General features: G+C 66.9%; 48 protein-coding genes and 1 pseudogene (1 of these 49 running past the window's edge). 10 read left to right on the top strand and 39 right to left on the bottom strand.

Going from position 1 to position 57,671, the window contains the following annotated elements:
- The 3 genes from C8D78_RS19320 to C8D78_RS19310 all read right to left on the bottom strand — a co-directional run.
- On the bottom strand, positions 1-184 hold the 5' end (the start) of the coding sequence (locus tag C8D78_RS19320; RefSeq protein ID WP_120955481.1) for an OFA family MFS transporter. 1,211 nt of this gene lie to the left of the window's left edge; 184 of the gene's 1,395 nt are visible here — the first part of the coding sequence; it begins with the start codon at positions 182-184; its stop codon lies off the left edge, out of view.
- A gap of 175 nt (positions 185-359) precedes the next feature.
- Positions 360-2,846 carry a Tex family protein gene (locus tag C8D78_RS19315; protein WP_425266723.1) on the bottom strand — a complete coding sequence of 829 codons (2,487 nt, stop codon included), beginning with the start codon at positions 2,844-2,846 and terminating at the stop codon, positions 360-362.
- Positions 2,847-2,870: 24 nt separating this feature from the next.
- Positions 2,871-3,476 (bottom strand): SOUL family heme-binding protein, encoded by a 606-nt coding sequence (locus C8D78_RS19310; protein WP_120955479.1) that lies wholly within the window; start codon positions 3,474-3,476, stop codon positions 2,871-2,873.
- A gap of 176 nt (positions 3,477-3,652) precedes the next feature.
- On the opposite strand from C8D78_RS19310, the gene C8D78_RS19305 reads away from it, so the two are divergent.
- Complete coding sequence (locus tag C8D78_RS19305; RefSeq protein ID WP_120955478.1) at positions 3,653-7,261, top strand: TM0106 family RecB-like putative nuclease; 3,609 nt, start codon at positions 3,653-3,655, stop codon at positions 7,259-7,261.
- Between the two features lie 72 nt (positions 7,262-7,333).
- Here C8D78_RS19305 and C8D78_RS19300 read toward each other — a convergent pair whose 3' ends face one another.
- From C8D78_RS19300 to C8D78_RS19250, 12 genes are all read right to left on the bottom strand, one after another.
- On the bottom strand, positions 7,334-8,224 hold the full coding sequence (locus tag C8D78_RS19300; RefSeq protein WP_120955477.1) for a triose-phosphate isomerase family protein: 891 nt from the start codon (positions 8,222-8,224) through the stop codon (positions 7,334-7,336).
- A 63-nt stretch (positions 8,225-8,287) separates the two neighbouring features.
- Positions 8,288-9,637, bottom strand: a complete 1,350-nt coding sequence (locus tag C8D78_RS19295; protein ID WP_120955476.1) for an MFS transporter — start codon at positions 9,635-9,637, stop codon at positions 8,288-8,290.
- A 131-nt stretch (positions 9,638-9,768) separates the two neighbouring features.
- Positions 9,769-9,897, bottom strand: coding sequence for a hypothetical protein (locus C8D78_RS20090; RefSeq protein WP_279629540.1), 129 nt, complete (start codon positions 9,895-9,897; stop codon positions 9,769-9,771).
- Between the two features lie 12 nt (positions 9,898-9,909).
- Entirely contained in the window at positions 9,910-10,677 is a 768-nt protein-coding gene (locus tag C8D78_RS19290) for an SDR family NAD(P)-dependent oxidoreductase (protein ID WP_120955475.1), read from the bottom strand.
- A 34-nt stretch (positions 10,678-10,711) separates the two neighbouring features.
- Complete coding sequence (locus tag C8D78_RS19285) at positions 10,712-11,695, bottom strand: 3-hydroxyacyl-CoA dehydrogenase family protein (RefSeq protein WP_208642015.1); 984 nt, start codon at positions 11,693-11,695, stop codon at positions 10,712-10,714.
- Positions 11,696-11,697: 2 nt separating this feature from the next.
- Positions 11,698-12,180: a ribose-5-phosphate isomerase gene (locus tag C8D78_RS19280; protein WP_120955473.1), complete on the bottom strand. Its 483-nt coding sequence runs from the start codon at positions 12,178-12,180 to the stop codon at positions 11,698-11,700.
- Complete coding sequence (locus C8D78_RS19275; RefSeq protein WP_120955472.1) at positions 12,177-13,979, bottom strand: dihydroxyacetone kinase family protein; 1,803 nt, start codon at positions 13,977-13,979, stop codon at positions 12,177-12,179. Before C8D78_RS19275 ends, C8D78_RS19280 begins: the two co-directional genes overlap by 4 nt.
- 99 nt (positions 13,980-14,078) lie before the next feature.
- Entirely contained in the window at positions 14,079-15,083 is a 1,005-nt protein-coding gene (locus C8D78_RS19270; protein ID WP_120955471.1) for a sugar phosphate isomerase/epimerase family protein, read from the bottom strand.
- 147 nt (positions 15,084-15,230) lie between these two features.
- The gene (locus tag C8D78_RS19265) at positions 15,231-15,941 is read right to left on the bottom strand and encodes a GntR family transcriptional regulator (protein ID WP_120955470.1); all 711 of its coding nucleotides are present in this window, start codon (positions 15,939-15,941) and stop codon (positions 15,231-15,233) included.
- Between the two features lie 238 nt (positions 15,942-16,179).
- Positions 16,180-17,250: an alkene reductase gene (locus tag C8D78_RS19260; protein WP_120955469.1), complete on the bottom strand. Its 1,071-nt coding sequence runs from the start codon at positions 17,248-17,250 to the stop codon at positions 16,180-16,182.
- 81 nt (positions 17,251-17,331) lie between these two features.
- Complete coding sequence (locus C8D78_RS19255; protein WP_120955468.1) at positions 17,332-18,387, bottom strand: 2,3-butanediol dehydrogenase; 1,056 nt, start codon at positions 18,385-18,387, stop codon at positions 17,332-17,334.
- Between the two features lie 131 nt (positions 18,388-18,518).
- A complete protein-coding gene (locus C8D78_RS19250) occupies positions 18,519-20,309 on the bottom strand; it encodes an NAD(P)/FAD-dependent oxidoreductase (protein WP_120955467.1) in 1,791 nt (596 codons plus the stop codon).
- A gap of 204 nt (positions 20,310-20,513) precedes the next feature.
- Here C8D78_RS19250 and C8D78_RS19245 point away from each other — a divergent pair, with 204 nt between their 5' ends.
- Positions 20,514-21,851 (top strand): helix-turn-helix domain-containing protein, encoded by a 1,338-nt coding sequence (locus tag C8D78_RS19245; protein WP_120955466.1) that lies wholly within the window; start codon positions 20,514-20,516, stop codon positions 21,849-21,851.
- Between the two features lie 67 nt (positions 21,852-21,918).
- Here the strand turns inward: C8D78_RS19245 and C8D78_RS19240 are convergent, their stop codons facing one another.
- The 3 genes from C8D78_RS19240 to C8D78_RS19230 form a co-directional block, all read right to left on the bottom strand.
- Complete coding sequence (locus C8D78_RS19240) at positions 21,919-22,533, bottom strand: PKD domain-containing protein (protein WP_244208509.1); 615 nt, start codon at positions 22,531-22,533, stop codon at positions 21,919-21,921.
- Positions 22,534-22,836: 303 nt separating this feature from the next.
- Positions 22,837-23,424, bottom strand: coding sequence for a DUF6318 family protein (locus C8D78_RS20035; RefSeq protein WP_244208513.1), 588 nt, complete (start codon positions 23,422-23,424; stop codon positions 22,837-22,839).
- Positions 23,425-23,658: 234 nt separating this feature from the next.
- Positions 23,659-24,546: a response regulator gene (locus tag C8D78_RS19230; protein ID WP_167467968.1), complete on the bottom strand. Its 888-nt coding sequence runs from the start codon at positions 24,544-24,546 to the stop codon at positions 23,659-23,661.
- 436 nt (positions 24,547-24,982) lie between these two features.
- Between C8D78_RS19230 and C8D78_RS19225 the strand changes: the two genes are divergently transcribed.
- The 3 genes and pseudogenes from C8D78_RS19225 (at position 24,983) to C8D78_RS19215 (ending at position 26,501) form a co-directional block, all read left to right on the top strand.
- Positions 24,983-25,417, top strand: a complete 435-nt coding sequence (locus tag C8D78_RS19225) for a pyridoxamine 5'-phosphate oxidase family protein (protein ID WP_120955463.1) — start codon at positions 24,983-24,985, stop codon at positions 25,415-25,417.
- Positions 25,418-25,518: 101 nt separating this feature from the next.
- A pseudogene (locus C8D78_RS19220) lies at positions 25,519-25,952 on the top strand (very short patch repair endonuclease).
- Positions 25,953-26,141: 189 nt separating this feature from the next.
- Positions 26,142-26,501 carry a hypothetical protein gene (locus tag C8D78_RS19215; RefSeq protein ID WP_244208508.1) on the top strand — a complete coding sequence of 120 codons (360 nt, stop codon included), beginning with the start codon at positions 26,142-26,144 and terminating at the stop codon, positions 26,499-26,501.
- A 30-nt stretch (positions 26,502-26,531) separates the two neighbouring features.
- Here C8D78_RS19215 and C8D78_RS19210 read toward each other — a convergent pair whose 3' ends face one another.
- From C8D78_RS19210 to C8D78_RS19155, 12 genes are all read right to left on the bottom strand, one after another.
- Positions 26,532-27,761, bottom strand: coding sequence for a 5-methylcytosine restriction system specificity protein McrC (locus tag C8D78_RS19210; RefSeq protein WP_120955494.1), 1,230 nt, complete (start codon positions 27,759-27,761; stop codon positions 26,532-26,534).
- Between the two features lie 145 nt (positions 27,762-27,906).
- Positions 27,907-30,135, bottom strand: coding sequence for an McrB family protein (locus tag C8D78_RS19205; RefSeq protein ID WP_120955462.1), 2,229 nt, complete (start codon positions 30,133-30,135; stop codon positions 27,907-27,909).
- 94 nt (positions 30,136-30,229) lie between these two features.
- A complete protein-coding gene (locus C8D78_RS19200) occupies positions 30,230-30,565 on the bottom strand; it encodes a hypothetical protein (RefSeq protein ID WP_341867130.1) in 336 nt (111 codons plus the stop codon).
- 32 nt (positions 30,566-30,597) lie between these two features.
- Positions 30,598-31,029 carry an acyl-CoA thioesterase gene (locus C8D78_RS19195; RefSeq protein WP_120955491.1) on the bottom strand — a complete coding sequence of 144 codons (432 nt, stop codon included), beginning with the start codon at positions 31,027-31,029 and terminating at the stop codon, positions 30,598-30,600.
- A gap of 143 nt (positions 31,030-31,172) precedes the next feature.
- Positions 31,173-33,248: an ABC transporter ATP-binding protein gene (locus tag C8D78_RS19190; RefSeq protein WP_120955461.1), complete on the bottom strand. Its 2,076-nt coding sequence runs from the start codon at positions 33,246-33,248 to the stop codon at positions 31,173-31,175.
- A complete protein-coding gene (locus C8D78_RS19185; RefSeq protein WP_120955460.1) occupies positions 33,245-34,978 on the bottom strand; it encodes an ABC transporter ATP-binding protein in 1,734 nt (577 codons plus the stop codon). Before C8D78_RS19185 ends, C8D78_RS19190 begins: the two co-directional genes overlap by 4 nt.
- A gap of 444 nt (positions 34,979-35,422) precedes the next feature.
- Entirely contained in the window at positions 35,423-37,531 is a 2,109-nt protein-coding gene (locus tag C8D78_RS19180; protein WP_120955459.1) for an MDR family MFS transporter, read from the bottom strand.
- A gap of 103 nt (positions 37,532-37,634) precedes the next feature.
- The gene (locus tag C8D78_RS19175; protein WP_120955489.1) at positions 37,635-38,120 is read right to left on the bottom strand and encodes a MarR family winged helix-turn-helix transcriptional regulator; all 486 of its coding nucleotides are present in this window, start codon (positions 38,118-38,120) and stop codon (positions 37,635-37,637) included.
- Positions 38,121-38,378: 258 nt separating this feature from the next.
- A complete protein-coding gene (locus C8D78_RS19170; RefSeq protein WP_120955458.1) occupies positions 38,379-40,043 on the bottom strand; it encodes a thiamine pyrophosphate-binding protein in 1,665 nt (554 codons plus the stop codon).
- Complete coding sequence (gene speB / locus C8D78_RS19165; RefSeq protein ID WP_120955457.1) at positions 40,040-41,119, bottom strand: agmatinase; 1,080 nt, start codon at positions 41,117-41,119, stop codon at positions 40,040-40,042. Before speB ends, C8D78_RS19170 begins: the two co-directional genes overlap by 4 nt.
- Positions 41,120-41,290: 171 nt before the next feature.
- Complete coding sequence (locus C8D78_RS19160) at positions 41,291-41,632, bottom strand: P-II family nitrogen regulator (protein ID WP_120955456.1); 342 nt, start codon at positions 41,630-41,632, stop codon at positions 41,291-41,293.
- Positions 41,629-43,056, bottom strand: coding sequence for an ammonium transporter (locus tag C8D78_RS19155; RefSeq protein ID WP_120955455.1), 1,428 nt, complete (start codon positions 43,054-43,056; stop codon positions 41,629-41,631). The genes C8D78_RS19160 and C8D78_RS19155 overlap by 4 nt, the downstream gene beginning before the upstream one ends.
- 475 nt (positions 43,057-43,531) lie before the next feature.
- On the opposite strand from C8D78_RS19155, the gene C8D78_RS19150 reads away from it, so the two are divergent.
- Positions 43,532-44,359: a DUF559 domain-containing protein gene (locus C8D78_RS19150; protein ID WP_120955454.1), complete on the top strand. Its 828-nt coding sequence runs from the start codon at positions 43,532-43,534 to the stop codon at positions 44,357-44,359.
- A gap of 346 nt (positions 44,360-44,705) precedes the next feature.
- Here the strand turns inward: C8D78_RS19150 and C8D78_RS19145 are convergent, their stop codons facing one another.
- Entirely contained in the window at positions 44,706-45,281 is a 576-nt protein-coding gene (locus C8D78_RS19145; RefSeq protein WP_028275626.1) for a helix-turn-helix domain-containing protein, read from the bottom strand.
- A gap of 292 nt (positions 45,282-45,573) precedes the next feature.
- Here C8D78_RS19145 and C8D78_RS19140 point away from each other — a divergent pair, with 292 nt between their 5' ends.
- Positions 45,574-47,097 carry a sodium:solute symporter family protein gene (locus tag C8D78_RS19140; RefSeq protein ID WP_120955453.1) on the top strand — a complete coding sequence of 508 codons (1,524 nt, stop codon included), beginning with the start codon at positions 45,574-45,576 and terminating at the stop codon, positions 47,095-47,097.
- A 182-nt stretch (positions 47,098-47,279) separates the two neighbouring features.
- On the opposite strand, the gene C8D78_RS19135 is transcribed toward C8D78_RS19140, so the two are convergent.
- Complete coding sequence (locus C8D78_RS19135; RefSeq protein ID WP_120955452.1) at positions 47,280-47,516, bottom strand: hypothetical protein; 237 nt, start codon at positions 47,514-47,516, stop codon at positions 47,280-47,282.
- A 260-nt stretch (positions 47,517-47,776) separates the two neighbouring features.
- Between C8D78_RS19135 and C8D78_RS19130 the strand changes: the two genes are divergently transcribed.
- A complete protein-coding gene (locus tag C8D78_RS19130) occupies positions 47,777-49,006 on the top strand; it encodes a VIT1/CCC1 transporter family protein (RefSeq protein WP_120955451.1) in 1,230 nt (409 codons plus the stop codon).
- Positions 49,006-49,956, top strand: a complete 951-nt coding sequence (locus tag C8D78_RS19125) for a matrixin family metalloprotease (RefSeq protein WP_244208507.1) — start codon at positions 49,006-49,008, stop codon at positions 49,954-49,956. Before C8D78_RS19130 ends, C8D78_RS19125 begins: the two co-directional genes overlap by 1 nt.
- A gap of 18 nt (positions 49,957-49,974) precedes the next feature.
- Here the strand turns inward: C8D78_RS19125 and C8D78_RS19120 are convergent, their stop codons facing one another.
- From C8D78_RS19120 to C8D78_RS19100, 5 genes are all read right to left on the bottom strand, one after another.
- Positions 49,975-51,108 (bottom strand): LOG family protein, encoded by a 1,134-nt coding sequence (locus tag C8D78_RS19120; RefSeq protein WP_120955450.1) that lies wholly within the window; start codon positions 51,106-51,108, stop codon positions 49,975-49,977.
- Positions 51,109-51,234: 126 nt separating this feature from the next.
- The gene (locus C8D78_RS19115; protein ID WP_120955449.1) at positions 51,235-52,011 is read right to left on the bottom strand and encodes an SDR family NAD(P)-dependent oxidoreductase; all 777 of its coding nucleotides are present in this window, start codon (positions 52,009-52,011) and stop codon (positions 51,235-51,237) included.
- A gap of 28 nt (positions 52,012-52,039) precedes the next feature.
- Complete coding sequence (locus tag C8D78_RS19110) at positions 52,040-53,413, bottom strand: MFS transporter (RefSeq protein WP_120955448.1); 1,374 nt, start codon at positions 53,411-53,413, stop codon at positions 52,040-52,042.
- Positions 53,414-53,608: 195 nt separating this feature from the next.
- Positions 53,609-54,316, bottom strand: coding sequence for a FadR/GntR family transcriptional regulator (locus C8D78_RS19105; protein ID WP_120955447.1), 708 nt, complete (start codon positions 54,314-54,316; stop codon positions 53,609-53,611).
- 68 nt (positions 54,317-54,384) lie between these two features.
- On the bottom strand, positions 54,385-54,840 hold the full coding sequence (locus C8D78_RS19100; protein WP_120955446.1) for an SRPBCC family protein: 456 nt from the start codon (positions 54,838-54,840) through the stop codon (positions 54,385-54,387).
- Positions 54,841-54,880: 40 nt separating this feature from the next.
- Between C8D78_RS19100 and C8D78_RS19095 the strand changes: the two genes are divergently transcribed.
- Entirely contained in the window at positions 54,881-55,654 is a 774-nt protein-coding gene (locus C8D78_RS19095; protein WP_120955445.1) for a gamma-glutamyl-gamma-aminobutyrate hydrolase family protein, read from the top strand.
- Positions 55,655-55,688: 34 nt separating this feature from the next.
- Here C8D78_RS19095 and C8D78_RS19090 read toward each other — a convergent pair whose 3' ends face one another.
- The gene (locus C8D78_RS19090) at positions 55,689-56,723 is read right to left on the bottom strand and encodes a Gfo/Idh/MocA family protein (protein WP_120955444.1); all 1,035 of its coding nucleotides are present in this window, start codon (positions 56,721-56,723) and stop codon (positions 55,689-55,691) included.
- A gap of 78 nt (positions 56,724-56,801) precedes the next feature.
- The coding region (locus C8D78_RS19085) for an ATP-binding cassette domain-containing protein (protein ID WP_244208506.1) at positions 56,802-57,671 on the bottom strand (870 nt) is incomplete at its 5' end.

The following is a 57,671-nucleotide window of genomic DNA, read 5'->3' as shown; positions in this document are numbered from 1 at the left end:
CGATGGAGAAGATCACGCCGATCTCGGTCAGGCTGGCACCGAAGTGCTTCACCAGGGCCGTCTTGTAGACGCTCGTCGCGTACGCCTGGCCGATGCACAGGTGCACGGCGAGCGCCGCAGGCGGCACGAGCCACCGGTTGAATCCCGGCGGGGCGATAGTTCGTTCGCGGTCCAGCCAACCCATAAATGCTCCCCTGCTCGTCAACGACATCGGTGTCCGGCTCATTGAGGCGACGGGCCCCTGAGAAGGACCGTTGCCTCCGGCAATCATGATGCAGATGATAAGCAAACGTTGTATTTATGCGCCGAGCGGTAGCAGTGTCGCGATAAGCGGCAGACAGAGTCCCGGCCGGGGCGCCCTATTTGCCCAGGCCGGCCTTCCGGAGCGCCTCGGCCATGGCGGTGTTGACCGGCGACGGCGCGGGCCTGGCCTGGGCGGCCGGCCGTGGCGGCTGGGGCTGCCGGCCCGCCGCGTTCGGGGCCTGCGGCTGGTCTTTCCGCTGGGCTTGCGGCCGCCGGCGCGAGGCGCCAGCCCCGGGCCCACCGGGGCCACCCGACCGCTCCCGGGACGGCGCACCGTCCCCGGAAGGTGCCGGCTCGTCGTCGAGCCTTAGCGTCAACGAGATGCGCTTCCGCTCCGGATCCGCCTCGAGGACCTTGACCCGGACCACCTGCCCGGACTTCACCACCTCGCGGGGATCGGAGACAAACCGGTTGGCGAGCGCGGACACGTGCACCAGCCCGTCCTGGTGAACCCCGATGTCCACGAACGCGCCGAAGGCCGCCACATTGGTCACGGTACCCTCCAGCACCATCCCCGGCCGGAGGTCGGAGATCTTCTCGATCCCTTCCGCGAACGCGGCCGCCGCGAAGGCCGGACGGGGGTCGCGGCCGGGCTTTTCGAGCTCGGCGATGATGTCCTGTACCGTGGGCAGGCCGAATGACCCGTCCACGAAGTCCTGCGGGTTCAGCGCCGCGTAGCTTCCCGCGGCCGGAGCCTTCCCTGCCGCGGCCTTGATTTTCCGCGCCACGGGGTACGCCTCGGGGTGCACGCTCGAGGCGTCCAGCGGCTCCGCTCCCCCGGTGATCCGCAGGAAGCCGGCGCACTGCTCAAACGCCTTGGCACCCAGCCGCGGGACCTTCTTCAGCTCGCTGCGCTTGTTGAAGGGGCCGTGCTCGTTCCGGTAGGCCACGATGTTCTCGCTCAGCAGGGGCCCGACGCCGGCCACCCGGCTCAGCAGCGCCGGTGAGGCCGTGTTGACGTCGACGCCCACGGCATTCACGCAGTCCTCCACCACCGCGTCCAGGCTGCGGTCCAGCTTCGCGGCCGTGACGTCGTGCTGGTACTGCCCGACGCCGATCGACTTCGGCTCGATCTTCACGAGTTCGGCGAGCGGGTCCTGCAGCCTCCGGGCGATCGAGACGGCGCCGCGCAGGGAGACGTCCATGCCCGGCAGTTCGGCCGCGGCGAGCGCCGACGCCGAATAGACCGAGGCTCCGGCCTCGGACACCACGATCTTCTGCGGCTTGATCTCCGTCCCGGACGAGAGCTGCTTGATCAGTTCCCCGGCCAGTTTGTCCGTCTCCCGCGATGCCGTCCCGTTGCCGATCGCGACGAGTTCGATGCCGTGCTTCGTGGCCAGGCCCACGAGGGTCCGCAGTGCCTCGTCCCATTTCCGGGCCGGGGCGTGCGGGTAGACGGTGTCCGTCGCAACCACCTTGCCGGTGCCGTCGACCACCGCGACCTTCACCCCGGTGCGCAGTCCCGGGTCGAGGCCCAGGGTGGCGCGGTTCCCGGCGGGCGCGGCCAGCAGCACATCGCGCAGGTTGGCGGCGAAGACGCGCACGGCCTCGTCTTCTGCAGCGGCGAACATCCGGCTGCGCAGGTCTGCCGTCAGCCGTGCCAGCACCCGCGAGCGCCACGCCGCCTGGGCGGTCTGCAGCAGCCAGGCATCGGCGGGCCGGCCGCGGTCGGCGACCCCGAGGAACCTGGCCACCGCCGCCTCGTAACGGCCGCGCGCGGCGGTGAGGGCGGCGTCGTCGGTCGGTTCAGCCTCGGCGAGATCCAGCTCCAGCACCCCGTCCTTTTCGCCGCGCAGCAGCGCCAGGACGCGGTGCGACGGCATCCCGGACGGCTGCTGGGAGAACTCGAAGTAGTCCTTGAACTTCTGGCCCTCGGCGTCCTTGCCCTTCTTGACGCGCGAGACCATCCGGCCCTGCGTCCAGAGCCGCTCCCGCAGCGTCGCGGCCAGGTCGGCGTCCTGCGCGACGCGCTCCACCAGGATGGCGCGGGCACCGGCGAGGGCCGCCGCGGGGTCCCCGATCGAATGCTCGGCGTTCAGGTACTTGGCTGCCTCGCGGTCCGGGTCCAGCTCCGGGCGCTTCAACAGCACGTCCGCGAGCGGCTCCAGGCCGGCCTCGCGGGCGATCTGCGCCTTGGTCCGCCGCTTGGTTTTGAACGGGAGGTAAATGTCCTCGAGCCGCGACTTCGTGTCGGCCCCGACGACGGCGGCCTGCAGTTCCGGGGTCAGCGCACCCTGCGCGGCGATGGCTTCGAGGATGGTCCGGCGCCGGTCCTCGAGTTCGCGGAGGTACCGCAGCCGCTCCTCCAGGTCGCGCAGCTGGGTGTCATCCAGCGTCCCGGTGGCTTCCTTGCGGTACCGGGCGATGAACGGCACGGTGGATCCGGCGTCGAGCAGGTCCACGGCGGCTTTGACCTGCCAGGCCTGCACGCCGAGCTCGTCCGCGATCTGGGCGGCGATGCCCGATTCCTGGGTGTGCGGAGTGCCGGACTTGGGTGCCGGGCTGGAAGCGGGTGAGGCGGGGCGCTGCGGGAGTTGAGTCACCCTGTCCATTTTGCCCTACCCGGGTCAGCGGCCGGAGGCGCCCGGCCCGGGGAGGGGCTCGGCGACGTCCTGGAGGACCTCGTTGTGGCGCAGGAGCCACGGCTTGAACGGCGGATCAAAACGGGCGAATCGCGGCGGCCCCACGGGCGTCAGCCCGGCTACCACCAGCGCCGCCTGGAGGCCAACGTTGTGCTTTTCAAAGGCAGCTTCGGACCCGCTGCCCGAGAACCGGAGGGCGGCCGCCAGCGAGCCGGGGACATCCCGGACCTTGACGTCCGCGTCGGACGGGACGGGGGCCGTCTCCGCCGTCAGCCCGGCGGGGAGCACGAAGGCCACCACAAAATCAGCGGGTTCATCTTTTCCCGGCAGCGGACCGCTCTGGAGCACCGGGGCGGTCATCGCCAGCTTCTGCGAAGCACCGACTTCCTGGATTACCGGGGCCGTCATCGCCAGCTTCTGACGGGCGGTGTTGCTGCCGCTGATGTAGTTGAACAGGTGCCGGAAGGCCGCATTCCCGGCCCGGTCAAATGTCGCGTTGACCTTGATCTCGGCCACAACATACGCGGGATAGCGGCGCAGCTCGAAGTGCGCGTAGCGCTGGACCAGCTCAAAGGGTTGCTGTTCGGTCATAATCCTCAGACCCTACGCCGAACCTCTGACAGGAACCAGTGCCTTGTGGTGGTTGCGGGGCCGGGTTCGCGCCGGGTTTGGGCTTATTGTCAGAGGGCTTTGATAACTTGAACAGCGGAGGCCGGACTCGGCTTATTCAAGCCCGATCACCAGAGGGCAGCGACGACGGGGGCACAGTGTTTTTCCTTGAACCTGAGGTACCCGGCTCATCACCGGACCTGATCTACTCCGCGAGCGATCTTGTGGTGGCCGCGAGCTGCGAGTACCAGCTGCTCCGGAAGCTCGACGAGAAACTGGGCCGTTCCCCCAAAGCTGTCTTCGACGACGACGAGATGCTCCGGCACGCCGCCGTGCTGGGTGACCGCCACGAGCACAAAGTCCTCGCCGGTTTCGTCGAGGAGTTCGGCCCCTGGGATCCGGCCGCCGGCCGCGGAGTGTACGACGTCGTTCCCGCGGACGCCATGGACCGCGCCACCTTGGCCGCCAAGCATGCCGAGTCCATTGAGGCGCTGCGGGCGGGCGCCGACGTCGTCTTCCAGGCGGCCTTCTTCGACGGCCAGTTCCACGGCCGCTCGGATTTCCTGGTGCGGCAACCGGACGGAAGCTACGCCGTGTTCGACACCAAACTAGCCCGCCATGCAAAGGTGACGGCGCTGCTCCAGCTGGCGGCGTACGGGGACCAATTGCTGAAGGCGGGGATCACACCGGACCCGGCTGTGACCCTGGTCCTTGGCGCTACTGTCCCTCTCCCGGACGGCGGATTCGACTACGTCCGCAGCCACCACAAGCTTTCGGAGATCCTGCCGGTTTTCCGCGAGCGCCGGGAGCGTTTCCTGGCCTTGGTCACCGCCCACAGGGCGCAGCCCGATGCCGTGCGATGGGATGCACCCGGGCTCGCCGCCTGCGGCCGCTGCGACTACTGCCAGGAACAGCTTAAAGCCACCGACGACCTGCTCCTCGTGGCCCGGATGAACTCGGCTACGCGCAAGAAGCTCCGGACCGAGGGCATCCGCACGGTCCGGGAACTCGCGGAAGCCGTCCTGGTCAACCCCAATGCCTCGCTGCTGCGCCTGCAGGATCAGGCCCGCATGCAAAGCGGCACCGGCGCCTCGGACGGCGGGGTGAGCTACCTCAAGGACGGCGAAGAGCACAGCATCCGCTTTGCGGTCCTGCCGGAGAACACGCTGGCCGAGCTGCCCCCACCCAGCAAGGGAGACATCTTCTTTGACTTCGAGGGCGACCCTTTGTGGCAGGAAAGCGCCACGGGAGTCTGGGGGCTGGAGTATCTGTTCGGCGTGATCGAGGCGCCCACCGGGCCCGGCCTCCCCGGGGTTTTCAGGCCGTTCTGGGCCCACGACCGGGAGGCGGAGAAGCAGGCGTTCCTCGACTTCCTGGACTATGTGGAGAAGCGCCGGCGGGACTACCCGGACATGCACGTCTACCACTATGCCGCTTATGAGAAGACGGCGCTGCGGAAGCTCTCGGTGCTGCACGTGGCCGGCGAAGACGTTGTGGACGAGTGGCTGCGCGAGGGACTGCTGGTGGACCTGTACCAAACGGTCCGGAACAGCATCCGGATCTCCGAGAACTCCTACAGCATCAAGAAACTCGAGCCGCTGTACATGGGGACGAACCTGCGCTCCGGGGACGTGAAGGACGCCGGAGCTTCCGTGGTTGCCTATGCCCATTACTGCGATGCGCGCGACGACCACCGGCCCGGGCAAGCGGCGGAGATTCTCGCGGGGATCTCCGACTACAACGAATACGACTGCCTCTCCACGCTGGAGCTGCGGAACTGGCTCCTCGGCCTGGCCCGGGAACGTGGGATCAGGCCGGTTGGCGAACACGCGGCAGCCGCGTCCGCGGCCGGTGACGGCAGTGCGGATTCCGGAGGGGCATCGGCCGAACCGGATCCGCTCGAAGTGGCACTGACTGAACTGTCGGGTCCCGGCGCCTGCCTGCCGGAAGAGGACCGGAAGGCAGTTTCCATGCTGGCGGCAGCCGTCAGCTATCACCGCAGGGAGCGCAAGGCGTTTTGGTGGGCGCACTTCGACCGTTGCGAAAATGGCCCCCACACGCATCACCAGCAGGACCGGAACGTCTTCCTCGTCGAGGACGCCGAGGTGCTCGAGGACTGGTGGAAAGACGGCGCCAAGCTTCCGGAGCGGAAGGTGAAATTGATCGGCACGGTCAGCCCGGGCTCGGACCTGCGCGAGGGCAGCACGTGGTTCCGCATGTATGAGCCGCCGCTGCCGGCCGGCCTCGAAGGCACGGGGATCAACGGGACCGGGCGCAACGGCTGGTTCGGCACCGAGGTCCTGGAGCTGGGGCACGAGGACGGCAGGGACACCGTGGTCATCCGGGACAAGCTTCGCAGGAACCTCGAACCGTACGGCCAGGTCCCCGTCGCGCTGACCGAAGACCAGCCCATCCAGACCAAGAGCCTTGAGGACGCCTTGGCCTCCCTGGCCGCGGTCGTTACGGGTGCACTGCGGACCTCGCCGCCCACTTTGCCCCGCCATCCGGCCTTGGATCTGGTCCGCCGGGTTCCGCCTCGGCTGGCCTCCGGAGCGCAGCTGCCAGCGCCCGGCGAAGGCCCGGACCGATTTATTGATGCAATCACGGCGGCGGTGCTGGCCCTGGACCATTCCTACCTGGCAGTGCAGGGCCCGCCCGGAACGGGCAAGACCCACGTGGGATCCCACGTCATCGCCAGGCTGGTGGAGCGTGGGTGGAAAGTCGGCGTCGTCGGTCAGTCCCATGCGGTGGTGGAGAACCTGCTGAACACCGCCGTCACCAAGGCCGGCGTCGACCCGGCAGTGGTGGCCAAGGACGTCAAACACGCCGAGTCACTCCCCTGGGGGCAGCGCTCGGCGGCGGACGTGGCACGCCTGCTCAGCTCGCCCGGCGGCGCCCTCATCGGCGGCACCGCCTGGACTATGACGGGCGCAAACGTCCCGGCCGGGTCGCTGGATCTACTGGTGATCGACGAGGCCGGGCAGTTCTCCCTGGCCAACACCCTGGCCGTGGCCCAGGCCAGCAGCCGGCTGCTGTTGCTCGGTGATCCCCAGCAACTGCCGCAGGTGAGCCAGGGCGCCCACCCCGAGCCCGTGGACGAGTCAGCCCTGGGCTGGATTTCCGCCGGCCATGCCACCCTGCCGCCGGAACTTGGCTATTTCCTGGCCGATTCGTGGCGGATGGCCTCGGAACTGTGCGGCGCCGTCTCTGATCTCTCCTATGAGGGAAAACTACGTGCAGCGCCGGCCGCCGATCTCCGCCGGCTCGACGGAGTCCCGTCCGGGATCGAAACCGTCATGGTGGAGCACAGCGGCAACACCACGTCCTCCCCGGAAGAAGCGGCCGAGGTGGTCCGTCAGATACGGCGGCATCTGGGTCTGAGCTGGCATTCCGAGGAGGGTACCCGGCCGCTCAACGCCGCCGACATCCTGGTGGTGGCGGCATACAACGCCCAGGTCAACGTCATCCGCGACGCCCTCGACGCCGCGAACCTCTCCGGCGTGCGCGTCGGGACCGTGGACAAGTTCCAGGGTCAGGAGGCCGCCGTGGTGATCGTGTCCATGGCGTGTTCCGCGGTGGCAGAAGCCCCGCGCGGCATGGAGTTTCTGCTCTCGCGCAACCGCATCAATGTGGCAGTGTCCCGCGGTCAGTGGCGCGCCGTGGTGGTCCGGGCCCCCGAGCTGACCAACTACCTCCCCGTCCATCCCGAGGGTCTGGAACAGCTGGGCGGATTCATCGGCCTGTGCCAAAGGTCGGTCCCGGCGTAGCCCACGGGCCACACAACACCCCACAGGGCGAGGAACATGCTCATCCTTGGCCCGTCGCTCAGAGGGACATGCTCAATCTTGGCGGTAACCAAGGGACACTTCGGCATCATGCCCATTGCTCGCGGCCAGGACTGAGCATGTCCGACCTTCCCTTGTCCCCTGGGGGCCCGGACCGGCGTCCCGCTCCCCGAGCAGCAATGCCTCATCGAGCACGCGCCCGAAGTTGGCGGGGTCGTGTGCAAACCGGCCCAGGAAGAGGCCCGAGACGCCCTCGAGCGCGGGCAGCAGTCCGGGCTTGGCCGAACCGCCATAAATGATCGGCAGCTCCGGCACCCCTGCCGCGGCGAGACGGCTGCGGAGACCGCGGACGACGTCGGACACGTATCCGGCGTCCGCGGGCTCGGCCGCGCCAATGGCCCAGACCGGTTCATAGGCCACCACCAAACGGCCGGCGCGGTTCCAATCGCCGTCGACGGCCGAGGCGATCTGACGGTAAACCTGGTCCGCGGCCGCATCCGGCTCCCCCCGCCCGGATTCCCCGACGCAGAGCAACGGCGTGAGCCCGGCGTCCTCGGCCGCCCGGGTCTTGAGGGTGATCATGGCGTCGTCCTCGCCCAGGTGCCGGCGGCGTTCGGCGTGGCCGATTTCCACGAGCCGGACGCCGAGTTCCGCGAGCATGGACGGGGCCACCTCGCCGGTCCACGGGCCGTCGGCCCAGCCGCAATTCTGGGCGCCGAGCAGCAGCGGCGTCCCCGCCACCAGACGCGCCGCCGCGGGCAGGACGGGAAAAGATGGAATCACAAACGGGACAACCCGCCCGGCCGCGAGGGCCGGACGGGCGTCCACTTCGAGCCGCAGCCGCTCCAGCCAGTCCAGACTGTCCCTGTAGCCCAGGTACATCTTGGCGCTGACACCCACCAGGATGCTGGGGCGGTCGGTCTGGCTGCCGGGGGTGTGCTGCATTGCGGGTGCTTTCTGCTTGGTCCAGGCCGCTGAGAGCCTACGTGAGCTGATCCAGACGAACGGCTAGTGCTCCAGCAGTTCGTCGGCCTTGTTCCTGAATCGCTTGGTGGCGAACATCATCGCCGCGGCCAGGAACGGGAGCACGCCCAGGGCGTAGACACCCATGGTTCCGGTGTCGGACGCGGTCATCTGGTTGACGGAGGTCCGCAGAATCGGAGCCACAAAGCCGCCCAGGTTGCCGAGCGAGTTGATCAGGCCGATGCCGGCGGCTGCGGCAGTGCCGGTGAGGAACGCGGTCGGGTAGGACCAGGCGATGGGGCCGATGGACAGGAAGCTGCAGACCGCGAGGCTGATGAAGATGATGCCGAGGGCCGGAATGTGGTTGGCGCCGGCCCAGGCCGAGCCGAAGATGCACAGGCCGGTGGAGATGAAGAGCCCGGTGCCCCAGACCCGGCGGCGGACCACCGTGTTGGCGGCCCTGCCAATGAAGTAGCAGGCGAAAATGCCGAAGAACCACGGGATGGCTGCCATGAGTCCGACGGCGAGACCCACCTTCTGCCCGGTCAGCTGCGACACCTGCTGCGGCAGGTAGAACGTGACGCCGTAGACGGCGACCTGCAGGCAGAAGTAGATGACCGTGAAGTACCAGACCTTGCCGTTCTTCATGGCGGCCAGCACACCGCGCGGGCCGGTCTCTTCCTTGACGGTGTCTTCCAGCGCCATGACGTCCAGGAGAGCCTTCTTCTCGTCCGTCTTCAGGAATTTGGCGTCCTGCGGGGTGTTGATCAGGAAGAAGTATGCGGCGACGCCGGCGGCGACGGCCAGCATGCCTTCGACGAAGAACATGACCTGCCAGCCTTGGACGCCGGGGAACTGGTCGCCGATGTTGATGAGCCAGCCGGACAGCGGTGCGCCCATCATCTGGGAGAAGGGCTGGGCGAGGTAGAAGATCGCGAACATCTTGACCCGGACCTTGTTGGGGAACCACGCGGCCAGGAACATGATGACGCCCGGGAACAGACCCGCCTCGGTCACACCCAGCAGGAAGCGCAGGATGATGAAGGACGTCTCGCCCTGCACGAACGCGAAGCAGGCGGAGACGATCCCCCACGTGATGGCGATGCGGGCCAGCCACACCTTGGCGCCGAACTTCGTCAGGAGCAGGTTGCTCGGGATCTCAAACAGTGCGTAGCCGATGAAGAAAATACCGGCACCCAAGGCGAAGGCGCCGGCGCTAATGCCCTTGTCCACGCCGAGCGCCGCCTCGGAAAAGCCCACGTTGGTGCGGTCCAGGAAGGCCACCACATACAGGATGACGAGCATCGGCATGAGCCGCCGGGAGGCCTTGGAGATAGCCGATTTCAGGACCGGCGTCTCCAGGAGCTCCCGGGTGGTTGGTGTTGCTACGGACATCAAAACTCCTCATTGAGTGAATCAGTTGAGTAGATCAGGAAGGTAGAACGGGTGAAACGAATGGGGCAGTGCGCGGAGAACGGCCGGATCTGGCCCCGAAAGGCAGGGCCGGATCCGGCAGGGTGAAACGTCTAGCGTGAAAAAACCATCATCAGGACGCCGGCCAGGCAGGCCAGGATCCCGACGGCGAGGTAGATCTTCCGTCCCTTGCTCCAGGCTGCGGCTCCGGAGTTGGCGGTGGTTTGGCTGTGTTGTGCCACGGCGCTTCTTTCCTAGTGCATGTAGAGTCCGCCATCCACATTCAGCGTCTGGCCGGAGATGTAGCCGGCGTCCTCGCTGATGAGGAAGGCGATGGCGGCGGCGATGTCCCGGGTGGACCCGACGCGGTTGACCACGAGGTCTTTGGTGAGTTCGTCCTTGCGTTCCTCGCTGAGGGTGCCGCCCATGATGTCGGTGTCGATGGGGCCCGGGGAGATGGCGTTGACTGTGATGTCGTATTCGCCCAGTTCACGGGCCGTTGCCCGGGTCAGGCCGATCACGCCGGCCTTCGCCACCGAGTACGGCGTCTTGGAGAACGTGCCGCCGCCACGCTGCGCGGAGACGGAGGAGATGTTCACGATGCGCCCGATCCTGTTCTTCACCATGGACTCGGCGACGCGGCGGGTGGCGTAGTGGACGCCGTTGAGGTTGATGTTGAGCACGCGGTCCCATTCGGCGGCGTCGAGTTCCAGGTACGGGACCGGTGAGCTGACGCCGGCCACGTTGGCGAGGGCCACAATCTGCGGCAGCTCGGCCTCGATGGCGTCAATCGCGGCCCGCACGGATGCCTCGTCGGATACGTTGGCGCCGGCGCCGCAGGCCTTGATGCCGTGCTCGGCGGCCAGTTCCTTAGCCGCAGCCTTGCAGCGCGCGTCGTCGAGGTCGATGATGCCGATGTTCCAGCCCTGGGCGGCAAGGTAATTGGCGGTGGCGCGGCCGATGCCGCGCTCGGACACAGCGCCGGTGATGATGGCCGTGCGTTCTGCCGGGAATGTGCTCATGGGTGCTCCTGAAGAGTGTGAAAAGTGCAGGGGGTCAGTTGATGGGGGCGGGACCGAGATCCTCGAGCAGCTGCTGCATGGCCACGTACGCCTTGTTCCGGTAGGCGATCAGCTCCGGCGTGCGCTCGGCCGGGACGTTGAGGAACCCGGCCCCGGACTTGGTGCCCAGCTTTCCGGCCTCCACCAGCTCGGTGAGGATTTTCGGCGTCGCGAAGCGTTCCGGGAAGTCGGTCTGGAGCGACTTGTAGCAAAAGTTGTAGACATCCAGTCCGGCCATGTCGGCGATCGCGAAGGGCCCAAAAAACGGCAGCCGGAAGCCGAAGGTGGTGCGGACCAGGGTGTCGATGTCCTCCGCGGTCGCGATCTCCTGTTCAACCAGCTGGGCGGCCTCGTGGAACAGCGCGTACTGGAGGCGGTTAAGCACGAAGCCCGTGACGTCCTTGACGACGGCGGTCTGCTTGCCCGCGGCGTGGACCAGTTCGCGGACGGCGCCGACCGTGGCCGCCGACGTGCCTGCGTGGGGGATGATTTCCACGCCGGGGATGAACGGTGACGGGTTGGAGAAGTGAACGCCCAGGAACCGTTCCGGGTGGGTGACCGGCTCGGACAGGTCCGCGATGGAGATCGTGGAGGTGTTGGAGCCGATGATCGCATCCCGACGGGCCGCCGCACTGATGCGGGCCAGGGTCTGGTGCTTGATCGCGATGACCTCGGGCACGGCCTCTTCGATGAAGTCGGCATCCGCCACGGCCTCCTCAATGTCCCTGGCGGCCCACAGGTTTTCCTTGAGCACCTCCGTGGAACCTTGCGGGAACAGCCCGGCGGCCACGAATTCGTCTGATTCCGCCAGGAGCCGCTCGAAGTTCTTCTGCGCCACCTCGGCGGACACGTCGGCCAGCGCGACGCGCGCCCCGCCGAGCGCCAGGACCTGCGCGATCCCACCGCCCATGTAGCCGGAGCCGACGACGGCGATCTTGCGGGCGGCGTTGACGGCCGCGGTATCTGTTGCTTCGGTCATGTTCAGACTGCCTTCGTGTATTCGGGTTCGTAAGAGCAGATGGCGTCCACCTTCGCGGCGGAGGAGGAGTTTTCATCGAAGCGGTGGCTCAGCCATTCGCCCACGAGCTTCTTGGCCAGCTCCAGCCCGATGACGCGCTGCCCGAGCGTGAGGACCTGGGCGTTGTTGCTCAGGACGGAGCGTTCCACGGAGTAGCTGTCGTGGGCCGTAACGGCACGGATGCCGGGGACCTTGTTGGCCGCGATCGCCACGCCCAGGCCGGTGCCGCAGATCAGCAGCGCCCGGTCGGCGTCGCCGTCGGCGATTTTGCGGGCCGCGTCGACGGCCACGTGCGGATAGGCGGTGGCGTCGTTGGCTCCGACGCCCACGTCCAGCACCGACGCCACGCGGGGGTCGGCTTCGAGGAGTGCCTTTAGGGCGTTCTTGTATTCGACGCCGGCCTCATCGTTGCCGACGACGATGCGCCAGCCTGCTGTTGCGCTCATGCTCGTGCTCCTTGCTTGGCCGGCTCGTCGTGTGTGAGCCCGGCGTGGGTTTGTGCAGTATCCGGTGATGCAATATCTGGTGTTGCAGTGCCTGCGTGGGTTGAGATCCGGGCCGCGATCAGCGCGAAGGACACCGCTCCGGGGTCCGGGTGTCCGAGGCTCTTTTCGGCGAGGGGACGGGCCCGGCCCTTGAGCGGCCGGAGGCCGGCCGTCTGGTCGGCGGCTGTCTGCGCGGCGGAAGCAGCCGCGGCGAGCGAGGGGCCCACCGAGGTGCCGCCGTCGAGCGCGCCGAGGAAGGCGTCCCGGAACGGCAGCAGCGCATCCACCATGGTCTTGTCCCCCGGCTCCGCCTTGCCGAGCTCCGTGATGGCATCAGTGAAGGCGGTGACGGCTGCGGCCGCGTCCTCGCCGGAATAGCTGTCACGGTTGCCCAGTGCGAGTCCGGCCGCGATGATCGCCGAGCCCCATAAGGCACCGGAGGTCCCGCCGGCGCGCTCGCTCCAGGCCTCCCCCGCAGCGGTCAGGATCCGTGACGGCGAAGCGCCGCCGTCGTTCGCCGCCGCCTGCTCGGCCGCCGCGACTGCCGCGTCCACGCCGCGGCGCATGCCGATCCCGTGGTCGCCGTCGCCGGCGATGGCATCGAGTCGGCCCAGTTCTTCCTCGTGCTCAACGATCACGTCCCGCGTCTGGCCGAGGAGGTCAGCCGCGAGCCGTCCGAGGACGGCCGCCGCGGCGGCGGGTCGTTCGACGTCGGCGGCCTTCTCGGCGTCCGGCCCGGCGAGTTCACGGCGGGCGCGCGGCGCCAGATTTCCCTTGCGGAACGCGGGTGTGTCCGCCGGGGCGGCCCAGAACTGTTCGAGTTCCTCGTCCAGCCACAGCAGGGTCAGGGAGAGTCCGGACATGTCCAGGCTGGTGACGAGCTCGCCGCATTCAGGCTCCACGACGGTAAGCCCGGCGGCGCTGAGGAGCTTCTCGATCTTGCCGAAGAGCAGGAAGAGCTCGTCGTACTTGACCGTGCCCAGGCCGTTGACGATCGCGACGACGCGGGTGCCGGCGTCGTCGGGTTTGTCGGCCAGGAGCTTGCTGACGAGGAGTTCTGCCAGTTCCGAGGCGGTGGGCATGGGGTGATCCGAGATGCCCGGTTCGCCGTGGATGCCCAGGCCAAGGGACATGTGCCCGGCGGGGACGGTGAACAGCGGGGCTTCGGCGCCGGGCAGAGTGCAGCCGTCGAAGGCCACGCCGAGCGAGCGGGTGCGGTAGTTGGTGCGGATGGCCAGCCGTTCGACGTCGTCCAGGCTCAGTCCCGCCTCGGCGGCGGCGCCGGCGATTTTGAACACTGTGAGGTCCCCGGCGATTCCGCGGCGTTTTTCGATCTGGTCCAGCGGGGCGCTGGCGATGTCGTCCGTGACGAGGACCGTGCGGGTTTCGATGCCTTCGGCGTTGAGGCGCAGCTGGGCCTGGCCGAAGTGCAGGACGTCCCCGGCGTAGTTGCCGTAGCTCAGCAGCACTCCGCCGCCGGCGTTGGCCGCCTTGGCCACGCGGTAGACCTGGCCGGCCGCGGGCGAGGCGAACATGTTGCCGCAGGCCGAGGCGGTGGCCAGGCCCGGCCCGACCAGGCCAGCGAAAGCCGGGTAGTGCCCGGAGCCTCCGCCGACCACCAGGGCGACCTGTCCGGCGGGGACCTCGGTGGAACGGACGACGCCGCCGTCGACTCGGGCCACGTAGCCGCGGTTGGCCGCCACGAAGCCGTCCAGTGCCTCATCCGCGAAATCAGCGGGGTTGTCGAAGATCTGGGTCATGGTTTCCTCATTGAATCCGTGTTGGAGAAGTGGATCTGGGGTGGAAATGGAGTGGTGCGGCCGCCCCCAAATGGCTTGACGGCCGCACCACGCGCCGGGTTAGGCGCTGGCGAGTTCCGCGGCTGCCGGGACCTGCCGGCCCTGGGCGACCTGGCTCCGGCCGAGGGCGTAGCCGTCGGTCTTCGGCAGGACCTGGCGGCGGAGGTAGTCCTGGTTGCTGGCCGTGACGCTGAGGCCGTCTCCGCCGTAGTGCTCGGTGCAGAGGATGCCCTGGAAACCGACCGAGAGGGCGAACTTGAAGGCCTCGCGGTAGTTGATGAGGCCGCTTTCCATCGGGGCCGGCATGGCGACGTACGTGTCCCGGGCGACGTCCTCGTCACGGATGTAGTTCTTCATGTGCCAGTAGTTGGAGTACGGCAGGGTCTTGGCCACCATCTCGCGCCAGTCCTCGATCGGGCGGTGGAGCCGGATGAGGTTGCCGATGTCCGGGTTGAGGCCGACGTTCGCCAGTCCAATGTCCTGGACCAGCTGAACGGAGGAATCCGCGGTGCCGAGGTAGGTGTCCTCGTACATTTCAAGCGAGAGCAGGACGCCGACGTCGGCCGCGTGCCTGCCGAGTTCCCGGAGCCGCGTCACGGCCTTGTCCCAGGTGTCCTTGTCCCCCACCGGATCCTTGTAACCCTCAATGGTCCAGAACCACAGCTGCTTCTGCTGCTCGGCGGTGATGGCCTGATGCAGCCCGAACGAGACGACCTCGCAGCCCAGCTCGGCCGCGGCGTCGATGGTGCGGTGGCTGTAGGCCAGGTTGGCCTCCCAGTTACCGGCCTCGATCACGCTGCGACGGATGGCTGAAATGACGGGGATGCCGATGCCCACGTTGTCCGCGGTCTGCTTGAACTCGGCAAGTCTTGCGGGGCTAAGGTCGCCGGGGCGGACCCAGCTGTCCGTAAGGTCGGCGTTGGCGAAGCCGGCGTCCTTGACTTCCCGCAGCACGTCGGCCCAGGCCGAGGCGTCAGCATTGTTGATGTGTGAGCCCTGGGCGTCAGTGCCCGGGAACTGGAGCAGCGCCGCGGTGATCGGCCAGTTTTCGGCGGTGTAGGCCATGGGTTCACTCCTTCGTGGAATCCTGTTTCCTATAGGATTTACTATCTAAAGGATGTTGTCAAGATCACATCAGGGCATATCGGCAACAATCGAAGATCCTATAGGGATTCTCTCCGTGCGAGAAGAGGTCCTCGAAAATGCTTACGGCTAGTCTGCCGGTGCGTCGGCGATGGCCCGGCCCCGGACCTTGCGCACATGCTCGGCCATGGCGGCCTCGGCCTGCTGGGGGTCCCCGGAGGCAAAGGCATCCAGGACTGCCTGGTGTTCGGCGATCGCGTGCTCGGCGTCAGTGATGCCCACTCCCCCGAACAGGCGGAAACGCTGAATCTGTCCACCCAGCGCGGCATAGGCGGCCACCATGAATTGGTTGCCCGTCTGCTCCGCGATCAGCCGATGGAACCGCTCATCGGCTTCGAGATAGCTGCGGAATTCGGCAAAGGAGGGGCCGCGCGGCGCGTCCTTGAGATCGGTGACCGCCTGCTCCAGTTCCCTGAGGTGGCCGGGCGTGAGGCGTGAGCAGGCCAGGCGCGCATTGACGGGCTCGATCGCAAGCCGGGCTTCCATGAGCTCGGCGAAATCCTCTTGGGTGAATACCGGAGCCACCCGGTAGCCCTTGAGGGCCACCCGGCGAACCATGCCGGTGTGTTCGAGCCTGGCCAGCGCTTCGCGGACCGGCGTCGGCGAAACGTCGAGTTCCCGTGCGGTTCCATCGATGCTCACCGCAGCCCCGGGTTCCAACCGGCCATCCATCAGCGACGCCAGAAGCTCTTCATACACGTGGTCCGCCAGGACCTGCCGGCTGACGGGACGGCCCGCGGAGCGCCCCTCAGCGCCGCTGCCCGTGGAAGCTAGTTGCATGTTCAGATCCTATAGGACCTGGCCCGGCGACACTCCCCCAAGGGACATGCTCATCCGCAGGCCAGGTCAGCCACGGACATGCTCACCCGCAAGCCAGGTCAGCGACGGACATGCTCACTGTTAAACGCCAACAGTGGGCAGAATGGCATTCTGCCCACTGTTCGTGGCCGCGGCTGAGCATGTCCAGCCGGCGTGGGCCGCGGCGCGCGAGAGTTCGGCGCGCCCGCGGCGGTGAGACCTAGTTCTGGTACGCGGGGTAGTCCGTGTAGCCCGTGGCGCCGTCGGCGTAGAACGTGGAGGCGTCGGGCTCGTTGACGGGCAGGCCTTCGCGCCAGCGGCGGGCGAGGTCCGGGTTCGCGATGGCCGGGCGTCCGACGACGACGGCGTCAGCGTGACCGTCTGCCACGAGTGCCACTGCCTCGTCGCGGGTCGTGATGACACCAAAGCCGGTGTTCACCAGGAACGTGCCGCCGAAGCGTGCGCGCAGATCCTGGACCAGAGCGCTGGTGGGCTCTTTGTGGAGGACGCTGAGGTACGCCAGGTTCAGGGGAGCCAGGCCGTCGACCAGCCGGCCATAGGTCTCCTGGACATCGGCCGCATCCAATTCGACGGCACCCTGGACGTTGTGCTCGGGCGAAATGCGGATGCCCACCCGGTCCGCGCCCACAACTGCGACGACGGCCTGGGCCACCTCGAGGACGAAGCGGACGCGGTTCTCGGGTGATCCGCCATAGATGTCATCGCGCTGGTTGGCCGCGGGGGTCAGGAATTCGTGGAGCAGGTAACCGTTGGCGGAGTGCAGCTCCACGCCGTCGAACCCTGCTTCGACGGCCTTGCGGGACGCGGTGACAAATTCGTCGACGATTCCCGGCAGTTCCTCGGTGCCGAGGGCGCGCGGGACGGGGAACGGCTTCTTGCCCTCGTATGTGCGGGTTTCGCCCTCGATGGCGATGGCGCTGGGCGCGACAACCTCATGGCCGCCGGTGGTGTCCTGGTGCGTGACCCGGCCGGCGTGCATGACCTGGGCGAAGATCCGGCCGCCTTCCGCGTGCACTGCGGACGTGACATTGGCCCAGCCCTCGAGCTGCTCCGGCGTGACCAGGCCCGGCTGGCCCGGGAAGCCCCGGCCGGCGGGGCTCGGGTAGGTGCCTTCACTGACGATCAGGCCGAGCGAGGCGCGCTGGCGGTAGTGCTCCACCACCAGCGGCCCCGGGATTCCTTCCTGGCCGGAGCGAAGCCGGGTCAGGGGCGCCATCACGAGTCGGTTGGGCAGTTCCAGCTCGCCAAGAGTCAACGGGGAAAACAGCATGCGCAGTTCCTTTCGCAGTGAATGGGTTCACTGGCGACAACTGCACGGCGCCTGCAACTATTCCGTCTGAGACTCGGATCACTACGGGTGAACGATGATTTTCACGGCAGTGTCGTTGTGGTGGATCAGCGTGTCGAAACCCTGGTCCACCAGGTCATCCAAAGCGATTCTCCCGGTGATGAAGGGTTTCAGGTCGACTTTTCCGTCCTGGACGAGCTTGATGGCGGCCGCATGATCGCCGCAGTAGGCGATGGTGCCGCGCAGATCGATTTCCTTCAGCACCACTTTCTGCATATCCACCGTGGCCGGGTGTCCCCAAATGGAGACGTTGACGACCACGCCTGCGGGCTTGACGACGTCGAGCATCGTGTCCAGCACGGCATTCACGCCGGCACATTCAAACGCCGCGTCGGCCCCGGCCCCTGCGGTCAGTTCCTGCACCCGCGCCTTGACGTCATCAGTGCTGGGATCGAGGACGTGATCCGCGACCCCGGAGGAAACCGCCTTGTCCTTCCGGGCCGTGGACAGCTCGGTGACAATCGTGGTGACGCCGATGCCCTTGAGGACCGCCGCGGTCAGCAAACCAATGGGGCCCGCACCGCCGACGACGGCGACGTCCCCGGCTTTGACGTCGCTCCGGCCGACGGCGTGATAAGCCACCGAGAGGGGTTCGATGAGCGCGGCTTCGTCCAGCGGGATGTCGCCGACAGGGTGGACCCACCGAGTGTCGACGACGACCTTCTCGCTCAGGCCCCCGCCGCCGCCCGCCAGACCAATGAAGCCCAGCTTGGTGCACAGATTGTAGTGACCGCTGAGGCACGGGCCGCATTCATTGCAGACAAGATATGGTTCCACGACGACGCTGTCCCCGACGGCGAGGCCGGTCACGCCCTCGCCCAGCTCCTCGATCGTCCCGGAAAATTCGTGTCCCATGGTGACCGGGGCGGCCTCGTTGGAAATCGGGTGCGGGTGGCCGGGCGGCGGGGTGAAGATGGGTCCTTCGAGGAATTCATGGAGGTCAGTGCCGCAGATACCGCACCAGGCCACGGCGATCTTCACCGTTCCAGGGCGCAGTTCCGGTTCTTGGATATCTTCGATCCGGAGATCCTCGCGGGCATGGAATCGTGCTGCTTTCATGGGGTGCACCTTCGCGTTCCGGGCCGTGGATGCGCCCGGTCAGGCGCATCCACGGCGGTAGTTGGATTCTCACAACGGGGCCGTAGCCCCAGTCTGGCGGCCGTGCCCGTGATTGTCACGGCCCGGCCGGGTCAGCGGGTATGGTGCGTGGGCTGCAGCTCGAAGACCGGCGTCGGCAGTCCTTCCATCCGGGCCTTGAGCTGCAGGGCCAGATAGTTGGAGTAGTGGCGGCTCTGGTGCAAATTGCCGCCGTGGATCCACAGGTTCTCCACGTTGGTGGGCTTCCACATGTTGCGCAGTTCTCCCTCCCACGGTCCTGGGTCCTTGGGGGTGTCCGAACCGAACCCCCAGCACTTGCCGACGGCGTCCGCCACCTCGGGCGAGACCAGATCGGCCAGCCAGCCGTTCATCGATCCATAGCCGGTGGCGTAGATGATGACGTCTGCATCCAGTTCCGATCCGTTCGCCATCACGACGGAGTTCCCGGTGATCTTACTGACCTGGCCGTTGGCCAGCTTGACCCGGCCGTCGATGATGAGCTGCGAGGCACCGACGTCGATGTAGTAGCCCGATCCGCGCCGCAGATACTTCAGGAACAGGCCGGAGCCGTCCACACCGAAGTCCAGGTCAAAGCCGGCAGCCTCGAGCTGGGAGTAAAACTCCGCGTCCCGCTCGGCCATCTCCGCATAGACGGGAATCTGGGCCTCGGGCAGAATCCGGTACGGCAGTGAGGCGAACAAGAGATCGGCCTTTTCCGTGGTGACGCCGTTGGCCAGCGCTTTTTCGGAGTACAGATCGCCCAGCGCCAGGTCCATGAGGGATTCGCTCCGGGCGATGTGCGTGGAGGACCGCTGGACCATGGTGACGTCCGCGCCGTGTTCCCAGAGATCGGCGCAGATATCGTGGGCCGAGTTGTTGGAGCCGATGACCACGGCTTTCTTGCCGGTCCAGTCCCCGCCGCCCGGGTGCTTGGATGAGTGGTACTGCTCCCCCAGGAAGGACTCGGCGCCCTCGAAGGCGGGAACGCTGGGGTAACCGGAAACGCCCAGGGCGAAGACGAGCTGCTTTGGGTGCAGGGTGACCGGCTCGCCGTCGCGCATCACCTCCACCACCCACTCCTGGGACGTTTCGTCGAACCGGGCGTTGGTGCACACCGTCTTGGACCAGTAGTTGAGCTCCATGATTCGGGTGTAGTTTTCCAGCCAGTCGCCGATCTTGTCCTTCGCCGCGAACACCGGCCAGTCGTCGGGGAACTTCATGTAGGGCAGGTGGTCGTACCAGACCGGATCGTGCAGGTGGAGGGACTTGTAGCGGTTGCGCCATGAGTCGCCCGCGCGCTCATTTTTTTCGATGATGATGGTGGGAACTCCGAGTCTGCGCAACCGCGCCCCCAGTCCGATCCCGCCCTGGCCGCCGCCGATGATGACGGTGTAGGGCTGGTCCTCGTAGCCGAGCCGGGCTTCCTGCTCTTCCTTCAGTTCCAACCAGGATTTGCGGCCCTTGGTGATCTCATGGGCCACACCCTTCTCGCGGCTGGGGCCCTTCTTTTCCTCAAAGCCCTTCAGCTCCTTCATGGTGGTGAGCAGGGTCCAGCATTTGCCGTTCCGGAGGCGCAGATGGGCGTACCCCCTGGCTTGGGCGGTCTCGAAATTTACCCAGGCTTCGGCGTTGGCGGCGTCGCCGGTGGCGTCCTCGGCCAGGGCCCAGTTGCTGGGCCGCACGTCATCGAGGGTGGCGTCGAGCATGCGCCGGATGGCTTCTTTACCTTCGAGCGTCTTGAGATTCCAGGTGAAGGAGACGAAGTCGCGCCAGTACGAGTCGTCGTCGAAAAGCGCCAGGGCGGCGTCGGTGTTGTGGCTGCGCAGCGCCTCATCGAACTGCGCCAACCACGCCTCGACGACGCCGTTTGGTGTCTCAGGCATGATTCCTCTTTCCATTGCTGACAGTCGGGTCGCACCCTTGCGTGGCGCCTAGATCACGCCGTGACCCGCATCACAAGTAAAGATCGCAGGGGGTTACAATCGGGTTACACGGACCTCTCGAGTTGTCCGCCGGCCTGCACGTTAGCCGACGGCGGCCAGGAACCAGCCGGGTGCGCGATTCGACGGCGAGTTGGGAGAATGAGCATGCGGCAGGGCAATGGCTCCATCACGCATCCCTCAGACCTCAGGTTTTCGGCTCCGGCGGAGTACGCCCGGCTACTCCGGGCGGCGCACGAGACCACCATTTCCGGCAAACCCGATCCGCATCTCTCGCCGTCGCTCATCAAGTCCTGGCAGCGTTCCCTCGCCCTGGGCATCAATCCGGACCAGCACCGGCCCCTCCACCGGCATGAAGTGTCGGAAGCGCGCTCCCTCAGCGCCGGCCATCGGCTGGCCGCCGTGATGCCCGCGCTGACGCAACTGCTGGCCGATGAAACCCCCACCGGGCGCCACCTGCTGATCGTGACTGATCATGAAGGCGAAGTGCTCTGGCGCCTTGGGAGCAAACAAGCATTGCGGCTCGCGGACTCCCTGGAGTTCGTGGAGGGCGCCGACTGGTCCGAGTCCGGGGTAGGAACCAACGCCATCAGCGAAGCTCTGGTCACCGGCGCCCCGGCACAGCTCTTCTCGGCCGAGCACCTCGTCCGGACCCACCATGATTGGGCTTGCACCGCATCTCCCATTCGCGATCCACTGACGGGCGAAATCGTCGGCATTCTGGATGTCTCCGGCCCGTTCGAGTCGATCACGCCGGACAGCTTGCGGCTGGTTCGCTGCGGAGTGCGGCTTGCGGAGGAGCTGCTGAAGTCGGCAACGGTTCCCGACGGCGGTGCCGGACCGGGCGGGCGGCCGATACAAGGCAACGGGCAGGGACAGCGAGGCAGCGGCGCCCGGGCACAACTGATGCTGCGCCTCTTCGGAGACGCGCCGTCCGCGACGCTCTACGCCGGTCCCACCCGCCCGCTAACAGTGCGCCGCGCAGAGATTCTGGCCCTGCTGGCCTCCCGGGGCCAGGGCTGGAGCGCCGATGAATTAGCTTACGAAATCCATGGTGACGCCGGCACCGGTGCGGCGATCCGGACCGAGATGCACCGGATCCGCACCATTCTGGGCGATGTGTTGGGAGCAAACCCGTATCGGTTCTCTTCAACCGTCAACGTCGTGACGGACGCCTCGGTTGTGGCCGCCCACCTTCGGGAGGGTCGGGTGGCCCAGGCGCTGTCGGCTTACCCGGCGAAGCTCCTCACCCGTTCGGTCAATCTGGAAATCGGGTTTATGCGTGATGAGCTCAACGTAGCAGTGGGCGCCTCTGTCCGGTCCAGCGGTGATGCCCGGCTGATGCTGCAGTGGTGCACGAGCGATATGGGGTCCGACGATACGGCAACCGCGGCCGCCGCGGCGGCACTGATTGGACCGGACGATCCGCGTTGCCAGCTCATAAGCGCCCGGATGGAACGGGTGGACCGGGAGCTCCGGGCCTAGCCACAAGCCGTGACGTGACGGTCGCTTTTGACAGTCGGTTCAACGCTTGGGAGAACGCGGACGACACCTAGGGCGGAGGCGCGGCGACGCCCGGGCAACCTTGCCCCTGCGGGTTTTGCAGGCACGTGTCCGCGTAGTTCCTTGTGATCGACCGCCAGACGCTCACCCTCTGCGCCGGCGAGCTGAACTGGCCCTGGCCGGGTATTGGCAGCGGGGGTCCGCCGTTCACGGAGTACGTGCCCTGGAAATGTGTTGTCAGAACTACCGGGAAGTCGCCGGTCTGGGCGTAGACGTGGCTGGTGATTGTCTTCTCACCCCAGCGGTCCTGCGGCAGGGGCCCGCCGGCCGCTGTTTGCGGGCCCAGCGACGTGCCGTCGCCATAGTTCCAGGTGTACTGCACGGGCTTGGCGGTGACGGAAACGCTTTGGCCCAGCATGTCGATGGCAAATGATTGCTCCACGGCTTCCGCATAGAAGTTTGTCTCTGCGCCTCGGAGAGTGTTCGGACTCGGCTGCATGACGGACGTCCCTGGGCTCACCGGCAGCTGTTCAAACTTGGTCTGGATCTGCGCGGCGATCTTGCCCAGTACGTCCTCCGGCTGTTCGAGATAAACGCAGCGGTCTGGTCGAATCGCTGACCATATGGGCGGGTCAAATACTCGCAGTGAAGTGTACCAACGCACCGGTCGACCGTCTCGTCCTTGATCGCAACGAACCGCTCCTGCCAGACAAGCCACGTCGAAGTTGTTCTTTGCGGTGTCCAGACATAGATACTCGAACCTGTACACGTTAGGGTCTTCCGCTACCGCCCCGGGGGCATCCACCCACACGCCAGCATCTGCATCGTATCGCCACACACCGAGCCCGGACTTGCTCCAAGAAACTTCCGAATCGTCAGCCTCTGCGGCGCTCGAGAACGCAAAGAGAAATGCAAATGCGAGCAAGATAGTCACACCCGACCGCCGCGAAATCCGATCAGCCATCGCCTAACTCCCGAGCCGATCGACATTCTGAACGGCCCAACGTCCTTGTTCGTATCTCGCCACCATCAAGTCCCCCAGCATCGCGGACTCGGAAATCTTCTGCGCATCCGTTCCGTCCGCGTTCTCTAGTGAGCCAGCTTCTTGTTGCGATTGGATAGCAACTTGAAAATCTCCATTCGGCGTCTTCACGAATGTCGATTGGACGGCGTGGACGGCCACCGTCCCACCGACTATCCATCTTCCTTGACCGTTCCATTTTTGGATCCCAGGAAAGACTTTTCCGCAAAGAGCGCATGCAGGGCTGGAGAGGGACTTGATACTCGACAGGTCACCCGTTTCGTAAGCGTAATTCAAGAGCGAGTACCAATACCGAGCAAACGCCTCCAGGCCTTCCTTTGTCTTCGCCTTCGCGGCCTCGGGCAGTTCTGGAATCGGAACATTCTGCGCCTTGCCGCTCGCGTCTGCGGGTTTGTAAATGGCGGACGGGGTCGAACTCGCGCTCGGCGTGGACTCTACGGGTGGACTTTGAGATCCAGAGGATGGGGGTCCGGGAGGTGGCGTTTCACCGCCGCTGCAGGCTGTGACCGACATCAGGGAGATCGAAATCAAGGCGGCGGCAAAGGGGCGCCAGGGGCCGGAAAACGAAGTGCGAGATGTCATGGTCAGCTACTCCCCCGATAGAAATCAAGACGCGCGAGTCCAAACAATGCTTAAGGGTAACCGACGTCACATTTTGCACGTCAAAGTTATCCACAGGCAAATGGCGGGCGACGCCTTCAGCGCCCTGGCAGTGACAATGGAATCGCCCATGCCAGGCCGAACCTCTTAATTGCTGCTCGGAGTTGGGTGGGTAACCGCCAGCCCCGTGCGGGTCGCGGTAAGCGCGTCGGCGAGACGGACGGCGTCCCCTGCCCGAGCCTCGTTCGTGGGCGGGACGGTGCGGGCCTCGCTGGTGCAGTTCAGGAGTGCTGCAGTGACCTCGGGGATTAGATCCGGGAACCGGCTGAACCGGTATCCAAGTTCGGCGGGGTCTTCCGAAGGATTGAGGGCCCTCGTGATGAGCACGGCGGCCTGTGTCCTGCGGGCCATGCCGAGTTTCATCAGGATGGTCGAGACCATGTTCTTGACCGTCTTTTCGGCCAGGAACATCTCCTGGCCGATCTGGCGGTTGGTCAGCCCTTTCCCCAGGCCGATGGCGGCAGTCATTTCCCGCCTCGTGAGAGTGAGGAGCATCTCGTCCGAGCGTTGCGGCCCGGGGAGGGAGAACGGGGCCACGAGCGCGGGATGGAACCGGGCGCTGTAGGCAGTGTGCCCGGCCAGGGCCCGTCGGATGAGCCTGAGCTGTTCGCTGCCGTCATCTTCTTTGGACAGGCATCCCCACGCCCCAGCGAGAATGGACTCGATCAGTATGGCTTCATCGCCGTCCCCGTTCATCAGCACACAGCGGATGCCCGGTTCCGCCACGGCAATGGCCCGGCACACGTCGGCACCGTGACCGTCCGGAAGATCATCATCAAGAATGACCAGTTCCGGGCGGAGGGCCGGGATCCGCCGGACCGCTTCGCGTGCGGACCCTGATTCTCCGGCAATGCTGAGACCATCCGACTCCAGCAGCTGGCGCAGCCCCCGCCTCACAACCTCGTGGTCGTCCAGCAGGTACACGCCCGAACCGGCAAACGCGTTGATTGAGTAAATTCCCGGGTCAGCCATCATTGGTGTTCCGTTCCTTGGCCTTCGACTGAAAGGCGCTGTTAGGGGCCCTGACGCCGGACTCACCGATGTGAAACGAACCCGGATCCCAGTCCGGTCCCCCTGCCGGCGTACATCCCTGTGCACAGGATCAATACCTCTCACGCTAGACCTAATAGCGGCCCCGACATAGCGACTCCGACCTAATGTCATCCGGGAAACAGTTCGTCAAGCGCGGGCGTGGAGCGTGTCACCAAACGGCGTAGCGGGACATCGACGATGAGGTCCCCCGGAACTGGCTCGTCTTAGGGGTTCTCTGCACGCCGGCGAGGCTTCCGCTGGAGCGTGATGCAATGCGAACAAGATGAGCTTATGGAGGAGGTCTGACAACGTAGCCACGGGCCGTCCTTCAGTCCTTTAGCCCCTAGCAATCGACCGCTCGGGTCAGAACAATAAACCCATGATGTTTGAACACGAAGACGGCAACCCCATCCTCAAGCTGGACGACGAGCAATCCTGGAAACTGATTGACGGCACAAAACACGGCCGCCTCGTCGTCACCGTCGCCGGAGAACCCGACATCTTCCCGGTGAACTACGCGGCCAGCGGACGGAAACTGTTCCTCCGCACGGCGCCGGGAAACAAACTGGCCGAGCTCACCATCAACGCCAAGGTGCTCTTCGAAACCGACGGAATCCTCTCCGACGAAGCGTGGTCCGTGGTCCTGCGAGGCACAGCACGGGTGCTCGATCAGTCGGCGGACATCGCCGAGGCCGAGGCCCTCGGGCTGAAACCCTGGGTTCCCACTTTGAAGGACTTCTACGTGGAAATCACACCGACCTCGGTCAGCGGGCGTCATTTCCAGTTCGGCGAACACCCGGAGCGGGAGATTTAGCGCCCGACGGCGACTGCCGGCCGACGTCGGCGCCTGTCGTGGCGTCCGCCTGCCGCCGCTTGTCACCGCCATCTGCCCTGCCAGCCGCCTAGACTTAAGTGATGGCGGACAAGCTGACCCCGGAGCGGCGCAGCTGGAATATGTCCCGGATCCGCGGCAAAAACACTAAGCCCGAAATGCTGGTCCGCCGGCTGTTGCACGCCAAGGGATACCGCTACCGCCTGCACGGCAGCGCCGGCGGCGGCAAACTCCGGGCAATCCGGACCTCGTCTTCGCCGGCCGGCACAAGGTCATCTTTGTCAACGGATGCTTCTGGCATTTCCACGATTGCCGGGCCGGGCAACACGCGCCCCAAGCGAATGCTGACTTCTGGGAAGCCAAGCGCACGCGAACCCGGAGCCGGGACGCCGCCCAGCGGCTCCAGCTCGAACGTGCTGGCTGGGAGGTGCTCACGGTGTGGGAGTGCGAGCTGAAGGATTCATCCGCGTTGGAGCTGCGCCTCGACGCCTTCTTGCAGGGCCAGAAGCAGGCATGAATCGGCGCCGTCCAGTCGCCAAAGACCCCAAAGCCCTCCTGCGGCGGCAAGAGAACCCCAGAAAGTTCCGCGTGTCGCACCGTCCTGCTTCCCCGGGCGGGCCGAATGTCTGGGTAATATTCGACTCCGGGGGATTCACGCAGATTTCGGTCAGTACCAACGCGTACTGCTAACACGGGAGAGCGCACGATGCCGCACTTGCTGATGTCCAACGACGAGCCCTACACGGCTCCTGTGCTTGCAGATTCCAGCCCCGCAGATTCCAAAACAACGGAGTCCAGCCTCACAGTTCTGCCGTTCCGTCCCATCAGTCACGGCACCCGCCGCGTTGTCCGCCCCCGCCAGATCCGGGCGGCGGAACCGGACCTGGAACCGTTGCGTCGACAGTCGACGTCGATCATTGACGAGGTCCTGGCCGGCACCAATCCGGACGAGGAGCACGCGCGGGAACAACTTCGGTGGCATGTCGCCAACAACCCGGGCCAGCCGGAAAAGGCGCTGTTGGCGCACTTGCTGACGGTGGGCGTCCGGCAGGACGAATCCGCGTAGCTGCCTGAACGGTTCACCCGGCTGAGCGGTCTAATTGGCTGAACGGTCGATGCTGGCCTGCCGCAGCACTTCGCCCCAGGACTGCTGGGCAAGATCTGCCACGGAGGCCAGGATTTCCGCGGGCGGCAAGGACAGGTCCAGCGGGAACTCGACAATGTCGATGTCGGTATTGAGAATTCGGCGCAGCTTGATTTCTCCTGAGCCCGGGTAGATGATCCACGCCGTGGGCACGCGTAGGGATGTGCAGTAGGCCAGCATCCGGTAGTGGTCGCCCGAGAGTGACGCGCCGGCGTCGGCCGCGGCCTGATACTTGGCGTCGTAAACCATGACGGGCCGGCCGCCGAGGAAGTGGACGGCCCCGGGCTGGACAACAATCCGGTCTGAGTCGCGGACGGCCTCGTTCAGCAGGGCGTTGTAGCGCAGCCGCATCTCGCCAGGGTGCGCGGCCATGGCTTCCCGCAGCGCGGTCCCGACGAAGTCCTCGAACACCTTGGCCATGTCCACCACGAACGACGCCGACTGCTGTTTGCCGTCGCCGGCCTCCGCCGAGGCGTTCCGCAGGATCAGCTCGGCGAGCCGGAGGGCCGAGTGGTAGCGGGTGTTCATCCGGCTGGGCCGCCACTGCGGCAGCGGCGCACCGGACTGCAGGCGCGTCACGGCGTCGAGCTTTCCCTTCAGCTGGCGCAGCCGGCTGAGGACTTCCGGCCGCACGCGCGGCACTTGGGACATCCGTTCCAGCGCGGCACGCAAAATCCGGTTCTCCGCGATGTCCTCGGTGAACTCGTCGTAGGAGACTTCCAGCGGGACGAGCATCCCGGGGCGGCGCGAAATCTGGTCCGACATCCGGATCCGGCCCTTCACCGTTCGGAGTGATTCCTCCACCATGAGATAACCCTGCAGCACGCCCCGGCTCAGCGCGCGCTCGGCAAGCTGCGCCAGCGATTCGGCCAGCGCGCTCCAAAGGTCCGTGTGCTCCACCGCGGCCACGGAATCGTCCCGGAATCCTTGGTCCCCCGCGTAGCCGAGCAGGAACAGAAGCCGGCTCAGCCCAAGCCGCCCCTTCGGCCGCACCTCAAGTTGCACGGTGGGGGTGCGCACCGAGCCCACGGTCCCCACGGGTTCGATGCGGTACAGGCCCATGCCCATCGGCGAGGCCTTCGCCAGGCCGCTGGAGTTGACGTAGGCGGCGGTGTTCGGGTCCAGGCGTTCCACGAGGCCGGCGGAGAGCTCATCGAGGACAATGTGCCGGCAGGCCTCCATGGCGCCGCCCCGCCGGGTCGGGGCCGGACCGGACGTCATCCGGCCCTGCTGGGGCTGTCCCTGCGGGGTCTGCCCCGGCTGGCCCTGGCTTACCTGACCCAGGGCGCCCCGGTCCAGGACGGCGGCGTCGCCGGACACCGCCATCCTAGGCGTGCGCAAGCCGGGCGAGGAGTTGTTCCAGTCCGAACCGCTCGTCGAGCTGGGCGCGGTTGAGCTGGCCGTGGTAGTGCTCCTCCAGCAGCGGCATGAGCTCGTACTTCCAGATCCGGCGCAGGCCCTTGGGCGTCTGGGCGGACTTCTTCATGAAGTAGGACGGCCCGATCATGAGGTCGCGGTCCCACTCGTCGATCGCGTCGTTCAACGCGTCCAGCAGCAGGGCCGGCGTCGTGTCCAGCTCACGGGCCTGGAGGAACCGCAGGAGCGAGCCCTTCACGGGCTCCGTCTTCGGATGGAGCTCAATGAAGGAGAAACGCCGCCGGATGGCCGCGTCCATCATCGCGATGGAACGGTCCGCGGTGTTCATGGTGCCGATGATGTACAGATTGTCAGGCAGGGTGAACGGCTCGTTCGGACTGTACTGGAGGTAGATCCGGTCATCGCGGTATTCGAGCAGGAAATACAGTTCGCCGAACACCTTTGCCAGGTTGGCACGGTTCATCTCGTCGATGATCAGGAAGTACGGTTTGGTCTCATTGCCGGGCTTGGCGGCTTCCTCCGCGAGGCGCCGCAGCGGGCCGGCCACGAGCTTGAAGGACACCTGGCCCTCGTCCGTCTTGTCCGGCCGGAAGCCCTCGAAAAAGTCCTCATAGGCGTACGACGGGTGGAACTGGACCAGCTTGACCCGCTCGTCCGTGGTGTCGCCCGCGAGCTCGGCGGCCAGGTGCTTGGCGAGGTAGGTCTTGCCGGTTCCGGGCGGGCCGTAGAGGACCACCTGCCGGTTCTCTTCGAGGAGCTCGGCGATTTCCTGCAGCGGGTCCAGGTCCATGTGCAGGGACGCGGCGAACTCCGGCGTCAGCGGCCGGAATCCTTCACAGACGGGTGCGACGGCGTCCGGTTCGGCGCCCTCTTCGGCGTCGGCTTCCGCTTCAGCGGGCAGGAGGGCCTCCAGCGCCTGGATGACGCGGGTGATGTCCACAATGTTGCCGGATGTGGTCAGCTGCCGCTGCACGTGCCGGGGCAACCCGGAGGCGTCGTGTTCTTCATCGAACCAACGGACCTTGCGGCGGAGCCGGCGGTTGTCCTGCCCGTGTTCGGGTTCGCCGAGCACCACGCCGATCCGGACCTTGCCCGAGCTCTGGTAGAGCGCGAGGTCGCCCGGCTTCATGACGGTCAGGAAGGCGAAAACCGCGGTCTTGGTGTCCTCGCGCTCCACGTAGCCGAGGTGCTTGTAGTCCTCATCAACAGCGTTCTGGACGAGCCCGGCGGTAACGCCGGGGTCCAGCAGGCGGAGATGTTCGACGTCGAGCGTCACCGCTTCCTCGTCCCGCCACTCCCCCAGCAGCTCGGTGTTGTCGTGGTGGGTGCGCAACAGCCAGGCGCGGCGGCCGGGGTCGCCGACCTTCCGCCATTGGCTCACCAGCTGGCGGGAGTACCAGTCGATCCGCTGGCCGGCCTGCTGGTCCAGGTGGAGGCGGATGCGGTGGATGTCCGCGGAAATATCCTCATCGCTCTCACCCTTGGCCCCGCCTACCAGGGACGCGAAGGCGTCGCGGATCTCCTGCCGTTCGACGTCGGCCACAACGGGTTCGAAGTAGCTGGGCCAGACCAGGAACTCAATGCTGCGGCGGATGGCCGGCTGGTCATCCGGGGTCCCGGCGACCAGTTGGTGGAAGGCCAGCGGGTCTTTGACCGCGGCTTGGACGGCGCCGGCGGGACGCTGGGCGACGTGCCGGACGAAGCGGCACAGCCATTTCAGGTGGTCCCAGATGGTCCAGTTGAATTCCGCAGTACGGTCCCGGATGACACCGTGGTCCGTCATGCCCGCGTACAGCTCGTCGGGGAGCTCAAGCGGCGGCTCCAGCCAGGAGGCAGCCTCGGCGACCCGGGCCCGCTTGACCTTGAGCGACTTGACCTCGTGGGCCAGCGGCAGGGACTGCAGGAAGAGCAGTTCCACCGCCAGCTGCTTGGCCCCGCGCGTGGCGCCTTCCAGGTTCTGGCGCAGGTTGGTCATCATCGGCGCTTTGGGGTCCGGGACGCCCCGTTCGAGGCGTTCCAGCAACTCCGTGGCGGCCGGCACGGACCACGTCTTGGTGCGGCCGTCCAGGGCGGACGCCTTGCCGAGTAACCCCGGGCCCAGCACGAACCACGCCGCGTCTTCAATCTCCTTGGAGATGCCGAGGGCACGGTGCAGGGCAGGCTTTTTGGATGGGGTCATACGATCAATTTACAGGCTTAAACTGAACGCGCCCATTTAACGCCGGCGGCCAAGCTACCAGTCAGTAGATTCCGGACCAGTGGTTCGGCGGTGACTATTTCAGGGCAGGGGCGCGCTTGATGCCGAAGGTGAAGTAGCACCCCGGCCCGATGAAGTTGACCAGGGTGGCAACCCTCCACATCGCCTTGCTGCCGCGGATTTCCACGGCGGGCCGGCGCGAAATGTCCCGTTGGGCTGCGAAGAGCAGCGACAACTGGACGATTGCCCCGACGATGGTTCCGACCTTCGCCCTCGGGGGAAGCTCCTTCCACGACTTCTTCCGCGGGTGCATCATGTGCATCTTCTGGTGCAGATCCACGTGCATCTTCTTGTGCGTCTTCTTGCCCATGTTCACAGCGACCACTGCTCCTTTTGCATCGGGATTGCCCATTCTAGGAGCCTGCCCGGGACCCCGGGAAGAGGCTATGGGACCGGGTGGACGCGCGTGTACGGGGCCAGCCGCTCCTTCTGTTCCCCGGTCAGCCGCAGCACCCGTCCGGTGGCTTCATCGACGAACGCCAGATGGCTTGTGGCCCGGACGCAGTCCTCCCGCGTGACGGGATCCTGCACCAGGTAGTGGATGTCGAAGCTGGCGCCCTTGACCGCCCCGATCCACAGCTGGACGACGGCAGGCACATTCCGGTACTCCAGCGTCCGGACGTACCTGATCTTGTGCTCTACCACCAGCGCGAGCGTCCCCTCAGGGATGTCGTTGAAGAGCGACACGAGGGGTTCGGTGCCGGGGAGTCCGGGTCCGCGGGGCGGGCCGAATGCGGCGATCCGCGCTTCCTCCAGTATCCGTACAATCTGGACGTTGTTGATGTGCCCGTAGGCATCCATGTCGCCCCAGCGCATCGGCACTTCGACTTCGAGCCGCCGGCCCGCAGGGCCCACACCTTCCGTGCCCACACCCTCCGTGGGCGGGCGTTCCGTGCCCGAAGTTTCGGCGGCTTGGCCCTCCCCGGCCACGCCGCCCCCGGTTCGGGGGCCGGCGGCGCTCAGCTGTGCACCGCCGTCGCGTCTTCGGCGGAATCCGCCAGGGCGGCGTCCGCGTCCTCCCCGGCGAATTGGGACATGTACAGCCGGTAGTAGGCGCCCTGCAGTGCCAGCAGCTGGGCGTGCCGGCCTTGCTCGACGATCCTCCCGGCTTCCATGACGAGGATGGTGTCCGCGTCACGGATGGTGGAGAGGCGGTGGGCGATCACGAAGCTGGTCCGCTCGGTGCGCAGCGCAGCCATTGCCTTCTGCACCAACGCCTCGGTGCGGGTATCCACCGAGCTTGTGGCCTCGTCCAGGATCAGCAGCGACGGGTTCGCAACGAAGGCCCGGGCGATGGTGATCAGCTGTTTTTCGCCGGCACTGACGTTGTTGCCTTCTTCGTCAATGACCGTGTTGTAGCCGTCCGGCAGTGCGCGGACGAAACGGTCCACGAAGGTGGCCCTGGCCGCCGCCATGATCTGTTCTTCCGTGGCGTCCAGTTTGCCGTAGCGGATGTTCTCGTAGATGGTTCCGCCGAACAGCCAGGCGTCCTGGAGCACCATGCCGACCTTGGCGCGCAGCTCCGAGCGGCTGAGCCGGGTGATGTCCACGCCGTCCAGGGTGATGCTGCCCGCGTTGAGTTCGTAGAAGCGCATGACCAGGTTCACCAGGGTGGTTTTGCCTGCCCCGGTCGGTCCCACGATTGCCACGGTGTGTCCGGGCTCGGCGGTGAAGGACAGGTCCTCGATCAGCGGCTTGTCCGGCGAGTAGCTGAAGGTGACGTGCTGGAACTCGACGTGGCCGTCCGTCTTGGCCGGGAGGTGCTCGGTGGCTGTCTCGGCGTCCTGTTCGTCGGCGTCGAGGAATTCAAAGACCCGCTCGGCGGACGCGACGCCGGACTGCAGCATGTTGGCCATGCCGGCCATCTGGCCCAGCGGCTGCGTGAACTCGCGCGAGTACTGGATGAACGCCGTGGCGTCGCCCAGGCTCATGGCGCCGGATGCCACCCGCAGCCCGCCGACGACGGCGATCCCCACGTAGCTGAGGTAGGAGACGAACTGCATGACCGGCATGATCATGCCGGACACGAACTGGGCGCCGAAGCTGGCCCGGTAGAGTTCCTCGTTCCGCTCGTCGAAGCGGGCCAGCATGTCCGCGTCGCGGCCGAAGACGCGGACGAGGTCGTGGCCGGAGAAGGACTCCTCGATCTGGCCGTTGAGCTCGCCGGTGTTCTTCCACTGGGCGGCGAATAGCTTCTGGCTGCGGGCGCCGATCATGCCGGCGGCCACCCCGGAGAGCGGGAGCGCGACGAGGGCGATAAGGGCCAGCTGCCAGGACACGATGAACATCATGATGACGATGCCGATGACCGTCAGGGCGGAGTTCACGAGCTGCGCGAACGCCTGCTGGAGTGCCTGCTGGATGTTGTCGACGTCGTTCGTGACGCGGGAGAGGATGTCGCCGCGCTGACGGGTATCGAAGTAGTTCAGCGGCAGCCTGTTGAGTTTCTTCTCGGTGTCATCGCGCAGTGTGCGGACCACGCGCATGACCAGCACATTCAGGACGTAGCCCTGCAGCCACAAGAAGATGTTCGCGACGAAGTACATCACCAGCACCACGCTGATGAGGAACGCGAGCTTCTGGAAGTCGATGCCTGCGCCCGGCACCACATCCATCCTGGCCAGCATGTCGGCAAAGTTGTCCTGGCCCTGGGAGCGCAGTCCCTCGATGAACTGGTCCTTGGTGGCGCCGGACGGGAGCTGTTTGCCGACGACTCCGGCGAAGATCACGTCCATGGCCTGGCCCAGGATCCGGGGCGCGATGACGTTCAGGACGACGGCGACCGTCACCATGGCGAGCACGGCGATGATGCCGGCGCGCTCGGGTTTGAGCAGCCCCATGAGCCGTCTTGCCGAAGGCCAGAAGTGCTGGGCCTTCTTGGCCGGCACGGCGCCGAACATGCCGCCGTCGGCCTCGCCGGGCGTGTACTCCTCCTCGAGGAAATCCTCGTCAGTCACCTCAGCCGTGGCTGTCCCTGCAGCTGCGGTATCCGTCGCTTTGACGGGCGGGCTGGAGATTTTCTCGTTGGTGCTCATGCCACTGCCTCCGCGCTCAGCTGGGATTCGACGATTTCCTGGTAGGTGGTGGAGCTTTCCAACAGTTCCTCATGTGTTCCGCGGTCCACGATCCGGCCGTCCTCCAGCACAAGGATCTGGTCCGCATCGGCGATGGTGGAGACCCGCTGGCCGACGATGATCACCGTGGCGTCGGCCGTCTTGGCTTTGAGTGCCCGCCTGAGCCTGGCGTCCGTGGCGACGTCGAGGGCCGAGAACGAGTCGTCGAACAGGAAGACCTTGGGTTCGGTGACGAGGGCGCGGGCGATGCACAGCCGCTGCCGCTGCCCGCCCGAGACGTTGGTGCCGCCCTGGGCGATCCGCGAGTCGAGGCCGCCTTTCTTGTCGCGCACGAAGTCCGCGGCCTGGGCCACGGTCAACGCCTCCCACAGGTCCCGGTCCGTGGCCTCGGGCTTACCGAAGCGCAGGTTGTGCTCAATGGTTCCGGAGAACAGGTAGGGCCGCTGGGGCACCATGGCGACCCGCTGCGTGATCTCGGCCCGGTCCAGCTGGGTGACGGGGACGCCGTCGAGCAGGACCTCGCCCGAGTCCGCGTCGTAGAGCCTGGGCAGCAGAGCCAGCAGGCTCGACTTGCCCGCGCCGGTGGAGCCAATGATCGCGACCGTCTGGCCGGGCTCGGCCGTGAAGCTGATGTTGCTTAGTACGGGAGCTTCGGCGCCGGGGTAGGCGAACGTTACGTTCCGAAACTCCACCCGCCCCGCCTTTGCGGCCGGCGTCACCGGGGTGAGCGGAGCATGGATGGAGGGCTCGACGTCGAGCACTTCCCCGATGCGGTCGGCGCAGACCGAGGCGCGCGGAATCATCATGGCCATGAAGGTGCCCATCATGACGGCCATGAGGATCTGCAGCAGGTACTGCAGGAAGGCCGTCAGCGAGCCAACTTGCATCTCGCCGGCATCCACGCGCTGGCCGCCGAACCACAGCACCGCGGCGGTGGAGATGTGCAGGATCATGCCGATGGCAGGGAACATCAGCACGAACAAGGACCCGATCTTCAGCGAAACGTCGGTGAGTTCCTTGTTGGCGGCGCCGAAGCGCTCGGCCTCGTGGGGCTCGCGCACGAAGGCCCGGACCACGCGGATGCCGATGATCTGCTCGCGGAGGACACCGTTGAGCCGGTCGATCTTCTGCTGCATCGAGCGGAAGAGTGGCATGAGGCGGACCACGAGGTAGCCCACCACGACCACGAGCAGGGGCACCGAGACCCAGACAAGCCAGGACAAGTCAAGGTCCTCGCGCAGGGCCATGAAGATGCCGCCGATGCACATGATGGGTGTGGCCACCATGAAGTTCAGCGCCATGAGCATCAGCATCTGGACCTGCTGGACATCGTTGGTGCCGCGCGTGATCAGGGTGGGGGCGCCGAAGACGTTCACGTCCCGCGCCGAGAAGCTGCTGACCTTGCGGAAGACGCCGCGGCGCAGGTCCCGGCCGAAGGCCATCGCGGCCTTCGAGCCGAAGTAGACGCCGGCGATCGCGGTGGCCACCTGGATCAGGGCGACGATGAGCATCACGCCGCCGGTGCGCCAGATGTAATCGGTGTCGCCCCGGGAGACGCCCTCGTCGATGATCTGGGCATTGAGGCTGGGGAGGTACAGCGCCGCGATGGTCGAAGCGAGCTGGAAGACGACCACAGCCGCGATGTATGGCAGATACGGCTTGGAATAGCGCCGCATGAGAGTGACGAGCATGCCCACGAGTCCTTTGGAAGACCGAAAAAATACGAAAACGGATAATACGAAAGCAGACTATGAATGCCGCCTATGAGGTCAGGCTCAGAAGGCCGGCAAGGAAGTTCTTTGGAGTGCTAATTGGAGACTAGCCGCTGGGGCCGACAGCAATAGCGATCCAACTCTACGAAATCCCCCGCCCGGGTGGAACACGGGACACCGAATATCATCCAAACGGTGTACTTAGACCCCCGAGGCAAAGCGGCCGCCTGTCGGACGGCCCTGTCGAGAGGCCTTGCGGGAAGGCCCTGCCGGAAGGCCCTGCCGGAAGGCCCGCCTGCGGGAGGGCTCAGCGTGCACAGGGCCCCGCGGCTGCCCTTGGGGCGGCCGCGGGGCCTCTGGGTGCGCGGGGCCTCTGGGTGCGGGGCGAGCGGACGGGAGTCCGGTGCCACCGCCACCTTGGCCTTACTCCGTGCGGTGCCGGCCGTGCGTTGCGATGTAGTCGGCCGCCGCGCGCTGCATCTTTCGCTGCTTGGCCAGGTGCCGGCGCATGGCCGTGAGCTCCTTGGCCACGCGCGCCTGCTCCGCGGCAATCGCCCGCTGCTCTGCAGCCTGCTCGTACACGGCACGCAGCGCCTCGGCCAGCTGGAGCTGTTGTTCCGCGAGCAGCTGCTGGGTCTGCAGGAGAACGGGTACGACGTCGGCGGCCTCGGGCCGGTCATCGGCTACGAGGGTCCGGGCCCGCTGACGGGCACCTTCCCTCTCTGCCGCACGTTCCGCGCCGGGCTCCCCTGAACGGGAAGTCGGATCGGAAGCCAGACCGGCCTCCCGGCGCGCGGCGTCGGGAAATCGGGACTCGGCACGCTCGCGGCTGAGCACCTCGATGAATTCCCGGTCCAGGTCCACGATGCCGGTTCCGGCGGACGGGGCGATCTCGACGGCGTCGACGGCGTCGTCCGAGCTGTTCCGCGCAGTATGGCCCGAAGAGGCGTGCACGAAAGCAGTCGCCGAGGCACCTCCGGTGGCGGCCACTGCGGCGTCCGCGGCGGTGTCTCCCGCGTGCTCGGCAGGCTCCGGCCGGATATCAACCGTCCGGCGCAGGGGACGTTCCTTGATGAACAGGATCGCCACCAGAGCCACGAGGCCGACAATTGCCGAGATCATGAAGACCTCCGCGATCGCGTCACCGTAGGCGGCCCGCATGATGTCGCGGATCGGTGCCGGCATGTCCTTGAGGTCCATGCTGGCCCCCGCAGAGCCCGCCGGAACGCGGATTCGTGCGGCAGCGAGCCCCTCCACCGCGAGTTCCTTGACCCGGTTGCCCAGGACGGCGCCCAGGACCGAGACGCCGATGGCGCCGCCGAAGGACCGGAAGAAGGCGACGGAGGCGCTGGCCGTGCCGATGTCCTTGGCCTGGACCGTGTTCTGCACGGCGAGGACGAGGTTCTGCATCAGCAAGCCCAGGCCGATGCCGAGGATGGCCGTGTAGATGCCGGTCAGCCACAGGTCCGTGGTGTGGTCCATGGTGCCGGCCAGGCCGAGTCCTCCGGCCAGCAGGATGGAGCCGGCGATCAGGTACCGCTTCCACTTGCCGGTGCGGCTGATGAGCATGCCGGAGGCGACGGAACCGATGAGGTTGCCCGCGATCATGGGCAGCGTGAGCAGGCCGGCTTCCGTGGGGGTAGCACCGCGTGCCACCTGGAAGTACTGGCCAAGGAAGGCCGAGGAGCCGAACATGCCCACGCCTACTGCCACCGAGGCGAGGATGGCGAGGGCGGTGGTCCGCTCCGAGATGATCTTGAGCGGGATGATGGGCTGGGCCACCCGGGATTCGACAAGCACCAGCAGGCCAAGGAGCACCACGCCGCCGCCCACCATGGCGACCGTCTGCCAGGACCACCAGTCGTAGTAGTCGGGGTTGCCGGCGAAGGAGACCCAGATGAGCAGCAGGCTGACGCCGGAGGTCAGCAGGATGGAGCCGAGCCAGTCGATCTTGGCGGGGCGCTTGACGTGCTGGATCTTCAAGGTGACCTGCAGCAGGATGAGGGCGACGACGGCGAGAGGGACGCAGACGAAGAAGGTCCAGCGCCAGCCCAGCGGGCTGTCCACGATGAAGCCGCCGAGCAGCGGGCCGCCGGCGGTGCCCACGGCCATGACGCCGCCCATGTAGCCGGAGTACTTCCCGCGGTCACGCGGCGGGATCATCGAGCCGATGATGGCCTGGGCCAGGGCGGTGAGTCCACCCAAGGCGATGCCCTGGATGACGCGGGCGGTCAGCAGCATCGGGATGGTCTCGGACAGGCCGGCCATAACGGAGCCGGCCACGAAGATCACGATGCTCAGCTGGACGAGGATCTTCTTGTTAAAGAGGTCCGCCAGCTTGCCCCAGATCGGGGTGGTGGCCGCGTTGGCCAGGAGCGCGGCGGTAATCACCCAGGCGAAGTCCGTCTGGGTGCCGTGGAGCTCGGACATGATGGTGGGCAGCGCGTTCGTCACGATCGTGCTGCTCAGGATGGCGGTGAAGAAGGCCGCCAGCAGCCCGGTGAGCGCTTCCATGATCTGGCGGTGGGTCATTGCCGCAGGTTCTGCGGCGGGCTGGGATGCGCGGGGCGCCCCCGGCCGAATGTCCGACGGGGCCGGGGACGGCCCTGTGGCGGCAGCGTGGCTGGCCATATATCTACTCCTCAACAATTTCGGTCGTATTTGTGGGTCCGGCCGTCGTTGCCCGGGCTGATGTCCTAAGGGACCCAGCAAGTTTCTTTAGGGTGCGTTCCGTCAGTTCGACGTCGTCCTGGCTCCAGTCCCGCAGCAGGTCCTGGATGGTTGCCGTGCGGTGTTCCTCGATGAGGCGCAGCTTCTCCGCGCCGGTGGCCGACAGGGCAATCAGTTGCGCGCGGCCGTCCTCGGGGTCCGGCCGGCGGACCACGTAACCCTGCTCTTCGAGTTCGGCGATGTGCCGGCTCAGCACCGGGGCGCTGACGCCGAGCCGTTCCGCGAGATGCGTGGCCCGGGATTCGCCCTCCCCCACAAAGCGCAGGACGCCCTGCAGCGCCACCCCGGTGTCCTGTCCCCGCAGGTTGGCGGCGGCAACACAACGGACGGCCCGCTGAAGGTCGAAGATCTGGTAGACGAGTTTGGCTGCAGCGCTGGATTCAACTGACATGGTGGACACCCCTCTTTTGTTTGCCCTAGGCAACTATATACGAAAATGGTTACTTTGGGAAACTAACCCTGTTCACGTGCTCCTTTTGAAGGTCCGCGGCGCGGCCAAATGGGTGCTTAAACGCCGGGCGCGGACCGGCCGGGTCCGCCCCTCGGAGTGAGGGGCAGACGCGGCAGGTCCGCGCCGAGCGTTGCTGCTATGGAGTGATGTTGCTGTGCTGCGTTGTTGCGTTGCGTTGCGGCCGGGCGGCCTGCCCGTTTAGGTGGCCAGGTGGGTGGGGCCGAACATTTTGAGCAGGGTTTCGACGACGACGACGTTGGGGCCGTCCGCGGCGAAGCCGGCTCGAAGGGCGTCCCCGACGTCCCCGGGGGCAACCCGGACGGCCGGGACGCCGAAGGCCTCGGCAAGCTTGACGAAGTCGGGGCGGGCGAGCTCGGTGGCCGTGGCCTTGCCGAAGGCGCCGACCATGTATTCGCGCAGGATGCCGTAGCCGCCGTCGTCCACGATCAGCCAGGTGACCGGGATGTTGTGCTGCTTCGCGGTGGCGAGCTCGGAGATGGAGTACATCGCCGAGCCGTCGCCGGAGACCGCCAGCACCCGGGCCGAACCGCCGGTCTTGCCGGTGGTTTCCAGCCCGACGGCACCGCCGATCGCCGCGGGGAAGCCGAAGCCCAGCCCGCCGGCCCCCTGCGCGGAGTGGAATTGGCCCTCGCGGGCGTCCCAGCAGCTCCAGGCCCAGTAGGCCGAGATCGTCATGTCCCAGAACGTCTGCATCTCCGAGGGCACGGCCTCGCGGATGTCGGCCATGAACGCCAGTTCCTTGGCCAGGTCCTGGGACTCCAGCCGGGCAGCGACCTTGGCGAGGGTGTCCTTGACCAGAGTCTCGGGGGCTGTGCCGTGCCAGTCGGCGCGTTCGCCATGCGGTTCCGTCAGGGCCGCGTCGAGGGCCTCCAGCGCCTGGCCGGCGTCGGCCCGAATGCCCAGGCCGGGCCGGTTGGATTCCAGGACCCGGGGTTCGGCGTCGATCTGGATGATCCGGCCGCGCGGTTCGAAGGTGAAGTAGTTCGAGGTCACTTCCCCGAGCGAGGAGCCGATCACGATCAGGACATCGGCGTCCTCGAGCAGCTCGGTCATATACCGGTCCTCGATCCAGGCCTGGAGCGAGAGTTCATGGTTCCACGGGAACGCGCCGTTGCCGCCGGGCGTGCAGATGACCGGCGCCCGCAGCTTTTCCGCAATCGAGAGCAGGGATTTCTCGGCCCGGCCGCGGCGGGTGCCGCCGCCGGCGATGATCGCAGGACGTTCCGCCGTCGAGAGCCACTTCACGGCCTCGCGGATCAGCTCCACCCGGGGCGGGTTGTCCGCGGCCTCGGCCAGCGCATCCTCCACCGGGGGCACCATGATGGGGTCCAACAGGACGTTCTGCGGGATTTCCAGCCACACGGGACCCTGCGGCGAGGAGATCGCCTCGGTCCAGGCGTCCTGGATGGCCGACGGGATCCCGGATGCGTGCTGGATCAGCCGCTGGGACTTGGTGACGTTCGCGGCCGAGGCCTTCTGGTCATCGAGCTGGTGCAGCATGCCCTTGCGCCGGGCACCGAGGCCCTCAAGCGGGATCTGGCTCGCCACAACAACCATGGGCACGCCGGTGGCGTAGGCCTCCTGCAGCCCGGCCAGCGACGTCAGCGCGCCCGGACCGGTGGAGAGGAACAGCACGCCGACCTCGCCGGTGGCGCGGGAGTACCCGTCCGCGGCGAAGGCTGAGTTGTTCTCGACCCGGGAGGAGACGAAGTGCAGGTTTCCGCGCCCCATCGCATCGAACAGGCCCAGGGCATGCTGGCCCGGGATGCCGAAGACCGTCTTGGCGCCCAGCGCCTCGAGGGTCTCGACGACGAGGTCCCCGCCGTTGCGCACGCCGGTCATTTCGACGACGCCGGCGAAGCCACGGGGGCGCCGAATCCGGCCGGACGGCGGGATTCCTGGCCGAGGGCCTGGGCGGCATAGCCGTTCGGGGCGCCGAAGCGGTCGCCATCGACGGCGCGGTCCGCCATCAGGGTCACGAGCTCGTAGGCGACATGGCTGGCCGCGACACCGGTGATCTCGGCGTGGTCATAGGCCGGGGCGACCTCGACGACGTCGGCCCCCACCAGGTTCATGCCGCGGAAGCCGCGGATGATTTCCAGCAGTTCGCGGCTGGTGATGCCGCCGGCTTCCGGCGTGCCGGTGCCGGGCGCGTGCGCGGGGTCGAGGACGTCGATGTCCACGGAAATGTAGAGCGGGCGGTTGCCGATCCGGTCCCGGACCTTGGCCACCGTTTCCAGGACGCCCTGGTAGTAAACGTCCGCGGAGGTGACGATGCCGAAGCCAAACCGGTGGTCGTCGTCGAGGTCCTTCTTGCCGTAAAGCGGCCCGCGGGTGCCGATGTGGCTGATGGCCTCGGTGTCCAGGATGCCTTCCTCGACGGCGCGGCGGAAGGGGGTGCCGTGCGTGTATTCGGCGCCGAAGTACGTGTCCCAGGTGTCCAGGTGCGCATCGAAGTGCAGCATCGCAATGGGCTCGCCGGCGCGCTCGGCGGCGGCGCGCAGCAGCGGCAGGGCGATCGTGTGGTCGCCACCGAGGGTCAGCAGCTTGCTGCCCGACGCCGTCAGGTCCAGCGCGTTCTGCTGGATGGTTTCGATGGCCTCGTGGATGTTGAACGGGTTGACGGCCATGTCGCCAGCGTCGGCCACCTGGATGGTCTCGAAGGGGCTGACGTCCCAGGCAGGGTTGTACGGGCGCAGCAGGCGGCTGGCTTCCCGGACGTGGTTGGCCCCGAAGCGCGCGCCCGGGCGGTAGGAGACGCCGGAGTCGAACGGGACGCCGACGACCGTGACGTCGGCCTTGGCCACCTGGTCCAGCCGCGGCAGGCGGGCATACGTGGCAGCCCCGGCGTAGCGCGGGATGCGGGATGAATCAATGGGGCCAAGGTTGCCATTGGCCTCGATGCGCAGCTCTTCCAAAAGAAGCCTCTCCTTCGAGGATTGACCGACGGTTGTGACAGCCATCATACACTCGGAGTTTCGTGCTGCGCATCATTTGTTTACCAATGCTCGGTTTACCAAAGCCCTGCCCCTGTCGAGGAGCCGCCCCCAACCGGACGGCTCCTCAAGCGGCGGGGGCGCTCGGGCGCCTCAGGCGATGGCCGAGGCGCCCCGCTCCCCCGTCCGGACGCGGACGGCATCCCGCACGTCGATAATCCAGATCTTGCCGTCGCCGAAGTGGCCCGTACGGCCGCCCTCCTCAATGGCGGCCATGACGCCGTCCAGGGCGTCCTCGTTGACCAGTACTTCCAGCCGCACTTTTTGCAGCAGGTCGGAGTTGTACTCGGCGCCGCGGTAGACCTCAGTGTGGCCGCGCTGCCGTCCGAAGCCGCTGGCCTGGCTCACGGTCAGGCCGTTGACTCCGAACCGCTCCAGGGCGGCGCTGACGGCGTCGACCCTGTCCGGCCGCACAATGGCGGTGACCAGCTTCATGTCGAGACCCGGCCGCGGGCAGCCTCACTTTCGGCTTCCGAATGGGCTTCCGAATGGGCTTCCGGCTGGGCCTGGACCGGCGCGGCCTCGGCTCGGGTGCGCGGGTCGCCGGGGTGGAAGCTGCCGCCGACCATGAGGAGTTCATAGGCCGTTTCGGCATGTTCGGTGACATCGATGCCGGACAGCTCGTCGGCCTCAGAGACGCGCATGCCCATGGTCTTATGGATCGCGAAGCCAATCAGCGTGGTCATGCCGGCGCTCCAGGCCGTGACAATGAGCGCGGTGAGGATCTGCGGCCAGAACTGCGCCAGACCGCCGCCGTAGAACAGTCCGCCGCCGGTCTTGGCGGACGGGAGGGCGAAGAAGCCCAGGGACAGCGTTCCCCACAGACCGCCGACAAAGTGCACGGCCACGACATCCAGGGAGTCATCCAGCCCGATCTTGAATTTCAGCCCGACGGCGAGCGCGCAGACCACCCCCGCGATGGTGCCGATCAGGATCGCCCCGACGGGGTCGATGAACCCGCAGGCCGGGGTGACGGCCACGAGTCCCGCGACGGCACCCGAGGCGGCGCCAAGCGAAGTGGCGTGGCCGTCGCGCAACCGCTCCACGAAGAGCCAGCCGAGCAGGGCGGCGCTGGTGGCCAGCAGCGTGTTGGTCCAGGCCAGGGCGGCAGTGGCGTCCGCGGCGAGTTCCGATCCGGCGTTGAAGCCGAACCAGCCGAACCAGAGCAGGCCCGCGCCGAGCATGACGAACGGCAGGTTGTGCGGGCGGATGTTCGGGTCCTTCATGAAGCCGAGCCGCTTGCCGAGCACAACCGCCAGCATGAGTCCGGCTATGCCGGCGTTCATATGGACCACGGTGCCGCCGGCAAAATCGAGCGCCGAGATCTTGCTGCCGATGATGCCGGTGGGGCCGAAGATGCCGCCACCCCAGACCCAGTGTGCGATCGGTGCATAAACGAGCGTGACCCAGAGCGCGGCAAAGAGGAGCCAGGGTCCAAACCGGACGCGTTCTGCCACCGCCCCGCTGATGAGGGCGACGGTGATGATGGCGAACGTGGCCTGGAAGCCGATGAACACCATGTCCGGCAGGCCGGGCGCCTTGGTGCCGATGCTAGTGGTCAGTCCGCTGAGGCCGAAGTTAGTGAACGGGTCTCCGACGAACCCGCCCAGGGTATCCGGGCCGAACGCCATGCCGTACCCCCACAGGGCCCAGACGACGGCCACCACGCCCATGGCGCCGAAGCTCATCATCATGATGTTGAGCACGGATTTCATTCTGACTAGCCCGCCGTAGAAGAACGCGAGCCCGGGGGTCATCAGCAGGACAAGGGCGGATGCGGTGAGCATCCACGCCGTCGATCCGGGGTCAAGGACCTGGGGATCGACTGCCATTCCTACTGCAGGAACAGAGAAATTCATTGCGGGAGCCTTCCTCGAGGGCCGGCGCTCCGAGGGCGCCGATTCGGCGAGACCATGTGACGTTCTTGGGACTGTTTAGACGTCCCCCCGCAGATGACGCTACTCATGGCGTGTTTCAGGAAAGCTGTCCTGTTTTTGCGGGCACGTTACGGGACCGGCCTGGGCATGAATTTGCTGTTTCCGGCAGATTTCAGGAATGTGACGTAAATCTCACCATCCGCACCTCCCTGGTTCGAGGCCGTCTGACGTTCCTCCCCGGTTGCTTCCACGCCCACCCATGGGCCACCCCGGGCCGCCCACCGGGATTCAGCGTTTTTTCTGCCGCGAGGCCGACCCTGGGCCTGGCCAACCGGGAAGGAACGCAGCCGGCACCCGCCGTCGGGAGCCCAAACAGCGCGAATACCGGCGCAGCCCGATGCCCACATAGCCGCATTGCTGCCTTCCGCGGGCCGGGACGGCCCGGTGGACTGGCCCCATGGACCCCATCACCTACCTTGCACAACTCGGCGGCGTCGCCCGGACCGGCCAGTTGTTGGCCGCGGGATACTCCCGGACAGACATCGCCGGGCTGACGGGGGCCGGGGCGCACCAGCCCAGGCGGGGCGTGCTCATGCTCCCCGGGTGCCAGCCGGAAATTGCTGCGGCCATCGAGCAAAACGCTCGCGTCACCTGCGCCAGCGCGGCCGTGCACTACGGCCTCTGGCTGAGGGAAATCCCGGCCCAGCATCACTTGGCCTGCAACCACGGCCACGGAACCGGCTTCATCAGGCACCGGACCGTCAGGTTCGAGGGCCCTGCCCAGCTGCCAGTGGCCGCGGTGGAGGACGTTACGCTGCATGCCTTGGCGTGCTTGAAGCCGCCAGCATCAACAGCCCTGGCAACCTCGGCCATGCGTCTGCATGGCATTCCTCTCGAACTGCTGAAGGCCCAGCTCATCGGCGACCGATCGGGTCCGGTACTCCGGGCCTTGTGGCAGTTGGATTTACGCGCCGAATCAATCGTCGAGGTCGATGCCCAGCACCTTTTCAAGGCAAACGGAATCGGCTTCGACACCCAGGTTCAGCTCCCGGGAATCGGCAGGGTTGACTTCCTGATTGAGGGATTCCTCATCGTGGAGGTGGACGGCTACGCATTCCACTCCAACCGCGAGGCCATGCGCCGGGATCTGGGACGCAACAACGCCTCCACGGTCAACGGCTATGCAGTGCTGAGGTACATGCCGGAGCACATCTGGTTCGAGCCGGAGCGGGTCATCGCTGAAATTCGGGCCGTGCTGAGCCGGACCCCGCGCAACGTTCCGTGACGTTCCTGCCCGGTTGCTTCTGTGCCCACCCCGGATCGCCCGCTAGATCCCGGGACCACGCGCCAGACCTCGGTCCTCGTCGGCTTAGCAACCGGGAAGGAGCGCAGCGGCAGGCGGGTAGGCAGTGCAGGGAAGGCAGCGGCAGGTCGTGCTGAGCCGGACCCCGCGCAACGTTCCGTGACGTTCCTGCCCGGTTGCTTCCGGGCCCGCCCCGGATCGCCCGCTAGATTCCGGGACCGGGCGCCCGGCCTGGGTCCTCGTCGGCTTGGCAACTGGGAAGGAGCGCAGCGGCAGGCCGGCGGCCGGGACGGGCGGGCGGGGCGTGCGGGGGCTAGAGGCAGCCTGGCTACCTGCTGGCGGCCGGGACGAGCACCCACAGCACCTCGACGGCGTCGTCCGTGGGGTTGACCCAGGTGTGGGGCTCCCGGCCCGGGAACGTCACGGTGTCCCCCGCGCTGAGCTCGAATTCCTCGTTGGTGAGGATCAGCCGGATGCTTCCCTTGACCACATGGAGGACGTCGACGTCGCAGTCCACGGCGTAGAGCTCGGACTCGCCGCGCCCGCGGGGCTCGATCACCGCCTGGATGATCTGGACCCGCCGTTCGGAGCGCGCGGTCAGCAGGCGCTCGACGATCCCCTCGCCGCCAAGGGAGATCCGGGGGCCCTCATTCTGCTTCGTGAGGTGGGTCTCGGGGGCGGCGAAAAGGTCGCCGATCGAGATCGACAGGACCTGGCACAGGGTCACCAGTGAGGCGACCGAGGGCGAGGTGAGGTCCCGCTCGACCCGGCTGAGGAATCCCTTGGTCAGCCCGGTGGCGTCGGCGACCTGTTCTATGGTGAGCCGCTGCGACTGCCGGGCGGCGCGGATCCTCGAACCGATGGCAACGGGAACATTGCTCGGTTCTACGGGTAGAGCCTTCATATAGGAACCTTTCACGGCCGGCCGCTTGGCCCCATCATTGGAGCAATCCTAGCGGGAACAGGCCTTCGTGACGCGGATGCGGCGGCGGCGCGCACGGCGCCTTGACTGTTACCGACATCACAACATAACCTTTGGCAACATGTGTTGCCTATTGGGCAATCTATTGGGCAACACCGGAGGTTCCGACGGACATCCTCCTCCCACCCCGTCACGCAGCAGCAGACTTGCCGAACGCACCGTTGAGGCCCGGCAATGCCCGCACACGCTGCCAATCAGCTCCAAGGAGCCCTTTATGGACGCAAGTTTCGTCAACATCGCCATTGTGGTGGTGTATCTGCTCGCCATGCTGGCGTTCGGATGGTGGGGCAAGTCCCGCACCAAGAACAACAGCGACTTCCTCGTCGCCGGCCGCCGCCTCGGCCCGTTCCTCTACACCGGCACCATGGCCGCCGTCGTCCTCGGCGGCGCCTCCACGGTCGGCGGTGTAGGCCTGGGCTACAAGTTCGGCATCTCCGGCATGTGGCTGGTGGTCGCAATCGGCTCCGGCGTCCTGCTGCTGAGCCTGCTCTTCGCCAGCACCATCCAGAAACTGAAGATCTACACCGTCTCGCAGATGCTGACCCTGCGCTATGGCAGCAACGCCACGCAGACCTCGGGCATCGTCATGCTCGCCTACACGCTGATGCTTTGCGCCACCTCCACCGGCGCCTACGCCACGATCTTCGTCGTGCTCTTCGGCTGGGACCGCGCCCTCGCGATCGCCGTCGGCGGCGCAATCGTGCTGGTCTACTCGACCATCGGCGGCATGTGGTCCATCACGCTGGCCGACCAGGTCCAGTTCGTCATCAAGACGGTCGGCATCTTCTTGCTCATGCTGCCGTTCACGCTGAACGCCGCCGGCGGCCTCGACGGAATCCGCAGCCGGGTCGATGCCACCTTCTTCCAGCTCGACGGCATCGGCGCCCAGACGATCATCACCTACTTCGTCGTTTACACCCTCGGCCTGCTGATCGGCCAGGACATCTGGCAGCGCGTGTTCACCGCCAAGACGCCCGAAGTGGCCCGCTGGGGCGGCGCCACGGCCGGTATCTACTGCATCCTCTACGGCGCAGCAGGTGCCCTGATCGGCCTGGGCGCCCGCGTCGCCCTGCCGCAGATCGACGTCAAGGCCCTCGGCAAGGACGTCGTCTACGCCGAGGTCGCCACCCACCTGCTGCCCATCGGCATCGGCGGCCTCGTGCTGGCCGCCGCCGTGGCCGCCATGATGTCCACCGCTTCGGGCGCCTTGATCGCCGCCGCCACCGTGGCCCGCGCCGACGTGCTGCCGTTTGTCGCCGGCTGGTTCGGCAAGACGGTCAACACCGACGACACCGACAACCCGGAACACGACGTCAAGGCCAACCGCATGTGGGTCCTGGGCCTCGGCGTCGTGGCGATCGTGATCGCCATCATCACCAAGGACGTCGTCGCCGCCCTGACCATTGCCTACGACATCCTTGTTGGCGGCCTGCTCGTGGCCATCCTCGGCGGCCTGGTCTGGAAGCGCGGCACCGGTGTTGCGGCCGCGGCGTCCATGGCGGTCGGCTCCGTCATCACGCTCGGGACCATGATCATCCTGGAAATCAACGCCGCGGTTCCGCTGGACGGCATCTACGCCAACGAGCCCATCTACTACGGCCTCATCGCCTCAGCCGTCGTCTACGTCGCGGTGTCGCTGCTGACCAAGCCGACGGATCCCGCGGTCATGCAGAACTGGCACCGGCGGGTCGCCGGCCTGGCATCCGAAGACGACCAGGTTCCCGTCTTGACCCACTAAGTTGCTGGAACGACTTCGTTCCGGCCCGGGTCCCGACGCGCAGGCGTCCTGACAACGGATTAGACGCCGACGGCGGCGCTCCCCTTTCCGGGGGGCGCCGCCGTCGGCGTTTAATCGCGTTAAAACATTCAACCGCGTAAACACTTAGATGCGCGAAAGAGACCTGCAAGCAGGCGGAAGCGTCACTCATTTTCCTCCGGTTCGAGGAACTCTTCCCCTTCCAGCGGTACTACCGGAGTCTCGTCGCCCAGGAAGTCCTCCTCATCCAGGGGAACCAGGCGATCGGCCTCCTCGAGAATCTCCTCTTCCTCAGTTTCCGGGGCGGCATCGACGGGCGCGTCCTCGGCATAGTCGTAGGCGGGATCGGATTCGAGGGAATCCCGGGCCGGCTGGATGGGGTGTGATCCGGTGCTGTCCATGATGCAACCTCCGTGTGACAGGGGTGGCGGCAAAGGCCTGGAGAGCCCGCCCTGGGTTTCATTCGAACACCGCGAGCGCGGCCGGTCAAGGGCTCATGATTGCTTCCGGAGGCAACCTGCCGGCGTCCCCGCGGGAGCCGGCAAATTACGGCCTCCCTAAACTTTTCACTGAGGATGACCGGCCGGAAATACGCGGAATTACGGGGTACTCTGGACTCGCAATGGGGCCGGACCATGCCCGACCAACCCAGGAGTTTTTCGTGTCTCAGCACACCGAATCAGACCACAACGATTCCCAGCCGCACCATCTAGCAGATGCCTCATCGGCCGCCGCGGAGGCGCCCGCCGACCAGCAGGGGACCCCGGCACCCCCGGCCCCCGCTCCCGGCCCGGCTCCGGCTCCGGACCCGGCACCAACCGCCGCGGACATCAAGCGCTGGCGCCAGTACCTCGCCGATGAACGCGCCGAGGCCGCTGTCTACCGCGATCTTGCGCAGAACCGCAGCGGCGAGGAGCGTGCCATCCTGCTCGCCCTGGCCGAGGCGGAGGGGCGCCACGAGGCCCACTGGATCCAACTGCTGGGCGAGCACGCCGGCAAGGATCGGCACGCCTCACTCCGGAGCCGCTTCCTGGGCTTCCTGGCCCGCCACTTCGGCTCGGTCTTCGTCTTGGCCCTGGCACAGCGGGCGGAGAGCCGCTCCCCCTACGCCACGGACCCGTCCGCCACCCCGGCCATGGTCGCCGACGAGCAGATTCATGAAGAAGTGGTCCGCGGACTGGCCACCCGGGGGCGCAACCGCCTCGCCGGAACGTTCCGCGCCGCCGTCTTCGGCGCGAACGACGGTCTGGTCAGCAACCTATCCCTCGTCATGGGGATGGCGGCCTCGGGCGTCGGGAACCAGGTGGTGCTCCTTAGCGGCGTCGCCGGGCTCCTGGCCGGGGCCCTGTCCATGGGTGCCGGCGAGTTTATTTCGGTGCGGTCGCAGCGGGAACTCCTCGCCGCCACCCGGCCCACCCAGATCACGCTGGCGGCGGCCCCGCTGCTGGATATCGAGCACAACGAACTCCTGCTCGTGTACCTGGCCCGCGGCATGTCCCGGGAAGCCGCGGAGCACCGCGTCGCAGAGCGCATGGGCCTGCTGGACTGCGACTGCGATCCGAGCCTGTCCCTGCAGCCGGAACTGCCGGAAACCGAGGACCAGCATGAGGCGGTCGGCACGGCGTGGAGTGCGGCGGCGTCGAGCTTCTGCTTCTTCGCATCCGGCGCGATCGTGCCCATCATCCCGTTCCTGCTGGGCATGACCGGACTGGCCGCCCTGGTGGCTGCCGCCTCCCTCGTCGGACTGGCGCTGCTGCTCACCGGCGGCGTCGTCGGCCTGCTCTCCGGCACTTCCCCGGCCACCCGCGGATTGCGCCAACTGGCCATCGGCATGGGCGCCGCCGGTGTGACCTACTTGCTGGGCATGGTCTTTGGCTCCGTGGTCGGTTAGTGGACGGTCCTGAATTCAGGGACCGCGGGCCCAGCCGGCCCGCGACGGCGCTGAGGGTTCTGAAGAACCTTGCCGCCGCCGCCGTGATCGCAGGTGCCGCCTTTCTCGCGGCCGGGCTTATCTACAGCGATCCGCGTTTCACAGGACTCTTTGAAGTCACCCGCGGACCGGGCCAGAACGCGGGGCACACCTCACAGCCACAGGGCACTGACCCGCAGGCGGGACCGCAGTTCGGCCAAGTGCCGGGCCGGCCCGCGCTGCCGGCCGGCGAGTCCGGGACGGACACTCCCCCGCCGGGGCTCGAGGAGCAGGACCAGCCCCTCGGCTCGCCTCCGAAACCGGCGGTCGCCAACACCTCATACAAGTTCCTCGCAACGAACGGCGACGGCGGCCCCGTGGGCTACTCGCCGTGCCGGCCGCTGCACTACGTCGTCAATGCCGCTCTGGCTCCCCCGGGTGCCGAACGGCTTGTGGATGACTCCATCCGGACGATCTCGCAGGCCACCGGCATCACCTTCATCAACGACGGGCCGACGAACGAGGCGCCCTCGCAAACCCGCGCGCCCTACCAGAAGGAGCGCTACGGCGACCGGTGGGCGCCTCTGCTGATCGCGTGGACCACGCCGGAACAGGCCCCGCAGCTCAAGGGCCCGGTGATCGGCACGGGCGGCAGCACCCACTTCAGTTTCGGCGACGGTCCCAAGAGCTTCGTCACCGGCAGCCTGGAACTCGATGCCCCGCAAATCACGGAAGACCTGGACCGGGTCGAGGGCGCGGCCTACGCCACGGCCGTGATCCTGCACGAGCTCGGCCACGTGATGGGCCTTGAGCACGTCAACGACCCGACCCAGCTGATGTACCCGGAGATCGGGTCCCCGGCCGGACTGGCCGACGGCGACCTGAACGGGCTGTACGAGCTCAGCCACGCCAAATGCCGCAAGGACCTGTAGCCGGATGACCCGGTCCGGCTAGCGTGAGAGCACGTCGAGGGCTTCCTCCACGGTGTCGACCAGGAAGATCCGTTCCTCCATCCGGCGCCCGGAGGCCAGGCTCTGCAGGAGCGGCCATGCCGGGAACCGCCGCAGCCAGTGCTCGTGCCCCACGAGGACCATGGGCTTGATGGTTTCCGCAGCGCCATAGTAGTTCTCACACGCGTCCTGGAAGATTTCCTGCACCGTGCCGCCGGAGCCCGGCAGGAAGACGATGCCGCCGTTGCAGAGTTCGAGCAGAATCGCTTCCCGGATGGCATTCGCGAAGTACTTGGCCACATGGGTGGCGAAGAAGTTGGGCGGCTCGTGACCGTAGAACCACGTGGGAATCCCCAACGACGGAGTACCCGCCGGATGGCGTTCGAGGACAGCGGCGGCCGCCCGCGCCCAGGCGGATACCGAGGGGCGGAATGACGGCACCGCGGCGAGGTCGGCCAGGGCCTGCCGGAAGTCGCGCTCCGGGGCCTCGCTGAGGAAGGCGCCGAGATTGGCCGCTTCCATGGTCCCGGGACCGCCGCCGGTGGCCACCACCCGGTTGTTGCGGGCCAGCAGCCGGCCCAGCAGGGCGGCTTCCTCGAAAAGGGCCGTGCCGCGGAGGGCCGCGTGCCCGCCCATGACCCCCACCATGGTGCGGTCCGCGCAGAGGTCCGAGCGGGTCAGTTCGTCGAGGGCATTGCCGATCGCGTGGTCGTGCAGGGCCGCGGCCAGGGTTGCATCGAGCCGGTGGCGCTGGCCCGGCCGGATGCTCCATTGGTATATCCGCGCGTCGAGCGTGTCCTCGTAGCGGGATGCGGTGATCCCGGCATAGAGTTCCTGCGGCGTGTACAGCTTGCCGCGGTAGGGGTTGAACGGTACCCCCTCGAGCCGGGGAAAGATGAGGGCGCCGCGGCTGCGCAGCGAATCCTCCGCGCCGCCGTCAAACGTGCAGCCCAGGAAGATCGTGCCTTGGGGGTCCAGGGCCTCCAACTGGGCCCGGCGGCCCCGCAGGTCCACTGACTGGACATGCCAGCCGTGCATGGTGCGCGCCCCGGCCGCGGCAAGCCGGTCGAAGGCGGCCAGACTCTCGACCTCCAGGGTGCGTGGGCTCGGATGCAGGCTGCGGGCGGCGCTCATGGAGCCAGCCTAGACCGTGGCCGCGCGCCCCTCCCCCACGTTGCGCTGTCACTTTTGGCGGCCATTCCGGGGTTTTAAGGGCCAAGAGTGACAGCGCAACGGGGAGGTTGAACGGGCGGCGGGCGGTCAGGAGACCTGGAGGCCGCCGTTGATGTCGTACGTGGCGGCGGTGATGTAGCCGGCGTCCGGGCCGAGCAGGAAGGCGATCAGGGCCGCCACTTCCTCGCGGCTGCCGACCCGCCCCATCATGATGCCCTCCGACATCTGCGCCTTGCGTTCCTCGCTCAGCGTGCCGCCCATGATGTCGGTGTCGATGGGGCCGGGGGCGATGGCATTGACGGTGACCCCGAATTCGCCCACCTCGCGGGCCAGGGCGCGAGTGAATCCGATGATGCCGGCCTTGGACGCGCTGTAGGCGACCTTGGAGTAAGTGCCGCCGCCCCGCTGGGCGGAAATTGAGGAGATGCTCACGATCCTGCCGAGCTTGCGCTCAATCATGCCCTTGAGCACCCGCTGGGAGACGATGAAGGAACCGCGCATGTTGATGGCGAAGACCTTGTCCCATTCTTCGACCGTGGTCTCCATGAACGGCGTCGGGGAACTGATGCCGGCCAGGTTGGCGAGTGCCACGATCGGGGGCAGCGAGCCCTCGATTTCGGTGATGGCGCGGTCCACCGACGCGGCGTCGGAGACGTCGGCACCGACGCCGATCGCCTTCACGGCGCGGTTGGAACCGATTTCGGCGGCGGCGGCACTGGCGTCCTCGGCGTTGATGTCCAGGATCGCGATGGACCATCCCTCGCTGGCCAGACGGTCGGCGGCGGCACGGCCGATGCCCCGGGCCGACGCGGCGCCGGTCAGGACCACGGTGCGTTCAGTCGGGAAAGATGTAACTGATGTCATGACGAAGGTTCCTTCTGGTAGTTCGGGCTTAGGAGACTTTGGCGGCGTCGACGACGGCCGTCGCGGCGACCGCGGGGTCAAGGGCGGCGTCGCCTTCGGGGCGCCTGCGGGCGTAGAGGTAGGTGGCCGCCGCGGTGATGCACAGGCAGAAGGAGAGGAACAGCAGCCCGCTCTGGTTGCTGCCGGTGGCGTCCTTGAGGAGCCCGACGGCGTACGGGGCGATGAAGCCGCCGAGGTTGCCGAGGGAGTTCACCAGGGCGAGTCCGGAAGCGGCAGCCGCGCCGGTCAGGGCCGCGGAGGGCATCGAGAGGAACGGGGCAATGGCCCCGTAGATCCCCATGGCCGAGGCCGTCAGGCCGATCAGTGCCAAGACAGGGTTGACCGGCAGGAGGTAACCGGCGGCCAGAAGCCCCGCGCCCGCCAGCACCATGCTGACGGCGGAGTGCCAGGCCCGCTTGCCGGTCCGGTCCGCACGCTTGCTCCAGAAGTAGACGAAGACTGCGGCCACGGCATAGGGAATGAAGACGATGAGGCCGACCTGGGAAGTGGAGAAGTTGCCGAGGGCTGAGACGATGGTGGGCATCCACAGGCCCAGGCCGTAGATCCCGCACACCAGGCCGAAGTACAGGGCGGAGTAGACCAGGGAGCGCTTGTCCTTGAGCCCGGCCAGGAAGCTGTGCTTTCCGGACTGGGACTTGGCGGCCAGTTCAGCGTCCATGGTGGCGGCGAGCCAGTCGCGCTCGTCGGCCTGGAGCCATTTGGCGTCCCGCGGGCGGTCCGTCATGAGGATGGGCGTCAGGAGGCCCAGGAGGATCGCCGGAATGCCTTCGACGATGTAGAGCCACTGCCAGCCCTGGAGCCCCATCACGCCGTCCAGCTGCAGGAGAAGCCCGGACACCGGGGCGCCGAGCGCATTGGATACGGGCTGGGCGAGGATGAAGATGCCCAGCACGGTCACCCGCTGGGCAGCCGGGAACCACAGCGTCAGGTAGAAAAGGACGGCCGGGAAGAACCCGGCTTCCGCGGCGCCGAGCAGGAACCGGACGATGTAGTAGGTGCTTTCGCCGTTGACCAGGCACATGGCGGTGGCGAAGATGCCCCAGGTGATCAGGATGCGGGCCAGCCATTTCCGGGCGCCGAACCGATACATGCCGGCATTGCTCGGAATCTCGAGGAGGGCGTATCCCAGGAAGAAGATGCCTGCGCCCAGACCGTAGGCGGCGGAGTTCAGGCCGATGTCCTGGCTCATGGTGAGTTTGGCGAATCCAACGTTGTTGCGGTCCAGGTAGGCAACGAAGTAGAGCAGGACGATCAGGGGCATGACGCGGCGGCGGACCTTGCGGAGCGTGCGGTCACCCAGTTCGCCGAGTCCGAAGGACTTGGGGGTTAGCAGAGCCATCATCGACCTTCTTACGAGCAGTCCCTTACGGCAGCCTTGCCGGAATGGGATTGGTGGGTATGGGGAGACGTCCTGTCCGCGGCCGCGGCTGCGGAACCAGGATCAACTTTTGAGTCAGATGTCAGACATCTGACTCAAGAACTAGGCACGAGCTTAGAATGTGATTCGGATTACGTCAAGGGGTTTAGCGGGCGGCCGTCAGGCCTTGGCGCCCCGGACGTAGCGTTCGTAATCCTCATTGGTCTGGTCCATGTGGGCGTCCATCGCCTGCCGCGAGCGTTCGGCGTCCCCGCTGAGGATGCTGTCCAGGACCCGCTGGTGGTAATCGATGGCGTGCTGCTGGATCACTTCGACGGCCGACGTCTCCCGGCGGGTGATGTACAGCAGCTGGCCCAGCTGGGCGAAGAGGGCACGGACAAAGGGATTGCCGGAGGCCCTCAGCACGGCGTCGTGGAAGGCAATGTCCGCCTCCACGAAGCGGTCCAGGTCGCCGGATTCATGGAAGCGCTTCATGTTCTCGATGCACTCGCGCATCCGCTCGGCCTGTTCCGGGGTGTAGCGGGTGGCGGCAAGCGCGGCGGCCCCGGTTTCCACCATGCGGCGCATCTCGATGAGCCCCACGGAGACCTGTTCGGCAGCATTGCCGTGCGAGGCCGCCCTGAAGATCGCGTCCAGGCCCGTCCAGTTGTCCGTGGGATTGACGAAGGTTCCCCTGCCGGCCTTCACATAGAGGATGTTCTGTGCCCGGAGCGCCTTGAGGGCTTCTCGAACGGTCAGCCTGCTGACGCCGTAGGCCTTGGCGATGTCGGCCTCCGGCGGAAGCGCGCTGTGCGGCAGGAGCTTTCCGTCGAGGATCTCAGTCAGCAGGCCGTCGACGAGATCGTCGACCAGTGTCCTGCGGCCCATCCCAGTTCCCACCTTCAGTCGCGGCTCGTGCTTCCATCCAGATTACCCAAGTCCCTGCGTCGCCTAAGTCACCGCGCGGCCATGTACTCAGCGAGCTTGGCCAGCGTCTGTTCCAGGTTGACCGGGTGGCGGCGCAGGTAGCCGGCCAGCCGGAGCAGGCTCTTGCCCCGAACCCGCCGGGCGTCCCATTGCTCGGTGACCAGGGTGCCGGCAGTCCCGTCCGGGCCTGTGGATGGCTCAAGCAGATAGCGCCACACGTGGCCGTAGAAGTGCCGCCACGCGATCCGGTGGCCTTCCTCGAACTCGCAGACCCTGTTCAGGATCTTGTAGTTCATCCGCATCCTCATCTGCATGCCGAACTTGGCGCCGAGGTAGAGCCGTTCGGGTCCGCGCGGCTGGGCGCCCTTCACGGTGCCCGAGCCGTCGATCACGCTGTGCAGGGCAGGCGTGGCGAGCACGTCGAAGATGGCATCCGGGGTGGCGGCGATGAACCGGCTGCGGGACACGAGATATCGGGCTTTCATCTGGCAATCCTAGTCCGCGGATCGTGTTGCAGAATGAGGCATGCAGATTCCCCGCAGCATCCCGGGCGGCCGGCCTCGCATCGGCGTTCCTGTCCGCCTCACCAGCTCCTCCGATCCTGACCCGCGCGTGGCGGAAGCCAACGCGCTGTTCGAGTACATCGTGGACTTGTTGCGTGAGGGCGGCGGCGAGCCGGTGCTGCTCACCGCCGCGGTGATCGGCGACTGTGGCATCGCGGCCGCGCTGGAGTCCCTCGACGGCGTCGTGCTTCCCGGCGGCGGGGACCTCGACCCCGGCCTCTACGGCGAGGCCCGTGGCGGCGCCTGCTACGACGTCAACCCTGCCCAGGACGCGATGGACGCGGAGGTGGCGCGGCAGGCGATCGACGCCGGACTGCCGCTACTCGGCATCTGCCGCGGGCATCAATTGCTCAACGTGCTCTACGGCGGGACCCTGGTTCAGGACATGGCGGCGGGGACGGTGGCACACCGCGAGCCCACGCCGGCACACGGGGCCGGCCCGTGGGCCTGGCACGAGGTAGCGGTCCAGGCCGGCTCCAAGGTGGCAGCCCTCTACGGCGGCGGATCCGGTGCCGTGAGCGTGAAGATCGCCTCCGGCCACCATCAGGCCGTGGCCCGGGTGGCCGGCGCGCTGCGGGTAACAGCTGTGGCCGAAGACGGGACCGTTGAAGCCCTGGAGGATCCGGACCGCTGGGTGGCCTCGGTGCAGTGGCACCCCGAGGCGTTGGAACTTTCTCCGGCGGAGCGGCTGGCACCGTTCCGGGCCTTCGTCGAGGTGTGCCGGGCCCGCGGCTGAGGCAAGGCCCCAGCCGCGGGCCCGGGGTGGGTGCTCAGCTGGCGACGCTCACCGCTACACGGACAGGTACGCCGGTGGCAAGCGACTCCTGGGCCGCATCGGCCACCCGGGAAGCGGCAACGGCGTCTTCCGGGGTGCAGGGGTTGTCCCGGCGGCCCAGGATCAGTTCCACGAAGGCCGCCATCTCGGAGCGGTACGCCGACTCGAAGCGCTCGGCAAACGTCAGGTGCGGCTGCCCCGCGGGGAAGGTTACCCCGGACTCGGCGGAGGCCAGCGCCGTCTTGTCGTCCAGACCCACCATCAGCGAAGCGCGGGAACCCTGGATTTCCAGCCGGACGTCGTGGCCCGCCCCGTTGTAGCGGGTGGCGGAGACCGTGCCCACGGTGCCGTCGTCGAACGTCACCAGCGCGAGGGCCGTGTCCACATCGCCGGCTTCACCGATGGCCGGGTCCCCGTTGTTGGAGCCCTTGGCGTAGACCTCGACGATTTCGCGGCCGGTGAGCCAGCGCAGGATGTCGAAATCGTGGACCGAGCAGTCCCGGAACAACCCGCCGGAGCTGGCCAGGAACTCAACCGGGGGCGGCGTCATATCGCAGGTGACGGCGCGCAGGGAATGGATCCAGCCCAGCTCGCCGGCCTGGTAGGCGCGGCGGGCTTCGAGGTATCCGGCGTCGAACCGGCGCTGATGCCCGATCTGGACCACGCCCTGCCGGTCCCGGATGTAGTCAAGCACCGGCCGGGCGTCGGCCACATTCAGGGCCACGGGCTTTTCGCAGAAGACCGGGATCCCTGCGTCCACCCCGGCCCTGATGAGCTCGGGGTGGGTTCCGGTGCCCGTGGCGATGACAAGGCCGTCCAGCCCGGAAGCCAGCAAAGCCTGGACCGACGGCAGGAAGTCGGCACCGAGGCCGGCTGCTACCGTCCGGGCATGCTCTTCGGCGACGTCCGTGAGACGGAGGCGCACACGGATCCCCTGCGGATTCAGGACCTCATTGAGGGCGGCGATGTTGTTGGCGTGCATGACGCCGATCCGCCCCACGCCGACGAGCCCGAGGATTACGTCTTTCATACTTCTACTCTCATGATTAGTGCGGGCACGGTGGATGCTGCCCGAAGGGCCCCCACACCCTCGGGGATGGGACGCCAGCTACTCGTAGGTCTTGCCGGTCGTCTGGGCCACGTCCGCGACCTCGCCCTGGACTTCCTTGACGATGTCGCCGTGGCCGCCGAGTTGTTCGAGTTCGTGGGCGAGTTCGGCGAGTTCGGCGCCGCCGGCCATTTGGGCGGTGAGCTCGTCGAGGGTGATGTCCTTTTTGTCGTAGTAGCCGATCGACTTACCGCGCTTGAGCAGCAGGAACCGGTCCCCGACGGGGAAGGCGTGGTGCGGGTTGTGGGTGATGAAGATGACCCCGAGGCCGCGGTCGCGGGCCTGCAGGATGTAGCGGAGCACCACGCCGGACTGCTTCACGCCCAGGGCTGCGGTGGGTTCGTCCAGGATCAGGACCTTCGCGCCGAAGTACACGGCGCGGGCGATCGCGACGCACTGGCGTTCACCGCCGGAGAGCTGGCCGATGGGTTGTTCGACGTCGCGCAGGTCGATGCCCATCGCGGCGAGTTCCTTGAGCGTGATCTCCTTCATCTTCTCGACGTCCATGCTCTTGAACGGGCCGAAGCCGGAGGTCAGTTCGGAGCCGAGGAAGAAGTTCCGCCAGATCGGCATCAGCGGCACGACGGCGAGGTCCTGGTAGACGGTGGCGATGCCCACATCGAGGGCGTCGCGGGGTGAGGAGAATTTCCGGTCCTCGCCCATGACCTTCAGGGTTCCGGCGTCGTGCTGGTGCAGCCCGGCGATGATCTTGATCAGCGTGGACTTGCCGGCGCCGTTGTCGCCCAGCACGCAGGTGACGCGGCCGTTGTCCACGGCCATGGTGACATCGGAGAGGGCGATGATGTTCCCGTAGTGCTTGGCGACCCCGTCGAGGGAGAGCAGGTGCACGGGGGTGTGGGTGAGCGGGTC

It is taken from the genome of Arthrobacter oryzae (genome assembly GCF_003634095.1).
GTDB classification, from domain to species: domain Bacteria; phylum Actinomycetota; class Actinomycetes; order Actinomycetales; family Micrococcaceae; genus Arthrobacter; species Arthrobacter oryzae.
This window is presented reverse-complemented; position numbering and strand designations above follow the sequence as displayed.

Bases quoted from the DNA above. Each gene is read 5' to 3' on its own strand.
- C8D78_RS19310 (WP_120955479.1), bottom strand. From the start codon at position 3,476: ATGACCGAACAGCAACCCTTTGAGCTGGTCCAGCGCTACGCGCACTTC.
- C8D78_RS19300 (WP_120955477.1), bottom strand. From the start codon at position 8,224: ATGCAGCACACCCCCGGCAGCCAGACCGACCGCCCCAGCATCCTGGTG.
- C8D78_RS19295 (WP_120955476.1), bottom strand. From the start codon at position 9,637: ATGTCCGTAGCAACACCAACCACCCGGGAGCTCCTGGAGACGCCGGTC.
- C8D78_RS19290 (WP_120955475.1), bottom strand. From the start codon at position 10,677: ATGAGCACATTCCCGGCAGAACGCACGGCCATCATCACCGGCGCTGTG.
- C8D78_RS19285 (WP_208642015.1), bottom strand. From the start codon at position 11,695: ATGACCGAAGCAACAGATACCGCGGCCGTCAACGCCGCCCGCAAGATC.
- C8D78_RS19280 (WP_120955473.1), bottom strand. From the start codon at position 12,180: ATGAGCGCAACAGCAGGCTGGCGCATCGTCGTCGGCAACGATGAGGCC.
- C8D78_RS19275 (WP_120955472.1), bottom strand. From the start codon at position 13,979: ATGACCCAGATCTTCGACAACCCCGCTGATTTCGCGGATGAGGCACTG.
- C8D78_RS19270 (WP_120955471.1), bottom strand. From the start codon at position 15,083: ATGGCCTACACCGCCGAAAACTGGCCGATCACCGCGGCGCTGCTCCAG.
- C8D78_RS19265 (WP_120955470.1), bottom strand. From the start codon at position 15,941: ATGCAACTAGCTTCCACGGGCAGCGGCGCTGAGGGGCGCTCCGCGGGC.
- C8D78_RS19260 (WP_120955469.1), bottom strand. From the start codon at position 17,250: ATGCTGTTTTCCCCGTTGACTCTTGGCGAGCTGGAACTGCCCAACCGA.
- C8D78_RS19255 (WP_120955468.1), bottom strand. From the start codon at position 18,387: ATGAAAGCAGCACGATTCCATGCCCGCGAGGATCTCCGGATCGAAGAT.
- C8D78_RS19250 (WP_120955467.1), bottom strand. From the start codon at position 20,309: ATGCCTGAGACACCAAACGGCGTCGTCGAGGCGTGGTTGGCGCAGTTC.
- C8D78_RS19245 (WP_120955466.1), top strand. From the start codon at position 20,514: ATGCGGCAGGGCAATGGCTCCATCACGCATCCCTCAGACCTCAGGTTT.
- C8D78_RS20035 (WP_244208513.1), bottom strand. From the start codon at position 23,424: ATGTCGGTCACAGCCTGCAGCGGCGGTGAAACGCCACCTCCCGGACCC.
- C8D78_RS19230 (WP_167467968.1), bottom strand. From the start codon at position 24,546: ATGATGGCTGACCCGGGAATTTACTCAATCAACGCGTTTGCCGGTTCG.
- C8D78_RS19225 (WP_120955463.1), top strand. From the start codon at position 24,983: ATGATGTTTGAACACGAAGACGGCAACCCCATCCTCAAGCTGGACGAC.
- C8D78_RS19215 (WP_244208508.1), top strand. From the start codon at position 26,142: ATGCCGCACTTGCTGATGTCCAACGACGAGCCCTACACGGCTCCTGTG.
- C8D78_RS19210 (WP_120955494.1), bottom strand. From the start codon at position 27,761: ATGGAGGCCTGCCGGCACATTGTCCTCGATGAGCTCTCCGCCGGCCTC.
- C8D78_RS19205 (WP_120955462.1), bottom strand. From the start codon at position 30,135: ATGACCCCATCCAAAAAGCCTGCCCTGCACCGTGCCCTCGGCATCTCC.
- C8D78_RS19200 (WP_341867130.1), bottom strand. From the start codon at position 30,565: ATGGGCAATCCCGATGCAAAAGGAGCAGTGGTCGCTGTGAACATGGGC.
- C8D78_RS19195 (WP_120955491.1), bottom strand. From the start codon at position 31,029: ATGCGCTGGGGCGACATGGATGCCTACGGGCACATCAACAACGTCCAG.
- C8D78_RS19190 (WP_120955461.1), bottom strand. From the start codon at position 33,248: ATGAGCACCAACGAGAAAATCTCCAGCCCGCCCGTCAAAGCGACGGAT.
- C8D78_RS19185 (WP_120955460.1), bottom strand. From the start codon at position 34,978: ATGCTCGTCACTCTCATGCGGCGCTATTCCAAGCCGTATCTGCCATAC.
- C8D78_RS19180 (WP_120955459.1), bottom strand. From the start codon at position 37,531: ATGACCCACCGCCAGATCATGGAAGCGCTCACCGGGCTGCTGGCGGCC.
- C8D78_RS19175 (WP_120955489.1), bottom strand. From the start codon at position 38,120: ATGTCAGTTGAATCCAGCGCTGCAGCCAAACTCGTCTACCAGATCTTC.
- C8D78_RS19170 (WP_120955458.1), bottom strand. From the start codon at position 40,043: ATGACCGGCGTGCGCAACGGCGGGGACCTCGTCGTCGAGACCCTCGAG.
- C8D78_RS19160 (WP_120955456.1), bottom strand. From the start codon at position 41,632: ATGAAGCTGGTCACCGCCATTGTGCGGCCGGACAGGGTCGACGCCGTC.
- C8D78_RS19155 (WP_120955455.1), bottom strand. From the start codon at position 43,056: ATGAATTTCTCTGTTCCTGCAGTAGGAATGGCAGTCGATCCCCAGGTC.
- C8D78_RS19150 (WP_120955454.1), top strand. From the start codon at position 43,532: ATGGACCCCATCACCTACCTTGCACAACTCGGCGGCGTCGCCCGGACC.
- C8D78_RS19145 (WP_028275626.1), bottom strand. From the start codon at position 45,281: ATGAAGGCTCTACCCGTAGAACCGAGCAATGTTCCCGTTGCCATCGGT.
- C8D78_RS19140 (WP_120955453.1), top strand. From the start codon at position 45,574: ATGGACGCAAGTTTCGTCAACATCGCCATTGTGGTGGTGTATCTGCTC.
- C8D78_RS19135 (WP_120955452.1), bottom strand. From the start codon at position 47,516: ATGGACAGCACCGGATCACACCCCATCCAGCCGGCCCGGGATTCCCTC.
- C8D78_RS19120 (WP_120955450.1), bottom strand. From the start codon at position 51,108: ATGAGCGCCGCCCGCAGCCTGCATCCGAGCCCACGCACCCTGGAGGTC.
- C8D78_RS19115 (WP_120955449.1), bottom strand. From the start codon at position 52,011: ATGACATCAGTTACATCTTTCCCGACTGAACGCACCGTGGTCCTGACC.
- C8D78_RS19110 (WP_120955448.1), bottom strand. From the start codon at position 53,413: ATGATGGCTCTGCTAACCCCCAAGTCCTTCGGACTCGGCGAACTGGGT.
- C8D78_RS19105 (WP_120955447.1), bottom strand. From the start codon at position 54,316: ATGGGCCGCAGGACACTGGTCGACGATCTCGTCGACGGCCTGCTGACT.
- C8D78_RS19100 (WP_120955446.1), bottom strand. From the start codon at position 54,840: ATGAAAGCCCGATATCTCGTGTCCCGCAGCCGGTTCATCGCCGCCACC.
- C8D78_RS19095 (WP_120955445.1), top strand. From the start codon at position 54,881: ATGCAGATTCCCCGCAGCATCCCGGGCGGCCGGCCTCGCATCGGCGTT.
- C8D78_RS19090 (WP_120955444.1), bottom strand. From the start codon at position 56,723: ATGAAAGACGTAATCCTCGGGCTCGTCGGCGTGGGGCGGATCGGCGTC.